Below are 50,742 nucleotides of genomic sequence, written 5' to 3'. Positions count from 1 at the left end.
CCCGCCACTCAATTGGTGACTTCGCTCGCTGCAGCGCCCGGTCACTCCATTTCGACCTTTGCCTCTGCGCAGGCTACTCCGGAAGAACGCGCGCGCCTGTTCCTGGGGAGTTATGGTGCTGCTTTTGGTATAACCGCCCCCGATCAGATCCAGGTTGAGCGGGTGCTTGGCAGCGATGATGCGGGACTCGAATATGTCCTTTTCCGCCAAATTCACCAAGGCGTTGCGGTGAGCGGCGGCGAGATTCTGATCTATTTGCGCAACGCTGATGTGACCGAGGTCACTGCCACCACCTTGCCTGACCTCGATGCACTGGAAACGACCCCGACGGTGACCTCGCAGGAGGCCTTAGCGGCAGCGCGCGAGGTGCTCGGCAAATATCCTGATGCACTATTGAGTCCTCCGCGATTGGAAATTTTCAATCGCGGCCTGTTTGTGGGCAAACCATCGCCGACCCGCCTCGCCTGGTTTATCGAAGCCACCACCGTTGACGCGCGGGAGTCGCTGTGGGTAGACGCACAACTCGGGGCGGTGCTGTTGCAACTCAAGCAGCCGACCGCCGCCCAAGAGAGGGTCGTTGAAAATACCTCCGACCGCAGTGCCCCATTGCCGAGTCGCGCGTCGGGTGAGACTACGGAAGACAACGACGTCAACGCTGCCGAGGACAGTGCCGGCACTATCTACCAATATTATTCCGAGCGGACCATCCCACTTTTCAATGGTACCAGTCTTATCGCATCAAAGATTAGTGGACCGCCGGTCCCGCCTCCCGGTCATGCGCTTCAGCGCTTAACCGTTGCGGCTCCCGAACCGAACCAGACGGCCGGCGTCAACACGCTGGCAGTTCCGGGTTTTGACTGGTCGTTCGGCTGTTCCGCCACCTCCGGTGCAATGATTGCGGCCTATTATGACCGCAACGGCTTCGCGAACATGTATACCGGTCCTACCAACGGCGGTGTGATGCCTCTGGACAGCAGTTCCTGGCCTGACTGGCAGGATGGGTATGGTGACTGGTACGGCCAATGTCCATTGACCGCATCGCATCAGGGACTGGACGGCAGGACGACCCGCGGCTCGATGAATGATTATTGGGTGGGCTACGGGAACGGAGCCAATGATCCCTATGTTACCGGCGGTTGGACTGCCCATACCTGGGGCGACGCGATCGGTGATTACATGAAGACCAGTCAGTCTGCCTATGGGAATACCGACGGGTCTACCAAATTCTATAGCTGGACCAACCCGGCCACCCCGTTGACCTGCGCCGAAATGGCTGCAAACTCAATCAGCCAGTATGACGGAACCTACGGACGGAAGCTGTTCTATGAAAAGAAGGGTTATCAGGTCACGGACTGCTATAATCAGAATACGGATAACAACGGCGGTGGTTTCACCTTTGCCAAGTACAAGGCGGAGATCGACGCCGGTCGTCCGGTATTTCTCAACCTGGCTGGACATTCGATTGTTGGTATTGGTTATGACTCGGCTGCCAACACTGTCTATCTCCATGATACTTGGGATTACGGTACCCATACGATGACTTGGGGCGGCGCCTACGTGGGTATGTCGCTCATGTCGGTCAGTATTGTCAAAATAACTGCACCCTTGGCTCCGGATTTCGTGGTGACCAACGTTGTCTTATCGCCCGCCAGTCCGAGCGCCGGTGGGACAGTCAGCGCTGCGGTCACAGTGAAGAACCAGGGCGGGGCGGCGGGGGTGCCACGGACGCTGCAGGTCTGGGCCAACCACCAATCCATCGAACCGGGCTGCGGGGCCTTGGGGGACAAGTCCACGACGTTGACGACCAGCCTGGCGGCTGGTGCCAGCCAGACCATCACGGTTAACGGTCTGTCGGCGGGAGCAGTGGGAACCAAGACCCTGCGCGTCTTCGTGGACAGTGGGTGTCTGACCGCGGAATCCAATGAGGCCAACAATCAATTCACCAAGTCTTACACCGTGGTGGCGGCACCAACCCCCGATTTTGTGGTGACCGGCGTCGTCTTGACACCGGGCAGTCCCAACGCCAACGCGACGGTCAGCGCTGCGATCACGGTGAAGAACCAAGGCGCGGCGGCCGGGATACCACGGACGCTGCAGGTCTGGGCGAATCAAACGGACAACCAGCTCTGCGCGGCCGTGGGCGATAAAGCCACGACCTTGACGACGAGCCTTGCGGCGGGCGCCAGCAAGACAGTCACGGTCAGCGGTCTGGCGACGGGTACGGCTGGGACCAAGACCCTGCGCGCCTTCGTGGACAGCGGGTGTCTGACCACGGAAAGCAACGATGACAACAACCAATTCACCAAGGCTTACACTGCTCTCCCGGTGCCGCTCCCCGACTTCGTGGTGACCAGCGTCGTCCTGACGCCGTCAAGCCCGAAGGTCAACGGGACTTTCACCGCCAAAGTGACAGTGAAGAACCAGGGTCCGGGGAGCGGCAATGCGGGCTATCTCGATGTCTGGACGAATCAACCCGCTAGCCAAACCTGTCCGGCGGACGGCAACGCCTATGCCGTGATTGGTACCCTGGCGGCTGGTGCCAGCAAGGCGGTGACTGTCGTCGGACTGCGCGCCGGTGCGGCGGGTACGAAAACCCTGCGGACCTTTGTGGATAGCTATTGTCAAACCGCGGAGGCCAATGACGGCAACAACCAGGCCGTGATGACCTATTCCGTCGTGCCGTAACTGCCCTTACCCATCCGCCACCCAGGGCTGGCGGCGCCGGCGCTTGCAGTTGCCGGCGCTGATGGTTTCCCCGGATGCGAGCGTGCGCCGACCGCGGTGCCGTCTCGCGACGGGGGACCATCCGATGAACTGGCCCGTCAGCCGGCTGTCTGCACGCGCAGTGTCTCTTCTTCCAAGTTCGCAAACGCCTGTGCAATCAGGACCGGGTCTTCGATCCGGGCGGCACGTTCCAAGGCTTCGGTGGCTTCGTCCAGGGCGGGCACGCCGCAATAGCGGGTGGCCCCGCGCATCTGATGGGCATGCTCGGCCAGTCCGACCCAATCGCCTTCGGCGAGATCGGCACGCAGTTCGTTCAGTTCCTCCGGCAGTCCCGCGGCCAGGGCGGCGAACAACTCGGCGGCGAGGTCCGCGTCGCCGCCGGCCGCGGTCAGGGCGGCGACAGGATCACGGGCGGGCAGTTGGGCGAGGCGGGCCCTGACAGGATCGTGGTACAAGATTGCGCTCCTTCCGGTTCGAATCGAACGGCACTGTATCGGTACGACCGGTTCCAGTCCACCGGCGTCGGCGCTGCCCGACTTGGTTGCTCGACAGGGCTGGTGCACAATCTCAGATTACCGATCACCGGCGACCTGCCTGTTCCGAGTCCATCATGACCCAACCCAGCACAACTTATCCAGCCGGCGCGCCCGTGCGTGATCGCACGATCGACCAGTTCATCGGCAACACGCCCCTGGTGCGTCTGCAACGCCTGCCGAGCAACAGCGATAACCGTCTCCTGGTCAAGCTCGAAGGCAGTAATCCGGCCGGCTCGGTGAAGGACCGGCCGGCCCTGAACATGATCCGGTGCGCTCAGGAACGCGGCACCATTCGTCCGGGGGACACACTGATCGAGGCGACCAGCGGCAACACCGGGATTGCGCTCGCCATGGCGGCGGCCATCATGGGGTATCGCCTGGTGCTGATCATGCCCGAGCATATGAGCATGGAGCGGCGGGCGGCGATGAAGAGTTTCGGGGCGGAAATCGTGCTCACGGCCAAGGCGGGCGGCATGGAGGCCGCCATCGATCTGGCCCAGGCGATGGAGACGCAGGGGCAGGGGTTGCGGCTTGATCAATTCTCCAACCCGGACAATCCCGCCGCCCATTACGCATCCACCGGCCCCGAGATCTGGCGCGATACCGCAGGGGACATCACGCATTTCGTCAGCTCCATGGGGACCACCGGGACCATCATGGGCACCGGGCGCTATCTCAAGGAGCAGAACCCGGCAGTGCAGATCGTCGGCGTTCAGCCGGAAGAGGGTTCGAACATTCCGGGTATCCGTCGGTGGCCGCAGGCTTACCTGCCGCGGATCTATGACCCGGCCGGGGTGGACCGGATCATCGATGTCTCGCAAGCCCTGGCCGAGCAGACCACCCGCGATCTGGCAGCGCGGGAGGGGATCTTCGCGGGGGTGTCCTCGGGTGGCGCGGTGGCCGCGGCACTGCGGCTGGCGGAGGAACTCAGCGGGGCGGTGATTGTCGCCATCGTGTGTGATCGGGGTGACCGCTATCTTTCCACCGGGGTCTTTCCGGCGTGATACGGTGTTCCCCGATTCGACGGGTTTCTCATCAGCAGTAAGAACCGCTGCGTCAATAGATCGCTAAAAATATTTTGTCAAAGAAACGCAAACCACTGCCTCAAGGCTTAGTCGAAGTCGAGATCGAGGGTCTGACCCACGAGGGTCGGGGCCTGGCACACTTCGACGGCAAGGCGCTGTTCATCGACAACGCCTTGGCCGGAGAGCGGGTACGCTTCCGCTACACCCGCCTCCAGCGTCGCTTCGATGAGGGCGTCGCCGTCGAGATTCTGCGGGCATCGCCCGAACGGGTCGCGCCGCGCTGCCCCCATTTCGGCATCTGCGGCGGTTGCAGCCTGCAACACCAGGATCCGGCCGCGCAGATTCGCACGAAACAGGAGACCCTCGCCGATGTCTTCACGCGGATCGGCAAGGTCAGCCCCGAGAACTGGCTCGCCCCCTTGGTCGCGGGACATTGGGGGTATCGGCGCAAGGCGCGGCTGGGGGTGAAGCATGTGATCAAGAAAGGCCGTACCCTGGTGGGCTTTCGCGAGCGCGGGACCCCTTATCTGGCCGACCTGAGTGGGTGTGCGGTGCTGCACCCGGCGGTGGGCGAGCGCCTTGCGGTCCTGGCCGAGGCGGTCGGACAACTGAGTATCCGCGATCAGGTCCCGCAGATCGAGATGGCGGTCGGTGAGGCACCCTGCGTCCTGGTGTTTCGCGTCATGGCGCCGCCGACCGACACCGACCTCGCGGTCTTGCAGCGCCTGGGCGAGGATCATGACTACCACATCTATCTCCAGGAGGGCGGAGTGGATACCATCAGGCCCATGCCCGGTCACCAACTGGACTTGCACTATGACCTCCCGCGTCATGGCGTCCGCCTGGAGTTCCTGCCCACGGATTTCACCCAGGTGAATCTGGAGCTGAACCGCCTGATGGTCGATCAGGCGCTCGACCTCCTGGACCCTCAACCGGATGAGCGGGTACTGGACCTGTTCTGCGGGCTCGGTAACTTCAGCCTGCCCTTGGCGCGGCGCTGCGCCGATGTCGTGGGGGTCGAGGCGGATGCCGGGCTGGTGTCACGGGCCGCGGCCAATGCCCGGCGTAACGGGATCGATAACGTGCGCTTCGAAACCGCCGATCTTTACGGTGACCTCGCCGCAGAGCCCTGGCTGCGGGGGTACTACCACAAGGCCCTGCTGGACCCGCCGCGTAGCGGCGCGCTCGAGATGCTCGACTGGTTGCCGCGCTTGGGTGTGCAGCGTATCTGCTATGTTTCTTGTTATCCCAGTACCCTGGCGCGTGACGCGGATCGGCTGGTCAACGGCTTGGGGTACCGGATGGTTCAGGCGGGGGTCATGGACATGTTCCCGCACACCGCCCATGTCGAATCCATGGCGATCTTTGCACGGTCGGAGGAATGAGTAATGGCACTCGAAATCGAGCGTAAGTTTCTGGTAAAAAATGACGCATGGCGTGAAGCGGTCGAGCAGGAGTGGCAGATTGTCCAGGGCTATCTGGCGACGACCGGCACCCTGACCTTGCGGGTGCGGATGAAGGAGGATGATGCCTACCTCACCATCAAGGGACCGCCGCACGGCATCACCCGGTCCGAATTCGAGTACCCCATTCCGCCCGCGGATGCGCAGGCCATGCTGCGCGAACTGGCGATCCTGCCGGTGATTTCGAAGGTGCGTTATCGGGTCCATTACGGCGACCGCATGTGGGATCTGGACGTCTTCAGCGGGTCCAATGAAGGTCTGGAACTGGCTGAGATCGAACTGAAGCGCGCTGACGAGCATGTGTCTCTGCCGCCTTGGGCGGGTGCCGAGGTCACGGCCGATCCGCGTTACTCCAATGCCAACCTGGCACGGCATCCATATAAGGATTGGTGAGGCGGCCGGTATAGCCATCGGACGTGATAGCCGGACGTCGGACGTGATAGCCGGACGTAGCCCCGACACGCGTGTCTGTCCGGATATCAGGTACGAAGGCTATAAATGGCGCCCATGGGGGGGCTATGACCGCGCGGCGTCTTGCCCTCCGTCGGTGGAGCCCTTGATCGTTTCAAACCCGGCCAGCGCTTCCAGCCGCGAGCGCGCCAGATCGACGCTGGGTGGCGGATAGTCGGCCCCCAGGGTCAGGCCGGCCGCGCGTAGCGTCGCGGCGGGGGCGGCCCATGGCTGATGGATGAACTTGTCGGGCAGACCGGCCAACTCCGGGCACCAGCGCCGCACATAGGTGCCTTGGGGGTCGAACCGCTCGCCCTGACGAACCGGATTGAAGACCCGGAAGTAGGGGGCGGCATCGGCCCCGCAGCCGGCAGTCCATTGCCAGCCCAGGGTGTTGGCCGCCAGGTCCGCGTCCACCAGCGTGTCCCAGAACCAGGCGGCGCCGGCCTGCCAGGGCAGGCGCAGATTCTTGGTCAGGAAGGAAGCAACCACCATCCGCACCCGATTGTGCATCCAGCCGGTGTGCCACAGTTCACGCATCCCGGCGTCGACCAGGGGGATGCCGGTGCGGCCTTGTTGCCAGGCGGCGAGCAGTTCGGCAGTGCCCTCGGTGCGCCACGGATAACGGGCGAAGCGCGGGTCGAGGGGATCGGTCGCGGTGTGCGGGAAGTGGTAGAGCAGGTGATGCGCGAACTCCCGCCAGCCGAGTTCGCGCACATAGGCCTCAGCGGCAGGTGCCTCCACCGTCCCGTAGCGCGCGGCGATCAGGGCCAGCACCTGACGCGGGCCGATCTCGCCGAAGTGCAGATAGGGTGAGAGACTGGAGGTGCCCGTGGTGCCGGGAAGGTCCCGACCCTGGGCGTAAGCGTCCAGCGCGCTGTCGAGAAATCGGATCGCACGGTTCATCGCGGCGTCGGCGCCGGGTTGCCAGCGCTTGCGCAGGCCCTGATCCCAGGCAATTCGCGGTAACAGCCCCAGGTTCTCGCTGCGCAGGCTGTCCGCCGCCGGTGCCGGCCGGAATCCGGGCGGTGTCGGCACCGGGGTGCAGCCAGCCAATCCGGGGGACGACTTGCGCCAGAAAGCGCTGTACACTTTGTACGGATCTCCGGTGGCATTCAGGATGGTCCAGGGCTCGCGCAACAGCAGCGCATTGTGGCTTTCGGCTACAAGCCCCTGAGCGCGCAGGGCGAGCTTGATCCGGGTGTCGCGCGCACGGGTGGCCGGATCGTAAAGGCGGTTCCAATAAACGCGGGTCGCGCCGGTCTGCGCTACCCTCCGTTGGATCACCGCGAGTGCCTCGCCGGCGTCGATGACCAGGCGGCTGCCGCGTTCGCGCAGTGAACGATCAAGGTCCTGTAAGCTCCAATGCAGCCACCAGCGACTCGCTGCTCCTGGAGCCCAGGGAATCTCGTCGGCCGGGGCGTGAATATAGAGCGGCAGCACCTGATCATTGTCCGCCATGGCCTGGAGCAGGGCCGGATTGTCAGTGAGGCGCAGATCGCGCCGGAACCAAAGGATTGCGATGTTAGGCATGCTTGAGTCTGACAGGTGGAGGCAGCGTGTGCGCGGCGGCGCGACGCACCGCGTTGCCGCGAACGGGCGGCGCTGTCACGTTGCCGGTCATTGGCGGGAAACTCCGCAAGGGATCATCCAGGTCTGTCATGGGGGGCAGCCGTGACTAAGGATAACAGTTCGGAAGCGTCACGATTGCGTGCGCAGCTGGTCGCGTTGGAAGAGCAGCGTCGTGCTCTGAATGCACGTTTGTCGATGCAGGTCGCCGGCCAAGCGGCGACCGTTCGACCGCCGGCCGCCGCAGATCCAGCGATCCTTAAAGGGATCTTCGTCGGCGAGCGTCCCAGTTCCCCCGATGGGCAACTCGACTGCCTGCGGCGGGTGCTGGCGTGGCGTACCCGTTCGCTGCCACTGCGCGGCATCACGAGCCGAACGGGTGATAGCCGCGGCATCGTCAACCTTTACGTGCCGCTGATGACTGATCTCGCGCTGCCCGAGGAGACGGCGAAACGGGTACTCGTGGAGGCCGGGCGCGGCCTCCCGGTGACCTATCCGGCGTTCGACCCGAATGCCGAGCGCATCCTGGATCGGGATCGGGCGCGCGGCCTCAGCGCGCTGGAAGCGATTTGTTTACGCCGTTCGCTGGTGATCCTGGGTGAGGCCGGCTCGGGCAAATCCACGCTGCTTGCCTTTCTCGCCCACGTCCTGGCGACCGGGGATCGGACCGCACTGCCCGGTTGGCCGGAAACCGAGTGGTCGTGTATCCCGGTGCTCTTGCGGTTGCGCGATTTCAGTACCTGGTTGGCCGCGCAGGACCGGTCGGAGCAGTCCGACAAGCGGTTGGTGTGGGGGTTTCTGCGTTACGAGTTGACCGATCGTAACCTGGGCTTTTGTCTGTCGGCACTGGAAGCGGCGATCCACGAGGGGCGTGCCCTGGTGCTGTGGGACGGGCTGGATGAGGTTCATCCCAGCGGGCTGTCCCAGGTGCGTGCGAGTCTGATCGAGTTTCGTCGGGAGGCACCCAAGTGCCGCTTCGTCCTCACCAGCCGGGTGTTTGCCTACCAGCATCCCGATTGGCGGTTGCCGGAAGCGGAGTTTCCGATCGCCGTCCTGCAGCCCTTCGGGCGCGATCAGGTGGACCGTTTCGCGACCGACTGGTTCCAGGAGTTGAGTGCCCACGGCGCGCTCTTGTTGACCGAGGCGGAGGCTCTGGCGGATACCTTTCGCCAGGAAGTCAGGCGTTCCCATTGCTCGCGCCTGGCATCCAATCCCCTGTTGCTCACGCTCATGGCGCTGGTCTTCACTGATCGTCGTGAACTGCGGGAGGAGCGGGCGCGGTTGTTCGAGGGTGCCGTCGATGTGCTCTTTTCGCGGATGGATCGCGGGTTGGATGCCGAGGATACGCGCATTACCGATCTGCTGCGGGAGGCCCGGCGGGATCGTTGCGATGCCATCAGCCTGTGCGAGCGTCTGTCGACGGTGATACAGCACCAAGGGGGCACCGACCGGTCATCGACCGATCCCGGCCAAGGCGTGGCCGCCGGCGTTGGTGAGACCGAGTTGGTCACCGCGCTGCGGTTGCTGCATCCGCGCCAGGATGTGGACTGGGCGCAATCGCTCACGGAGTTGATCAAGCAGCGCGCTGGTCTACTGTGCGAGGAGCGGCCGGCGGTCTACGACTTCCCGCACCGGGCGATACGCGAGTATCTGGCCGGTTGCGCGGTGGCTCATGCACCGGACTTTGCGCAGCAAGTGGCTGATCGTGTCCATGACCAAACCTACTGGCGCGAGACCATTCTGCATGCGGTCGGCTTCCTGGTCCATAGCCAGCGTGAGGTTGGGCGGCCCTTGGATCTGATCGAGTGCCTGTGTCCACCCGACGCCGACTTGGGCGATGCCTTGTGGCGCCGTGTCTGGCTGGCGGGCGAGGTGGCTATCGCCATCGGCTATGGGCGGGCCGCCGATACGCCACCCGGCGCCAGGAGTGTGCAGCGTGTTCGTCACCGCCTGGCGGCCCTGGTGGAGTCCGGCGCGCTGCATTTGGGGGAGCGGGCGGCCGCCGCGGCCGTGTTGGCCCGACTCGGCGACCCGCGTTTCGAACGTCGGGGTTTCGAACTCCCGGCGCGCTATCACGGCGAACACGAGCGAGCCCTGGGCATGGTGGCGATCAAACCGGGCCAGGTCGTGTTGGGCTGTTCTCCCGATGTGGCCGGGGTGCTGCCCAACGAGCTTGGAGGGGACTTACCGGTCGCACTGGACTATGCCTTCTGGATCGGACGCTACCCGGTCACCGTCGGCCAATTCCGTGTCTTCGTCGCGGCGCGCGGCTATGAACGGCGCGAGTGGTGGTCCGAGTTGGGATGGGTCTGGTGTCATGGTCAGCGGCGTAAGGAGCCGGCGGGTTGGCTGCGTCAGCGCGCCGAGACCAATCGTCCGGTGGTCGGTGTCACCTGGTTTGAGGCGGTCGCCTATGCCGCCTGGCTCGACACCATGTTACGCAAGCGCCGCACCAGTCTGCCGGCCGGCTATGGCCTGCGCCTGCCCACCGAGGCCGAGTGGGCGCTGGCGGCACGTGGCACTCAGGGACGCGTCTATCCCTGGGGCGACCGCTTCGGGGACGGTTGTGCCAACTGCCTCGGGACCCTCGGTGAGCCGTCCGCCGTTGGCCTGTTCCCCCTGGGCGCTACGCCCGAGGGCGTCGCGGACATGGGCGGTAACGTCTGGGAATGGACCCTGAGTCGGGATCGGCCCTATCCATACCAGGTCGGTGACGGCCGTAACGACGCGGATGCCGAGGGCGCGCGCATCGTGCGCGGGGGATCCTTCGACGCGGGTCCGTTGCGGACCAGGACCACGGCCCGCGCGCGCGCGGCGACACGTGAAACCGCGCGGGACATCGGCTTTCGTCTCGTGCTGTCGTTGTCGGATGAGGCGGTTTGACGCGCTTCCCACGCGATATGGCCTGACCGGAGGGCGGGTTGCAAACCCGCCCCCGCCACGCCCCATGCAAAGGCCACCGGCTTCAGCGGCCAAATATCGCATTCGGACGCGATAACCGGACGTAGGGGCGGGTTTCAAACCCGCCCCTACACCAAGGGTCTGTCTGAATATCAGGTACGAAGGCGATATCTCCTTCAGAAACCCTGCCTCAGTTCCCAGGAGCGGGCATCCGCCCGCGGGTCTGACTTGAACTCCGGTCTCTTGGACTCAGGCGATGCGTTGCATCCGTTGCCGAACCCGCCTATCCTTGGTTGCTGCGGTGCAGCAAACGCGCATCGGCGGTATTCGGTGTTCGGTGATCAGGCGTGCCCGATCAACTCGTCCACATGCGTGCTGACGCAGCGCCCCAGGGCCGAGAGGGTGTAGCCTCCCTCCAGACAGGAGACGATGCGCTCCTGGGCATGGCGCCCGGCAAGCTTGTGCAGTTCCCGCGTGATCCAGGCGTAATCCGGTTCACGCAGGTTGAAGTGTGCCATGTCGTCTTCGGCGTGGCCGTCGAACCCCGCCGAGACCAGGATCAGTTCCGGGGCGAAGGCGTCGAGGCGGGGCAGCCAGGCGCGCTCCACGGCGGCGCGGAAGTCGGCCCCGCTGGTGAGTCGCGGCAGGGGCAGGTTGATGATGTTCGGCGCGACCGTATCGGCGCCGGTGCCCGGATAGAAGGGATGCTGGAAACTGGAGCAGAACAGCACCCGCGGGTCGTCGATAAAGATGTCTTCGGTGCCGTTGCCGTGATGCACATCGAAGTCGACGATGGCGACGCGTTTGAGCTGATGCTGTTCCAATGCGTGGGCCGCGCCGACCGCCACGTTGTTGAAGAAGCAGAAGCCCGCCGCGGAACTGCGCCCGGCATGATGACCCGGTGGGCGGACGCAGCAGAACGCGGTCGGATGTTTGCCGCTCATCACCAGATCGACTCCAAGGATGGCGGCGCCGGCGGAGTGCAGCGCGGCCGGCAGGGTGCGGCTGTTCATGGCCGTGTCCCCGTCCACCCAGGCCAGACCCGGACCGGTCGTGGGTGCCGTATCGAAGATCTTGCGAATGTAATCGCGGTCGTGGACGCGTGCCAGTTGCTCGATGCTGGCCTGGGGTGCGTCATAGTGGGTGACCAGCATCTCCATGCCGGAGGCGATCATGCGGTCCTTGATCGCGTGCAGTCGCGCCGGGCACTCCGGGTGGTAGTCACCCATCTCATGCTCTTTGCAGGTATCGTGGGAAATGAAAGCTAAGCTCATGGGCTATCCCCGTCGCGCGACCGCAGCAGTCGATCCGGTCGCAGTGTGACCGGTCAGGCATTGCGGGCGATTCTCGTTACCGATACTTTGGTTGTCCGCCGGGCCTCGTCTGCGCGGCGTCGCTGAAGCTTAACCCTAATTCAGCCCGGGAGGGCAGTCCAGATGCACTTGTCCGATGTCGACCAGTTGTTCACCCCGGGTGCCGTGGCCGTGTTCGGCGCCAGTGACAGCGAGGGTTCTGTCGGTGGTCAGGTTTACCGTAACCTGCTCGGCGGGACCTTCAAGGGGCACAGCTACGCCATCAACCCCAAGTACGACGAGGTCGCCGGGCGGCCCTGCTACAAGGATCTGGTCAGCCTCGACAAGCATGTGGATCTGGCCCTGATCGCGACGCCGGCGGCCCAGGCAGCGGCCATTCTGGAGCAGTGCGGCGCCGCCGGCGTGCGGGTCGCGGTGGTCTACTGCACCGGCTTCGGTGAACACGGAGAGTCCGGCGCGGCCCTCCAGGACCGGTTGGTGGAAGCGGCGCGGCGTAACCGGATCCGGATGCTCGGGCCGAACTGTCTCGGGGTCATGCGCCCCCAGCATGGGCTCAATGCCAGTGTCGGGCCGGACATGCCGCGGCGCGGCAACGTCGCCCTGGTGTCCCAGTCGGGGGCCATCTGCACGGCCATGATCGACTGGTCCGAGCGGCGCGAACTCGGGCTCTCCGCGGTGGTCTCCCTGGGGGCCGCGGCCGATCTGGACTTCGGGGATATCCTCGACTACCTCGCCATGGACGGCCAGACCCAATGCATCCTGCTGTATGTGGAAGGCATCCGCAACGCCCGCCGCTTCATGAGCGGACTGCGGGCGGCGGCGCGCCTCAAGCCGGTGGTGGTGGTCAAGGCCGGCCGCCATCCGGCCGGCAGCCGCGCCGTCAAGTCACATACCGGGGCCTTCGTCGGCTCGGACGATGTCTTCCGGGCGGTCACCGAGCGGGCCGGTGTGGTCCAGGTGGATCATCTGGAGGAACTGTTCGCCGCCGCCCAGGTGTTCGGTACCGGCCGGCGGCTGACTGGTGAGCGCATCGCCATCATCACCAACGGGGGCGGACCCGGGGTGCTCGCCGCGGACCGTGCCCAGGATTTGGGGCTGTCGCTGGCGACCCTGTCGGAGACGACCAACCAGACCCTGGAACAGGCCCTGCCGGCGCACTGGTCGCACGGCAACCCGGTCGACATCATGGGCACCGCCACCCCGGAACGCTACCGCATCGCCATTGACGCCTGCCTGGCCGATCCGGGCGTCGACGGGGTCCTGGTCATCCTGGCCCCGCTGACGTCCGGCGACCCGCAGGGCACCGTGGAGCAGGTGATCGAGGCGGTGAAAAAGACCAAGAAGCCCGTCCTCACCTGCTGGATGGGCGGCAAGCGCGTGGCCGCCGCCAAGGCGCTGCTTGCCGAATATCATATCCCGCAGTTCGAGACCCCGGAGTTGGCCATCGAGGCCATGTCCTTCCTCGCCCGTCACCTGCGTAACCAGCGTCTCCTGATGCAGTCGCCGGAGCCCATCTCCCAGGAAGATAGCCCGGATGTGGAAGGGGCGCGCCTGATCATCGAGGGGGTGATGGCCGAGGGGCGCAAACAGCTCGGCATCATCGAGGCCAAAGCGATCCTCGCCGCCTTCCGCATTCCCACCATGCAGGCCGTCTTGGCACGCACCGCCAACGAGGCCCTGATGGCGGCGGAGGCGGTCGGCTTCCCGGTGGTGGTCAAGATTCACTCGCCGGATTTGAAGTACAAGTCCGACGTGGACGGCGTGGCCCTCAACATCACCGATGCCCAATCGGTCCGGCGGATCTTTACCGAGATCGTGGAGCGCGCCGCGCGCTTGCGTCCGGATGCCCACATCGAAGGCGTGACGGTGGAGCATATGGTTTCCAAACGCGCCGCCCGCGAACTGATGATCGGGGTCACCCGCGATCCGATTTTCGGGCCGGTGATCAGCTTCGGGGCCGGCGGCACCGAGGTGGATATGCTGGAGGATCAGGCGTTGGGGCTCCCCCCGCTCAACGCCTTCATCATCCAGACCATGATCGACCACACCCGTGTCTCGCGGCTCATGGCGGCCCGCAACCAGATTCCGCCCATGAACCGGGTGGCCTTGACGCGCACCCTGCAGCGTGTCTCGGAGATGGTCTGCGAACTGCCCGAGATCATCGGCATGGAGATCAATCCATTGATTGGAAATGATAAGGAAGTCATCGCGGTGGACGCCCGCATCGTCGTCAACTACCGCCCGCCGCAGCAGACCACCTACGGGCACATGGCGATCCATCCCTACCCGGTGACCCTCATCGAGCACGTCCAACTGCCGGACGGCAAAGAACTGGTGATCCGCCCGATCCGCCCGGAGGACGCCAACATGACGCAGGAGTTCGTCCGCGGGCTGTCCGAGCAGACCAAGTACTTCCGCTTCATGCAGGCCGTCAAGGAGCTGACACCCGAGATGCTGGTGCGCTTCACCCAGATCGACTATGACCGTGAACTGGCGCTGATCGGGGTGGTCGAACAGGACGGCGCCGAGGTCCAGGTGGGGGTGTCGCGCTACATCTCGCGCCCCGGCGGGGAGGTGTGCGAGTTCGCCATCGTGGTCGCCGACAACTGCCGCAACCTCGGTATCGGCGCGCGCCTGATGCGCTCCCTGATGGCGAACGCCCGGCTGCGCGGGTTCCGCATTATGGACGGCGAGGTCCTGACCGCCAACAGCCGCATGCTGGCCCTGATGAAGTCGCTCGGGTTCCGCATCGAGAACGATCCGCAGGATCCGGCGATCAAGTTGGTGGCCAAGGTGTTGTGACGCGGTCCGGCAGGCAAGGGAGAAACAAAACGCAAGCGTTTTAAAACGGTTTTGTTATATCGGCCGCGGGGTGAACGTGCTCGTGCTGGTCGCGGCGATCATAGTCAGTACGTTGCAACAGCGAGTCCGGGGCACGGTTCCGTCCGGGTGCAAACCGCGTTCGGCCTTGTTTGTCGTCCTCGCAGTCGCTACCATCATTGCAAGCGAACGGTGTCGGCCGTTTGCGTACTGTATCCGTCATCCGCGGTTCCACGCATGTTTTCGCTGGAAAACCGGTTTGAATCGGGGTTATTCATGTGGTCGATCGCTGGCTTCAGGTATCGATCGTGTACGTCAATATCATGAAACATGCCCCGTTGATCGAGGATCGGTTGCCGATTCCATTGGGGCGGGATGGCAAACATGTCGGATCTCTCAGAGTCGGGTGGTTACCCCGCGGCAGCGGCGACCCTGCCGCTCACGTTCGATGACCGGTTGTCCAAAGAGGTCGAAGAGTTAAGCGAAGAAACCGGCGTCAAAAAAGCCAATAATCCGCCGCTCACCACCTTCGTGCTCGGGATTCTGGCCGGCGCATTCATTGCGTTCGGTGCCTATTTTGCCGTCATCGTGTCGACCGGTGCAGCGGATGTTTGGTACGGCGGCATCCAGTTGCTCAAAGGGATCGCCTTCTCGATGGGGCTGGTGCTGGTCATTGCCGGCGGGGCCGAGCTCTTCACCGGGAACATTCTCATCGTCATGGCCTACGCGAGCCGTAAGGTCACGCTCCAGCGCATGCTGCGCAACTGGGGTCTCGTCTTTGTCGGCAATTTTGTGGGCGCGGTGGGGACGGCGGTGTTATTGATCCTGACCGGGGTCTACACCTCGGCCGGCGGCGATCTGGGGGTTGCCTCACTGAAGATCGCGGCAGCGAAGGCCGCGCTGGACCCTGGTGAAGCCTTCTTCCGCGGCATCATGTGCAACGTCCTGGTGTGTATCGCCATCTGGGTGGCGCTCACCGCCCGGACGATCGGCGGCAAGATCGCCGCGCTGACCATGCCGATTGCGATGTTTGTCGCGGCCGGATTCGAACACTGCGTCGCCAACATGTTCTTCCTGCCCTATGCGCTCTTGCTGTCCTGGTGGGACCCCGGATTCGTGGCGAGCGTCGCCGAGCATGTGCCCCACCTGGATGCGCTGACCTGGTGGAATTTCCTCTACAGCAATCTGACTTACGTGTCGCTGGGCAATATCGTCGGCGGGGGCGTTTTCGTGGGGATGGCGTACTGGGTGATCTACAAGTATTTGCCGCGATAAGTCACAAGTCGGAATTGTCGTTGTCGTTGTCGTTGTCGTTGTCGTTGTCGTTGTCGTAATCGTCATCGGATAAGCGACTCTAACCTTGGCACGAGTAGCCGAAACGAAGCGGTGCGAACGCATCCTCGCGAGGATTATCAATTCGATTACGACAACGACAACGACAACGCGCGACACGCCGAAGGCGTTTCCGAATGGACTTGTGAAGCGCAGGAGATTCCCAGGGACAAGCATCCCGACCGCGCATGCCGGTGGGCTGTAGGCGCCGCTGTACGGGCTGCTGTAGGGGCGACTTCAGTCGCCCCGACACGTCGGTAGGTCCGTCCGTTCCCGGAATTCACCTGAGTGCCATTCTTGCCCGACCAGAATTCCACGGGTAACATCCCGGCAACGCACCCTCAGTCACTCCCAACGACATGGACGACGACCCCCGCAAGCCACTTCCGAACCTCGACGACTCCCTGTCCGCACCGGACGACACCCCGCCGGCGGCGATCGAGGCCTTCATTAGCCGCTGGCAACACGCTAACGGCACCGAACGCGCCAACTACCAACTGTTTCTCACTGAACTGTGCACCCTCTTGGACCTGCCGCGGCCCGAGCCGGCGCGCGAGGACCATCAGGACAACGCCTACTGCTTCGAACGCCGGGTCATCTTTGAGCACGGTGACGGCAGCCGGAGCCAGGGGTTCATCGATCTCTACCGCCGCACCTGCTATGTCATGGAGTGCAAGCAGACCGGGCTCGGACTCGACACCACCGGTTGGGACAAGGCCATGCTGCGCGCCCATGGTCAGGCCGTGCAGTATGCCCGCGGCCTGCCCGCCGCCGAAGGCCGGCCGCCCTTCGTGGTGGTGGTCGATGTCGGGCGCAGCATCGAACTCTACAGCGAATTCAGCCGCAGCGGCGGCGCCTACATCCCCTATCCCGACCCGCGCTCGCACCGCATCCGGCTGGAAGACCTGCGCCGCCCCGACATCCGCGCCCGCCTGCGCGCCGTCTGGCTCGACCCCCTGTCACTCGACCCCAGCCGCCGCGCCGCCCGTGTCACCCGCGACATCGCCGCCCGTCTGGCGCGCCTGGCCTGCTCACTGAAAGCCGCCGGCCACCCGCCGCAACTGGCCGCCGCCTTCCTGATCCGCTGTCTCTTCACCCTGTTCGCCGAGGACATCGGCCTGCTGCCCAAGGCCGCCTTCACCGACCTGCTGCGTTCAGTGCGCGACACGCCCGCGCAATTCGTCCCGCTCACCGAACACCTGTGGCGCGACATGAACACCGGCACCCCCTTCTCGGTGATCCTGCGCGAACGCTGCCTGCGTTTCAATGGCGGCCTCTTTGCCGAGGCTCCGGCCCTGCCGCTGGCGCGCGACCAACTCGACCTGCTGATCGACGCCGGCCGCGCCGACTGGCGCCACGTCGAACCCGCCATCTTTGGCACCTTGCTGGAGCGCGCGCTCGACCCCCAGGAGCGCCACCAACTCGGCGCTCATTACACGCCGCGCTCCTATGTCGAGCGACTGGTGCTGCCCACCGTCATCGCACCGCTGCGCGACGAATGGACCGCCGTGCACAGCGCCGCCTTCAGCCTGCACGAGCAGGGCAAGCCCGACGAGGCGATCAAGCTCGTCGCCGCCTTCCAAGTCCGGCTGGCCAATGTGCGGGTCCTGGACCCCGCCTGCGGCTCGGGCAACTTCCTCTATGTCACGCTCGAACACCTCAAGCGCCTGGAAGGCGAGGTGCTCGACACCCTGGAGTCGCTCGGTCAGCGGCAACTGCTGATGGCGATGGAAGGGGTCAGTGTCGACCCGCACCAGTTGCTCGGTCTGGAGCTCAACCCGCGCGCCGCCGCCATTGCCGAGATGGTCCTGTGGATCGGCTATCTGCAATGGCACTTTCGGACCCACGGCGCGGTCAATCCGCCGGAACCGGTGATCCGCGACTTCCGCAACATCCAGTGCCGCGACGCCGTCCTCGACGCCGACTGTGTGGAGTTCGTCACCGATGCCGCCGGCCAAGCCATCACCCGCTGGGACGGGCGCACCACCAAGCCCCATCCGGTGACCAGCGAGCCGGTCCCGGATGAAACCGCCCGCGTCGCGCTGGAGCGCTATGTCAATCCGCGCCCGGCGCAGTGGCCCGAGGCGGATTTCGTGGTCGGCAATCCGCCGTTCATCGGCGCGTCCACCCTGCGCCGCGCACTCGGCAACGGCTATGTGGAGGCCCTGCGCGCCGCCTGGCCCGAGGTCCCCGAGTCCGCCGACTATGTGATGTACTGGTGGGAACGCGCCGCCGCCCTGACGCGCGCCGGCCACCTGCGCCGCTTCGGGTTCATCACCACCAACAGCCTGCGCCAGACCTTCAACCGGCGCGTGCTGGAGCGTCATCTCAGCGCCGCCGAGCCCTTGTCGCTGTGCTACGCGGTGCCGGATCACCCCTGGGTGGATGCGGCCGACGGGGCCGCAGTGCGTATCGGCATGACCGTCGGCCAGGCGGGGACCTTTCAGGGTGTGTTGGAGCGGGTGACGGCCGAGCGCCCCGGCCAGGGCGAGGGACTGGAGGTCGATCTGGAGCGCACCGAGGGACCCATCCATACCGACCTGCGGATCGGGGCGGATGTGGCGGCCTGTGCGGTGCTACAGGCTAACCGGGACATCAGTAACCCCGGTGTAAAATTACACGGGGCTGGATTTATCGTGACGCCAAATGAGGCTGTCACTTTAGGTCTGGGGCGAGTGAAAGACCTGGAGAATCACATCCGCGTCTATCTCAATGGCCGCGACCTGACCCAGACGCCGCGCGGGGTTATGGTCATCGACCTGTTCGGACTCACCGTCGATGAGGTCAGGAGTCGCTTTCCGGAGGTCTATCAACGCGTACTGGAACGCGTGAAACCAGAGCGAGACCAGAACAAGCGCCAAAGCCGGAAGGACAATTGGTGGCTTTTCGGCGAAACCAATCCGAAACTGCGATGGCAACTCGCCGGGCTAGGACGCTACATTGCCACCGTCGAGACCGCCAAGCACCGCACCTTCTGCTTCTTGGAGCAGTCCGTCCTGCCCGACAACATGCTGATCGCGATCGCCCTGGACGACGCCTGGACGTTGGGAGTCCTGTCCAGTCGCGTCCATGTGCTCTGGGCACTCGCAACCGGCGGTACCCTCGAAGACCGCCCCCGCTACACCAAGACCCGCTGCTTCGAAACCTTTCCGTTTCCGGCTCCGGACGCGCCGCACCAGGCCCGCATCCGTCAACTGGCCGAGGATCTGGACGCGCACCGCAAACAGCGCCAGGCGCTGCATCCGGGCCTGACCATGACCGGGATGTACAACGTCCTGGAGCACCTGCGCACTGGTGCGCCCCTGAGCCCCAAAGACCGGGTGATCCATGAGCAAGGTCTGGTCGCGGTCCTGCGTCAGCTCCATGACGAGCTCGACGCCGCCGTACTGGCCGCCTATGGCTGGGACGACCTGACCGCGGCCCTGTCGGCACCGCGCCCTGTAGGATGCGGTGACGCAGGAACCGCATCAGGGGAAACCGCGTCCCCCACCCCGCCCGCCGCCGTTGAGGAGATCATCCTGCACCGCCTGGTCGCACTCAACGCCGAGCGCGCCGCCGAGGAGCGCCGCGGCCTCATCCGCTGGCTACGCCCGGAGTTTCAGCACCCCGCGGGCACCGGCGCGGTCGCCGCGGAATTGGCACCGGACGCCGCCGCCGCGGTCGGCACCGGACCCAAGCCGGACTGGCCCAAGACCCTGCCCGAGCAATTCCAGGCGCTGCGCGCGGCACTCGCCGCCCGCGCCGCTCCGGTCACCGCCGCCGACCTGGCCCAGGGCTTCACCCGCGCCCCCCGCGCCAAAGTCGCCGAACTCCTTGACACCCTCGCCAGTCTCGGCCACGCCCGCCGGTTGGACGATGGGCGTTATCTGGCCGGCTAGGCCCGGTCGGAGGGGCGCGCCGGGTACTTTATCCTAAGGTAATTTCCGGAACACCGGATACCAACCACCATCGGCTCGGATGTAGGTGCGACTTCAGTCGCACCGATTCGGACGCAGTTGGTAGGATGGGCAGAGCGCAGCGATGCCCATCGCTCGGCTCCGCGGTGACCGGATGGGCATCGCTGCGCTCTGCCCATCCTACGGCAACTGGTCGATCACCACGCGGGTGACTTGTTTGACCGATCGATCTCATTTCGGATCGGTCTTGGTCTCGAAGCGGTCGGAGACGGCCATCTCCAGGGCCATGGCAATCCCGGCCATGGCGGGGCTGAGGTCGCCGAGCTTGGCCTGGATGCGCCGCAGTTCGGCGCGCACCTGGTCGTCTTGCACCGTGGTGGTGATCATGGGGAATCCGGCCGCTTGGGCGTCGCCAGCAATGACACCGGGTCGAACGTCCCGAGCGACTGATCCGCCCAGGTCAGATTCAGCAGCGCGGCCTGTTCCTGAATCAACCCGATCAGGTCGCTGTAGGCGAACGCCTGGCCCTGCGCGTGCGCACTGCCGCCCGCCGCCTCCTCCCGGGCCCGTTGGCCGGCGGTGATCGCGTGAGTCATGACCTCTTCGAGGATCGCCTGCGTTTTATCCACGTCCACTGTCGAACACCTGTAACAGCATCATCAGAATGTCGCGCTGCTCGGTTTGCGCGCGATGTCTTCCGGGCACTTCCGGCTGACGCACCGTGCCACGTCGGCCGCACTGGGGCTTTCCGGGTACGTCCTCTATTTCCCCCTTTTCCTAGTCCTGGGGGACAAGTGCTATTTGAACTTTTGTGTCCCTTGAAAGGCTACTCAGAAATACGGACTCACGTGGCATGTGTGGCATATTTGACCACGGGTCCATCCAGCCACGCTCAGTATTAAGGAGATAGTGTCCACTACCTTTGTACCGTCCCCACGTCTCAGACAGAAATACTATACTCCCAAGTGGAAAATTCGTTAGGTCCGTTGTTGCCAATACACAAATTCCTGCATCCTGAAGAACGCTCATGATTGGCTCAAGTTCTAACCCTCCTGGATCGATAGGGCTCCCTTTATATTCTTCCAGTCGCTTTTTTGCTTCATCGTACTTAATCCCAAGCTTCGACGCCACGCAAGCGACGCCGCATCCCCACTCGTCTTCCTGTGTTACGAGTCGATTTCTCTCCATAATTGATACCCCTGATTTATCCTGGCTAGTATTGGTCTTATCGTTAAGTCGGTCTCGCCAGACCGCGGGGCGGCGAAGTAGGTCTACCCGCTTCAGACGTACCTGTGAGGCTCCATCCGCCCGTGCAGCACGCGCACGATCTCTATCAACTGTAGCGCATCGCCATGAGCTCGAAAGTAGATCACATGGCTCTGCTGTGGGTAGCTATAGAGCCCGTCGGCGATGTCCGGCCGAGCCTTCCACAGCGAAGGGTTGTTGCAGAGCCAATCGAAACGGCTCACCAAGGAATCGACATACCGATCGGCCTGATCAAAATTCCATTGTTCGGCGGAGTACACCCAGATCTCAGCGAGATCCACTTCCGCCCTGGACGACAGCCGATAGATCACTTCTTGGCGAGTTGCTCGCGGCCAGCGGCCTTGATCCGCGCGGCGAGCGTCGGCAGATCGTCAGCTTCATAGTCGGTGCACGCACCGCGCTCAAGGTCCGCGAGCCCCAGATTGATCTCCGCGCGGAGCTGGCGAAGCTTGATGTCGTTCAACGCGTCGTACTCCTCCTTGGAGACCACGACAGCGACGGCCCGACCGTGGCGCTCGATGACCACGGGCTCACGCCTGGCGGTCTCCAGCAGTTGGCCGAAGCGGGCTTTGGCGTTGTCGGCGGAAACGTGTTGCATGAGGATTTAAGAGAACGTGGTCTAGTGCGGCGGTAAAAATAGGCCGATCCAGACTTGGCTGCAAGCAGAAACCGCGGGTGTGGTTCCTGAGGGCCGGGGTCAGGCCGTGCTCTCCGGCGCAAGGTATCTGGGGTCGAAGGAGGGCGGCGAGTCGCACAGCGCCTGGGATCACGCCCTGTGACCCTGCACTCCGTAGGCAGCCTCAGCCGCCGAACCCAGGCGCGTCCGTGCGGGCGCGTCAGCGGGTAGCGCCTCGAACCAGGCGCTGTTGTCCAGCGCATCCGTTCTGGCCTTCGCCCAACCCGCGTCCTGCGGCAGCGAATCGCCCTTGTCGCCCCCGCGCCGCGAACCGCATGACCGCAAATGCCGCGCGCGGCTGCCCAATCGCCCACCTGCCGGACATCGGCTATACTTTCCCAATGGAAACGATCTTCGACCACGCTCCGACCCCCGATGAACTGCGGTATCTGGCCGACCCAGACGCGACGGCGTATCGGGCGCGCGTCACCGCAGACGAAGCGCTGGAAGCGCTGAGCATGTTGTTCGCCATGCGTGGCGACGCGGAGCGGTCGGCCGCCTATGCTCGCCGGATGTCTGACCAGGATTACGTCAGGTTCAACCTGCTGAATCATGACCTGATCGCCCCCACCAGCGTTAAGAAACGCGTCTCATCGGGCATCGCCAAGGCGTCTAAAGCCGCCTGAATTGGACTCCTCGGATAGCCGCTACGCCGGGCCAGCATCGTCGCGACGTGTCGCGTGCCCTCCAATAGATCGGCCGCCCGGTTGATCGTCGCCAGGTCTCCCGCGAGGTCCAGCGGCTCCGACCCGCATTCCTGAATCACCCGCCAAAGTCGGCTGACGGTCGCGGCGTAACCATATCCGCTGTTCAGCACCCACGCTTGGTGCGTTGCCTGCCCGCCTAATCGGTCGACGAAGCGCGGGTACGTCAACCGGGCCACGGCCTGGTTCAGCGTTTCGGCAAAGCGGCGCACTGGGTGCGCCGACGGCAACGCGACCACCGCATCCATCCCCGTTTGCCGGTTGTGCCAAATCTCATGCCACAGGGATTCAAGCGCGTATTCCTCGTCCCGCGTCATCACCGGGCGCTGTTTGTCGGCGCATTTGGCCAAGGCGCCGAACAGGTCCCGCGCGAGTTGAAGGTGCCATGCTCGATCTCGCGGAACCAGAACCCGCCCTTGCCGTTGGTTGCCATGTAGAAATCGTCTGCCGGGCCGCCTTCCAGCACGAAGTCGACGCCGTGCGGCAGGTCGCCCGGCAGCCGATAGGCGTACTCCCGCAGCAAGGTCTGAAGGGTGCCCAGATCTTGGACCGGGAACCGTCGTGCGAGCCCCGGCACCGGCCAGGCGGCCCGCACGTCGTCAATCTCGATGTCGCGTTTGGTCATCAGGCGATGATCCAGGCGCGACACCTGTTGCGCAACCGCCCGAGCTAACCCCGCCAGCGGCGATTGATCAATCGTGATGCCCCACCCGGGCCGGCACTGGCGCGGCAACCTGGCACTCGTCCCACGGCGGGCGGCGGTGGGGCGGGGTTGGTCAGGTGCTGCTCCTTGTCGGGGTCCGCGGGCGGGGCTATGCTAAGCGGGTACCGACTGGTCAACGAAGCTCCTGTTATTGCGTGATCAGTAACCAGCCGGGGCCGTGCGGTAAACAGGCTCCCGCATCGTCACATCATGTCGGGCGCAGGTAGACGACGCGCTTCTCTTCTCTCTATTTGCACCGCGCTGTGGAGTCGCATCATGGATTACCGGGATCGCATCACGATCGAGCCGGACAAGCGCGCCGGCAAACCGTGCATCCGCGGCCTACGCATTACCGTCTACGATATCCTGGGCTACCTGGCATCAGGGATGAGCGAGGCCGAGGTCCTTGAGGATTTTCCGGTGTTGGAGCCGGAAGACATCCGCGCGGCGCTTGCGTTCGCCGCAGACTTCTGCCCATCCTACGGCAACGGCGGTTTCGTCGGGTGGATCAGCGCAACGCATCCAGCCCGTAGGGGCGAGGAACGAACCCCAACCAAGCGGACTCTTCTCCCCCAGTGCGCCGCTAAGTCGGTGCCCACAGGTCATCGAGACTGATCGTTGCCGCCTCGAAGGGTGGAACCGACACCCGTGCACCGCCGGCGAAACGCCCGATTTCGCGCCAGACTCCGCCATCCAGGGCGTAGGCTTCCAGGGTGTGCGCACGCGGATCGATCAGCCAGGCGTAGGCGACCCGGAACTGGGCGTAGATGGGCATCTTGACCTCGCGATCCTTGCTCTCGGTGGAGGGCGACAGGACCTCACAGACCCAATCCGGCACGACGGTAAAGCGATGATCCGTGGGAATCAGCGGCAATCGGCTACAGCGCCAACCCGCCAGGTCGGGGACGTCGACTTCCGCGTTGTGGATGAAATGAAGTTCAGGCGCGTCGATGATCCACCAGCCCCCAGGACCGCCCCGGCCCCGCTGGAAGGGGCCGATCAGGTCATATCCGAGTGACGAGGCAGTGAAACCATGCGGACCGCTCGGGCGCGGCTGGGCGTAGAGTTGGCCGTTGAGAATTTCCCCGGTCAGCCCTTCGGGCAGGGCCTCAAGTTGTTCGTACAAGGTCGGCCGCGGTTGTGGACGCGCGCTCATGATGGGCTCCTCGTGTGGTTGCCAAGGAACGCTAGCCCCCGGTGGGCGACACTGTCAACCCGTTGATCCTGGCATCATCACCAGCGTGCGCAAAGAACAGACCGCGGTTTCTTGTGTTGCTGCATCGAAAAGCAGGGGCCTATTGGGGTACGTCCCCTATTTCCCGCCCCGATCAGGCGGCGACCCGATTCCGTCCCGCGTGCTTGGCTTGAAAAACCAGATCGTCGACCCGCTTGAGCCACTGGTCCAGGGTCTCCGTGGGACTGTAGGCGGTGACACCGAAGCTGGCGGTCACCGCACCGTCACCCTGGACGGCGTGCAGCCCTCTGCGGAGGGTCTCCGCGAGGGCCATCGCCTGGGGAAACTGGGTTTCGGGAAGCAGGATCATGAACTCCTCTCCGCCCCAGCGGGCGAGGGTGTCGCTGCGGCGCAAGCGCTGCTGCACCTGCTCCACGACCGCGACCAGCACCGCATCGCCGCGGTCATGCCCATGGGTGTCGTTGATCGCTTTGAAGTGATCGACGTCGAACATGATCAATGCGAGTGGTCGACTGTAGCGTTGGGCACGCCGTGTCTCGCTCTCCAGCATCTGCATCAGGTAGCGGCGGTTCATGGCGCCGGTGAGCGGGTCGGTGACGGCGAGATTGCGCAATTCCTGTTCCATGCGCTTGCGCTCGGCGACGTCCAGGGCCAGGCAGAGGATGTGCCCCTGGTTGCCGGGCAGCAGGGCATCGACGATCAGGACCTGGGTGCGCGAACCGTCCCGGCGCAGGTACTCTTTTTCGTAGGGCGTGCAGGTGCCCCGCGCATGCAACTCGGCAAGGGCCTGCTCATCGGCCGGCAGCCATTCCGGCGGAGTCACGTCGCGCCAACTGACGGTCCCCTCCGCCAGATCCAGGTGCGTATAGCCCACCAAGTCGAGATAGTAATCGTTGGCTTCCAGGATCTCGCCGGATGCCGTGCCCAGCGCGACACCGATCACGTTCGCGTTCACCAGGCCCTGGTAGCGCGCCTGCGCGGCGCGCGCCGCCGCCGCCGCCAGCCGCCGTTCGGTGATGTCCGTGGCCGCTCCGACCAGGCGGTGCAAGCGGCCTGTCGCGTCGAAGAAACCGCGCCCCGATTCCTCCAGAATGACCAGGGCGCCGTCGCCGCGGGTATAGTGGTATTCGATCCGGTAGCGATCCATCCCCGGTGTCAGCGACGCCAGCGTCGCGGTGAAACGCTCCCGATCAGCCGGTACGATGCGGTCGAAATGGTCCTGGCCGGCCTCCTGGTCCGCCTGGGCGGGCGACAAACCGAGGATGTCGCCGGAATTGGCGCTGCGCCGCACCAGGTCACCGGCAGTCGCCCACTCGAAGGCGAACGACCGGCTGACCTCCATCGCCAACTGGAGCCGCTCCTCGTTGCCCCGCAGGGCCTGCTCCGCCAGGGTCCGCTCGGTCCGCTCGGCCTCGAGCCGATCGCGCGACACCATGGTGTCCTGGAGCTGATCCAGCATCCGGTCGAAGGCCTGCGCCAACTCGCCGAGTTCGTCCCGGCGCCGGCTCTTGATGCGTGTCTCGAGGTCGCCGTCAGCGATCCGAATCGCGGCAGTGCGGATCTGCTCTACGGGACCCAGGATCGCCCGCTGGAACGTCAGATAGAATCCCAGACCCAGCCCGACCATGGCGACCAACAGGACGCCAAGCGCGAGCTTTTCCCGCGCGGTGACCGCGATCAGCTGCTCCACTGCATGATGCAACACCTGGTTCATGCTCCGGGCCAGCGCATCGCTGTCCGCCAGGATCCGGTCCGCGATCACGACGCCCCCGTCCGCAACGCCTGACTCATGCGCGGGAAAGTGTCGGTGCAGATGGTTCACCGATTGACGTAAATCGTTCCAGTCCCGGGCCACCTGCGCGTTGTTCTCGGCCAGGACCGCGATGGTCCCAGCCTCCCGTTCGAGTAACAGGTCGATGGCCGTGAACGCTGTCGCCACCGGGGCGCGCCGATCGCCCGCCGGGTGCAGCAGGTGGTCGAAAACCGCGGTCCGGAGTTGGGTGATCTGAGCCCTCAGCGACCCCGTCAGGGCCAGGTCGCGTTCGACGCGTGTCCTTGCTTCGTAAGTCACCATAAAGAGCCCGAGAAGCATCAGGAGGACGAGCGCCGACACGAGTGCGACGATACGGGCGCGAGTATGCAGGGTCATGACGGCGCTCCGATCCTTGATGGGTCGTCGATTCCGGGCGTGGCCGCGTCACGCCAAAGCGTCAATGATCCACGACGCGTGACATGTCGGCAGTCGCGCCCGCCGCCGCGCTCGGGAGGATCTGCCGGTGCGCGCCCGACCCGCGTATGCTTCGATCGGCAGTCAACTGGCATCCACTGTTGGTTCCGTGGCGGGTGTTACCTCTATTGTAGGGTAAATTCTCTGGCTTTCGCAGCGCGGTGACGTCTGGCAGCAGTTCCAAATTTGGGCGGCATCGCGCGACCCCTGGTGGATGCGGCGCGCCCGACCGCCGTATCGGGTCCCTGACGCTGAGTGGCGCGCCTTATCCACCCACAGCAGATCCGGTGTTGTAGGGTGGATAAGCGCAGCGCATCCACCATCAGCCTCGCCGCCGGCACGTTGCCGGTGGTGGCCACCCAAATTTGGAACTGCTGAACGCCTGGGGTGCGGTCGCCTCGACTCAGCCCCCCGATCGCGCGTCGGCCGCGCTGTCTCGCCACATCAATCAGGGTGTCGGGAAGCGAGGGCGAGATTGAGCTTCAGGACATTCACCCGCGGCTCGCCGAACACGCCCCATTGCCGGCCTTCAGTGAATTCCGCGACCAGGGCGCTGAGGGCCGCGGGACTGAGCTGCCGGGCCCGCGCCACCCGTGCCACTTGATAGTGCGCGGCGGCGGGGCTGATGTGCGGGTCCAGACCACTGCCGGAGGCGGTGACCAGGTCGACCGGGATCGGCAGGCTGTTGCCCGGATCGGCTGCCTTCAGGGTCGCGATGTGTCCCCTGACGGCATCCATCAGGGCCGGATTGAGCGGCCCCTGATTGGAGCCGCCGGACGCCGCGGCGTTGTAGGGTCGCGGTGCGGTGGCGGACGGACGGCCCCAGAAATAGTCCGGGGCGGTGAAGCTCTGGCCGATGAGGGCGGAGCCCACCGGTGTGCCGTCGACGCGTATCAGACTACCCTCCGCGGCCTCCGGAAAGACCAGCTTGGCGATGCCGGTGACCGCCAGGGGATAGCCGATGCCGGTGACGAGCGTCAATAGCAGGAAGATTGAAAAGGCGGGACGCACCAGCGTTGTCATGTGGATGCTCCTGAGCTTAGGTGAGGCCGATGGCGCCAAGGGTGAGATCGATCAGCTTGATGCCGATGAACGGCACGACGACTCCGCCGAGCCCATAGATCGCCAGGTTCCGCCGCAGCAGGGCCGCGGCGCCGACGGCGCGGTAGGTGACGCCCTTGAGCGCCAGCGGGATGAGAAACATGATGATCAAGGCGTTAAAGATGACCGCCGAGAGGATGGCGGAGGCCGGGCTGGTCAGCCCCATGACGTTGAGCGTGGCAAGCTGCGGATAGGTGGTGACGAAGGCCGCCGGGACGATGGCGAAGTATTTGGCGATGTCGTTGGCAATCGAGAAGGTGGTCAGCGACCCGCGCGTCATCAGCATCTGCTTGCCGGTCTCGACCACCTCGATCAACTTGGTCGGATTGGAGTCGAGATCGACCATATTGCCGGCCTCCTTGGCGGCCTGGGTGCCGGTGTTCATGGCCACCGCCACGTCCGCCTGGGCCAGGGCCGGGGCATCGTTGGTACCGTCGCCCGTCATGGCCACGAGCCGGCCTTCAGCCTGGTGCTGACGGATCAGGGCGAGCTTGGCCTCCGGCGTGGCCTCGGCGAGGAAGTCGTCGACACCGGCCTCGGCGGCGATGGCGGCGGCGGTCAGGCGGTTGTCGCCGGTGATCATGATGGTGCGGATGCCCATGCGGCGCAGTTCGGCGAAGCGCTCCTTGATACCGCCCTTGACGATGTCCTTGAGCTCGACAACACCCAGCACCCGGTCGCCCTCGGCCACCACCAGCGGCGTACTGCCGCGGCGTGCGACCTCTTCGACCGTACTGAGCAACGCGGACGGAAACCGGCCGCCGAGTCCTTCGATATGGGTGCGGATGGCGTCCGCGGCGCCTTTGCGGATCTGCGTGCCGTGCACATCGACCCCGCTCATCCGGGTCTGGGCCGAGAAATGTACAAACTGTGCATCCAGTGCGTGGATATCGCGCTCACGCAGACCGAATCGTTGCTTGGCCAGCACCATGATGCTACGGCCCTCCGGGGTCTCGTCGGCGAGTGAGGCGAGCTGCGCGGCGCTTGCCAGGTCGGCCTCCTGGACGCCGGCGACCGGCAGAAAGGCCGAGGCCTGGCGGTTACCGAGCGTAATGGTCCCAGTTTTATCCAGCAGCAGCACGTCCACGTCGCCGGCGGCCTCGACCGCGCGGCCCGAGGTGGCAATGACATTGGCCTGCATCATGCGGCTCATGCCCGCGACGCCGATGGCGGAGAGCAGGCCGGCGATGGTGGTCGGGATCAGGCAGACCAGGAGCGCAATCAGCACCGTGAGGCTGACCGGCGTGCCGGCGCCGGCCACCGCGACGCTGAACAGCGAAAAGGGCAACAGGGTGACGGTGACCACGAGGAAGACGATGGTCAGCGCGACCAGCAGGATGGTCAGCGCGATCTCGTTCGGAGTCTTGCGGCGTTTCGCGCCCTCCACCATCGCGATCATCCGGTCGACGAAGGTCTCGCCCGGGTTGACCGTCACGCGCACCACCAGCCAGTCCGACAGCACCCGGGTTCCGCCGGTCACCGCCGAGAAATCGCCGCCGGCCTCGCGGATGACCGGCGCCGATTCACCGGTGATGGCGGACTCATCCACCGAGGCCACGCCTTCGATGACCTCGCCATCGGCCGGGATGGTGTCGCCGGCCTCCACCAGAAACAGGTCACCCTTGCGCAGGTCGGCGGCGGCGACCTGATCCCAGTTCGCATCGACCTTGGGCGCCTTGAGCCGCTTGGCGGCGGTCTCCCGCTTGAGCCCGCGCAGCGCGGCCGCCTGCGCCTTGCTGCGGCCCTCGGCAAGCGCCTCCGCGAAGTTGGCAAACAGCACCGTGAACCACAGCCAGAACGCGACGGCGAGGATGAACCCCGGCGCGGTCTCGCTCTGGCCGAGCAGGGCCTGGACCCACAGCGCCGTCGTCAGGATGCTGCCGACATAGACCACGAACATCACCGGGTTGCGCCACTGCACCGCCGGATTGAGTTTTCGGAACGCGTCGAGGATCGCCGGCGTCACGAGCGCCGGGTCGAACATGGCAAGTTGCTTGTGTGACATGGTGTTCTCCCGATTGCGCGATTGGCGGCTCAGTTGACGGACCCGAGCATCAACTGCTCGACCACCGGCCCGAGCGCGAGCGCGGGGACGTAGTTCAGTGCGCCGACCAGCACCACGGTGCCGATCAGCAGCACGACGAACAAGACATCGTGGGTCGGCATGGTGCCGGCGCTCGCCGCGATGCGCGGCTTGGCGGCCAGGCTGCCGGCCAGGGCCAGCACCGCGACGATGACACCGAAGCGACCGAACCACATGGCCGCCCCCAGCATGCCGTTGTAGAACGGCGTGTTCGCCGACAGGCCGGCAAACGCGCTGCCGTTGTTGTTGGCCGCCGAGGTGAAGGCGTAGAGGATCTCGGTAAAGCCGTGTGGCCCCGGGTTGGCGATCCCGGCGACGCCCGCGGCCGTCGTCACCGCGATGGCGGTGCCCGCCAGCACCAGGATGGGTGTGACCAGGATCGCGATGGCGACCATCTTCATGTCGAAGGCTTCGATTTTCTTACCCAGGTATTCCGGCGTGCGGCCAATCATCAGCCCGGCGATGAAGACCGCCATCACCGCGAACACCAGCATCCCGTAAAGCCCGGTGCCGACGCCGCCGAACACCACCTCACCGAGCATCATGTTCCATAGCGCCACCAAGCCGCCCAGCGGCATGAAAGAGTCGTGCATGGAATTCACGGCACCGCAGGAAGCCAGGGTGGTGATGGTGGCGAACAGACCCGACTCGGCGCTGCCGAAGCGTGTCTCCTTGCCCTCCAGGTTGCCGGGGGCCAGGTCGACACCGAGATTGGCCAGCAACGGGTTACCTTGCCCTTCGAAGTGCATCGCCGCGACGGCCATGCCGATGAACATCAGGGTCATCGCGGTCAGCAGGGCCCAGCCCTGGCGGGAATCGCCGACCATGCGGCCAAAGGTCGTGCACAGCGCCGCCGGGATCAGGAAGATCAACAGCATCTGCATGAAATTGGTGAGCGGGGTCGGGTTCTCGTAGGGGTGCGCCGAGTTGGCGTTGAAGAAGCCGCCACCGTTGGTACCGAGCATCTTGATCGCCTCCTGCGAGGCGACCGGGCCCATGGCCAGGGTCTGGGTCCGGCTGGTTGTGGGCGCGGTGAGCACGCCGCCTTGCGCGTCCTTCAGCGCCAGGCCGGCGGCGTCGAGCCGCGGTGTGTCGTAACGTGTGACATCCAGGGTTGTCACGTCCTGGTAGGGGCTGAAGTTCTGGATCACGCCCTGGCTGACCAAAACCACCGCGAAGACCAGCGCGATCGGCAGCAGCACATAGAGCGTCACCCGGGTGAGATCGACCCAGGCGTTGCCGATGGTCGTGGCCGAATGTCCGGCAAAACCGCGGATCAAGGCGATGACTACCACGATGCCGGTGGCGGCGGACAGGAAGTTCTGTACCGCGAGCCCCAGCATTTGCGTGAGGTAACTCATCGTCGTCTCGCCGGCATAGCCTTGCCAGTTGGTATTGGTGGCAAAGCTGATGGCGGTGTTGAAGGACGAATCCGGGCTGACGTTGGGCAACCCCTGGGGATTGAGCGGCAACCAGAGTTGCAGCCGTTGCAGGGCATAGACGGCCAGGGCGCCGATCAGGTTGAACAGCAGGATCGCCAGGGCGTAGTGCAGCCAGCTCATCTCCGTATCCCTGCGCACCCCGCACAGGCGGTAGAGCGGGGACTCGAAACCGCCCCGTAAACCCAGGCCCAGGAGCGGGCGGCCTTCCATCACGTTCGCGATGTAGCGGCCGAGCGGCCAGGCCGCGAGCAGCAGGACCAAGAGATAGAGCCCGAGGATGAGCCAGGCATGGTGGGTCATAGAAAGCCCTCCGGGTTGAGCAGGGCCGCGATCAGGTAGACCAGGAGCGCGACCGCGACCACGGCGCTGACGAACAGCAACCAGTTCATTTGGCACCTCCCAGCCTGGCGCAGCCGAAGGCGAGTCCGACCGCTAGCCCGAACAACAGCAAGATACCTGCGAGATAGAAGAGATCCATGATGTGCCTCGATGACGGACCTTGGTCTGCGTCATGCTAGAAAAAGCGATCTCAAGATGCTCGAAAGATCGTGGGCAGGCCGTATCAAAATCCTGTAAAGATCGTGTAGGCGTGGTTGACGAGGGTCAGCGACCGGCTACAGTCTGACCCCTGATGGCAATTCGCCGGCGGCTCCTGAACCCGTCACAGCAATTCCAAATTTGGGCGGCACCGCGCGNCCTCTGGTGGATGCGGCGCGCGCGACCGCCGTGCCGAGTCCCTGCCACCGAGCGGCGCGCCTTATCCACCCTACAACGGAGCCGGTTTCGTAGGGNGGATAAGCGCAGCGCATCCACCATCGGCCTCGCTGCCGACACGCTGTTGGCGGCGGCCACCTAAATTTGGAACTGCTGAACCTGCCAACGGCTGGAGGTCCAACGCGGATGATCAACGACGGCCGCCCCGATCCCGATGCCCTGCTCGAGCGGGTCCAGCAAGCGGAGGCCCAGCAGCAGCGCGGCCGGCTCAAGGTCTTTTTCGGCGGTTGCGCCGGAGTCGGCAAGACCTATGCCATGCTCAACGCCGCCCGCGAGCAGAAAGCCAAGGGGGTCGACCTGGTGGTCGGTCTGGTCGAGACCCACGGGCGCGCCGAGACCGAGCAATTGCTCCTGGGTCTGGAGATTCTGCCGCGGCAGCAGGTTTCCTATCGCGGCCGGGTGTTGCCGGAATTCGATCTGGACGGCGCGCTGGCGCGGCGGCCCGCGCTGCTCCTGGTGGACGAACTCGCCCACTCCAATCTGCCCGGCTCCCGCCACCCCAAACGCTGGCAGGATGTCGAGGAGCTGCTGGCGGCCGGGATCGACTGCTACACCACGCTCAACGTGCAGCACCTGGAGAGCCTGAACGACATCGTGGGGCAAATCACCGGGGTGCGGGTGCGCGAGACCGTGCCGGACCGGGTCTTCGATCTGGCCGACGAGGTCACGCTGGTGGATTTGCCCCCGGAGGAACTGCTCCAGCGTCTCAAGGAGGGGAAGGTCTATCTGCCAGGGCAGGCGCAGCAGGCGGCACAGAGCTTCTTTCGCAAGGGCAACCTGCTGGCGCTGCGTGAACTGGCTCTGCGCCGCACCGCGGATCGGGTGGATGTGCAGATGCGCGACTATCGCGCCGATCAGGCCATCAGCCAGGTGTGGCAGGCCAAGGAGCGGCTGATGGTGTGCATCGGCCCGGGTCCGGGCGCGGAGCGTCTGGTGCGCAGCGCGGCGCGGCTTGCCGCCAGCCTGCGCGCGGACTGGTTGGCGGTCTACGTGGAGACCCCGCGGCTACAGCGGCTGCCGGCGGCGCGGCGCGCCGGGATTCTGAAGCTGCTGAAGCTGGCGCAGGATTTGGGGGCGGAGGGCGTCTCGCTCTCCGGTACCGAGTTGGTCCCGACCCTGCTGGCCTATGCCCGCGGGCGCAATGTCTCCAAACTGGTGGTCGGGCGCTCGGGCAAGCCGTTGTTGCGACGGTTGCTCCAGCCCAGCCCGGCGGACCGGCTCGCGAGCCAGGTGGACATGGACGTGTATCTGGTCGGACACGAGCACCGGTCGGATGAGCCGGCGCTGCCGCCGGCGATGTTTGGCCTGGGGTCCGGTGAGCGGCGCAGCCCGCCGGTGCGTTACCTGTGGGCGACCCTGGCCTGTGTCCTGGTTACGGGGGCCGCGGCCCTGTTGGGTCAGGTGTTCGACCCGGCCAACCTGATCATGTGCTACCTGCTGATGGTCGTCCTGGTGGCGCTGCGTCTCGGGCGCGGCCCCGGGGTGCTGGCCTCGCTGCTCAGCGTGCTCGCCTTCGACTTCTTTTTCGTCTCGCCCACACTGACCCTGACGGTGGCGGACACCCAATATCTGTTCACCTTTGCCTTGATGCTGAGCGTCGCGCTGACGATCAGCGGTCTCACCGCCAGTCTGCGCGACCAGGCGCGCATCGCCGGTTACCGGGAGCGGCGCGCCCAGGCACTGTTCGAGGCCGGGCGGGTGCTGGCGTCGGCCCTGACCGCGGGGCAGATCGTTCAGGATGGCTGCGCGCGCCTGGCCGGGATGTTCAAGTCGCGGGTGACGATCCTGTTGCCGGACAGCACGGAGCGCGTCCACCCTCCGCGGATGGACGGAAGCGGCGCGGGCCTGCTCACCGAGGTGGACGTGGGGTTGGCGCAGTGGGTCTATGATCGCCAGGCGCCGGCCGGACTGGGCACCGATACCTTACCGGCGAATCCAATTCTGTACCTGCCCCTGCGGGCACCGATGCGCACCCGCGGAGTGCTGGCGCTGGTGCCGACCGATCCGCACACCGTCTTCCAACCCGAGCAGCGGCGGCTGCTGGAGACCTTTGCCGCGCAGATCGCCATGGCCCTGGAGCGCGTCCACTATGTCGAGGTTGCTCAGGACGCGGTGGTGAGTATGGAAGCGCAGCGGCTGCGTAACTCCCTGCTGGCCGCGATCTCTCACGATCTGCGCACGCCGCTGACCGGCCTGGTGGGGCTGGCGGGCAATCTGGCGGCCGCGGCGGAGCCCGGCGAAGCGCAGACCCGCGAGTTGGCCCAGGCCATCCATGGCGAGGCGCTGCGTCTCTCCGCCCTGGTGGTGAACCTGCTGGATATGGCCCGGCTGCAATCCGGGGCCGTGACGCTGAAGCGGGAATGGCTGCCGTTGGAAGAACTGGTGGGCAGCGCCTTGCGCGCTGCCGCCGGTGTCTTGTCCGGACACCGGGTGGAGACCCGTCTGCCGCCGGATTTGCCGCTGGTGTCCTGCGATGCGGTGTTGATCGAACGGGTGTTGTCGAATCTGCTGGACAATGCGGCCAAGTACAGCCCGCCGGGCGGCTTGGTGATGCTCTCCGCCGGGATCGCGGGTCCCTATCTGGAAGTGCGGGTCGCGGATGATGGTCCGGGCCTGCCGGCGGGGATGCAGGAGCGCATCTTCGACAGCTTCACGCGCGGCGAGGCGGAGAGCGGCCGGCCGGGGGTCGGGCTCGGGCTTGCCATCTGCCGCGCCATCATTCAGGTTCACGGCGGCACCATCCGTGCGGCCGATCGCCAGGAAGGGGGGGCGCTCTTCATCTTCACCCTGCCGCTGGGCCAACCGCCGGCGATCGACGGGGCGGATCGGGAAGTGGAGTCCACCCAGTGAAGCTGATCTGCAGAACGCCATGAACGCGGGACCGGCGCTCACTGTCGTCATCATCGAAGACGATCCGCAAATCCGGCGCTTTCTGCGGATCGGACTCGAACGTGAGGGCATGGCGGTGTTTGAGGCCGATTCCGGCCGTCAAGGTCTGGTGGAGGCGGGCACCCGTCAACCGGATTTGCTGCTCTTGGATCTGGGTCTGCCGGATTTGGACGGGACTGCGGTGATTCGAGACATTCGCGCCTGGAGCGGGGTGCCGATCCTGGTGCTGTCGGCGCGTACTCAGGAAGCGGAGAAAGTGGCGGCGCTGGACGCCGGGGCCGATGATTACCTGACCAAGCCGTTCGGCATGCCCGAGTTGCTGGCGCGCATTCGTGCCCATCTGCGCCGCCGCGACCTGTCCCAGGACGGGGCACAGCCGCGCTTGTGCTTCGGCGAGGTGATCATCGATTTCGCTCACCGCCGCGTCACCCGCGCCGGTGCGTCGGTCCATCTCACGCCCATCGAATACCGGCTGCTCACGGTGTTGGCGCGGCATCCGGACAAAGTGCTGACGCAGCGGACCTTGTTGCAGGAGGTCTGGGGTCCGAACCATGTCGAGCGCACCCATTACCTGCGGATCTACATGACCAATCTTCGCCGCAAGCTGGAGCGCGATCCGGCCCAGCCGCAACACCTGATTACTGAGACCGGGGTCGGCTACCGGTTGGTGGTCGACTGAGTGGGGTCGTTCCCGCCCGGGTGAACACGCGCTAAGGAGTGGCTCACTAATAAGTTAAACAACACCTTTGGCGTCGGTCGTATTCGTTGTTTAACTTATTTCTGACTCGTTACCAAGTCAACTCAACTCTTCGGTTCGTCCCGAGGCGATGTAGATCACCCGCTCGGCCACATTGGTGGCGCGGTCGGCGACGCGCTCGTAGTTGTGCACGATCCACAGCAGGTAAGTCCCCATGGGTGCGAACTCGGGGTCGGCACGCATCATGTCCACGACCTGGTCGTCCACCGCATCCTCCTGGTCGTCCATCAACTGCTCCTGGGCGACCGCCGCGCGGGCACGTTGCGCATTGCCGCCGGAGTCGAAGGCGGCCAGCGCCTCGCTCAGCATGGCGATGGCGTTGCCCGCAAGCCCGGCCACGGCCGCCACCGGCGCGGGCGGGAAGACCCCGTCACGGGCGCGCCGCACGATGCGCGCCACGTCGGCGGCATAGTCGCCGATGCGCTCCAGTTCCGAGACCAGCGACAGGCAGGCGCCGATGCAGCGGAGATCCTCGCCGGCCGGTTTGAACGCGGCCAGGGCGACCAGACACTCCTGCTCCATCAGCCGGCGGCGCTGATTGATCCGTTCGTCCTGCGCGATGATCTGTTCCGCGAGATCAAGATCCTGGCGGGACAGACAGTCGACCGAGCGGTGCAGAGCTTCGATCACCAGGGCTCCCATGTCGTGCACGCCCTGCTGGAGCTGAACCCGCTTCTTCTGAACGAGACTGACCTGTTCCGGCATCTGTACCGCCTCCTCGTGGTGTTTGTGTGGGCTGCCATCTGCCGGCCATTTTAGCTCAATACGTTACGACGAACCCATCTACAAAACTCCGGGGCGGGGCAGGCCGCGCCGACCAAAACGGGTCCACACGGGAAGCGCCGGCAATCGGCGTTTCTTTAGGAGATGAAATACGCGCGGTGCCGACTCAAGGCCGATCCCCCGAAGTGGCGCTGCCACCTGTGAGGCCCCGGTTCCGCGGTTGAAATAAATGTCGTGGTCGCCGCCCGCGGGGGACTCGGCGGTCACCTTGACCTTGACCTGCGCGACCGGGACCGGTGCCCCCGGCGTCCCCTTGAAGGCCACCACCCGATAGGTATAGGTGTGTCCGGGCTTGGCCGAATAGTCTCCCCAGCTAAAGTCCTGGATGGGGTGATCGCGGGTCGGCACTTGGGACCCGGGCGCCAGACCCGGGTTGGCGGAGGGGAAGACCTTGGTGCCGGAGAGCCAGTAGGCTTCCTCCTCCGTGTGGTCGGTGCGATGGATGCCGAAGCCGAGCAGGCCAGGGCATCGCGCCTCCGGATAGTCCATGGCCAACAGAACCGCGTGGGTCCCGGCAATGGCCCGCACTGCGAGCCCCTGCGAGGTGAGTTTCCGGCGCATCGGCAGTCCCCTCCGTCGGATGGATTAGAAAACCAGTGTCCAGCCCACCTGTTGGGCCTGCTCCTTGGTGTAGGAGACCCCGTCGACCTTGCGTCCGCGCTCGTCCAGCAGGGTAATGATTCCGCCCTTGTTGGACAGGACCATGGGGGCCTGGACATGGATGCGCCGGGTCTCCCCGGCCGGTAGCGGGCCGGCGAGCGGCATCCGCGCCTTCTGTTTGTCGGCCAGGTGCCAGCCCGAGAGGTCGATGGCCTGGGGGCTGCTGTTCAACAGGGTGACAAATTCGTCTTCGGGGGTCTTCACGGCATTCACCAGGGCCCCGACGATCCGCACCAGCCCGTCCGGCAGGTCGTCGGTGGGCGGCACCCCCGGGGTGGGCACGTTCGGGCCGGGGTCGGTGCCGGGCTGGGGGGGCGCCCCGGCGAGCGGATGCCCGGTGCGGTCGTCGGTGTGCCAGGCCTGGCTCTGGAAGGCGGTGAAGACCGCCACCCATTGGGACTGCTCGGGGAAGTGCACCAGCAGGCCCCCGTCCTGCCAGACCCCGTTGTCGCCCATGAACTGGCCGGAGTTGCCCTGATTCATGTGGATGTCGTGGATACCCCGCCCCGGCTTGAAGCCGAAATACCGGTCGGCGGCGGTCTCCGGCCCCCAGGGCTCGCCGAAGGCGTAGACGATCGCCGACTCGTCGGCGAGGGCGCGCTGCACCAGCGCGTCAAATTTCTCGTTCAAGTCGTTGTCTGGACCATCGACGTTGTGAGGCAGCGGCACCATCTGAGTGGGCCTGAAGAGGTTGCCGCGGATGTAGTCGAGCCCGCCGCCCAAGGGGTTGGACGGCAGCGGGTGGAAGCCCTCGTCGAGGTTGGCAAGGCCCTCGCAGATGGGGTGCTGGAAGCGGTCGTCGACGAGATACAGCAGCTCCGATGGGCTCTGCTTGCTCTTGACGTTGATCGCGATCCGAAATGCCTCCCCGTCGGCGACCATCCGGATTTGGTAATGGGGTGTGCTGCCGGCCCCGAGCCGGCGGTCGATCGGGCGTCCCTTGAGCACGCCATAGTTCTTCAGTGCCATGTTTCTCTCCCGGTGAAGAATGGGCGCAGGATCGAGACGCCCGAGCGGATCTTGCATAAGCGACCGGCGGGCGGCAAGCTTCAATTTTTTCGTCAATGATTCGGGCGACCCCGATTGCAGCAAATGGGCGAATGGGGTCCGGTCAGGGCGGCGATCAACGTGCTGATCGGCAATGGCGGGCGAATACCCTGAGTCATTGGGTGTTAATTGACTGATCATTATTCGGTAACTTGCCCCGGACAACCGCATGCGGTGAGCGCAAGCCGATCGAGTGCCACGACGGCACTTGATCGGCAGCAGGGTCAAGGGGTCAAGGTGTGACGATCTGCACCTGATCCTGGAAGCTGTACTGCTGAGCGTTGCCCTTCAGCTCGACTTGGTAGGTCTTTTTGCCATTGAAGCCCGGAGTCCGCGCCTCGGTGATCTCGACGAAGGTGAATGGAGAATCCTTCGTCGGGTGCAGCCCGTCGGTCGGGCTAACGGTGTTCCAGTCCAGGCTCACGCCCACATTGCCTTCGAGAACCAAGTAATGGATGCCGTTGCGGACGGCGATCTCGCCGCGGTGATCGTGGCCCGAGAACACGGCGACGACCTGGCCATCCTGCTCAAAGATGCCGCGAACGACGTCGGCGTTCTTGATGGTGTGGTCTTCGGTGTTGTCCCGGTGCAGGAGCTGATGCGTGAAGACGACCGTGGGCAGGTCACTGGCGGCGAGATCCTCGGCGAGCCAGTCCAACTGTTCTTGCGGCACCCAAGCGTCCTGCCACTGCCAGAAAGGATTCGCCGGGTCTTGCCGGTCGAAGGGCCGATGCGGCTCCGCCACCGTGTAGTCGGCGTCCAGCACCACGCAATGGATCCCGCGTGCGTCGAACGAATAGTAGGTCTGCCCGTTCGGGATGCCCGTGTTCCTGATGTAACCCAGGAAATCGGCGCGCGCGACATTGTCGAAGTCGTGATTGCCGAGCACGTGGTAGCGGGGACCCCGGAAACGCGCGTAGGCGCTCTCGATCTCATCGAGATTCACGATCGGGTCCTTGTCGTCCACCAGCGTATCGACAAAGTCGCCCAGCTCGATGACGAAATCGGCCCTCTCCCGGTTCATGACCTTAACGAAGTGCTTCGTCTTCTCCAGCGCTGCCGAATACTTGCGCGACTCGCTGTCCGGCTTGTTGGTGTAGTGGATGTCGGTGATGACACCGAAGCGGGCGATAGGCCCACCACAGCGTCCGGACTTGCCGCAGCCTTCAGACATGCCGGCTTCCGCCCTGACTACGGCTATCCCACAGAGCAGCGACAAGGCCACCGTCAGCATCTTCTTCATCACTGATACCTCATTGTTGGATTAGCGGTCCTTCGAGTCGAAGCATGTGGACGAATGCCGGCGCGCAACGGCAACCGCACAATCAAGCGTCCCCAGCACCGCGCGTCCGTCGCGACGGCAACCGTGAGGATAGGTTCAGGCGGTTATGACCATATGACTGGTACGTGAACTTGCATTGACGGTCCGCAGCGTCCGCCGCGCGTGCAGAGCGGTCAGTCGACAGGCAGCGGTTGAACGGCTGCGCCGCGGGAGCGTTTCAGCCGCTGGAGCGCATCGGTCCGATGACCGAGAAAGGTCGGTAAGAGACGGTCACGGGGCCGCCGGGCCACCGCCCTGCCGGCCCACAGCCACTGCCGATAGTGTTTATGTGAAGTCTTTTTGCATGCCCACCGATTATGCCAAAGACCATGTGGGCAAACGATAAAGCCGTTTGCCCACCCTACCCGACATTAAAATGGCCTATTGCGTTTCTACCGCGACCCTTTGAATGATAAATTGGCCGTTCCGGCGGGTCACCTCCCAGTTTTGACGGAATCGCTCCGAGAGTGGTGTACCCTCACGGGTCACCGCCCGCCACCAGACGAAAAGATCAACATGGAAGGCGTCCTTGCCGACCGGTGTGACGCGCAGGCCGCTGACGTCGTGGGTGTTGGCACGGATAGTCTTACCGATGCCTCGATACCAATCCTGGAAATCCGCGTGCGAGCGCAGCGTCCGTTCGGGAAAGCACATTTCCAGTCCTTTATCCTCCAAATGCCTCAAGAAGAGCCCCTCTTCCGCATGGCGGTCGTACCAGGCGAACCACTGGTAGACGAAACCGCGCAGTTCATTGGCGGGGTCATGGGCACCGTCCGCTGCATGGGCATTCAGTAGGGCAGCACAGTCGGAATAGTCGTCTTGCAGGGCCATGTCGAGAGGCGTACGGCCATCGTGACCTCGCAAGTCGGTGCGAGCCCCGGCTTCCAGGAAGACTCTGACGGTCTCTGCGTTTCCATGCCAGACGGCGTCGTGCAATGCGGTATAACCGTTGTAGGGCCCTTGGGCATCGATCTCTAAACCGTGTTCGGCGAGCAGGCGCGCAACCTCGGGATGTCCCATATATCCGGCCTTGTGACCGGGCGTCGCCTTGATCAGACCATCGACCCGACGGGGATCCGCACCCGCCTTGAGCAACTCCTGCACGATCGAGGTGTAGCCTCCCCGCGCGGCGACCAGCAAGGGAGTGTGGCCGTCATTGGGGCCACCGAGCATCGGTGAGACCTCGTTCACATCGGCTCCGGTGGCCAAGGCATGCTTCACACCGTCCAGGTCATTGGCCACCACAGCGGCCATGAGGGTTTGAGCCTTGACCAGGGTAGCGCGGTGTTCATCCTCAGTGAGGATCGCCACCTCGATCTCGCTCAGCTTGTCTCTGCGAGCAAAATAGAGTGGGTCACGACCACCATGCGTTTTTAGGGTCGTCTTGGCACCTTGCGAAAGCAGAAACTTCACCATTTCCAACTTCTTGTGCCAAACAGCATCGTGGAGTGGAGTGTGCCCCAGCGTTGGCGATTGCATGTCGATAAAGGCTCCGTGCTCAAGTAATAGTCGGGCAACTTCGGGAACACCCCCCTGCGCGGCCTTGTGCAAGGCCGAAGCTCCCATGATGGGGTCCAGCACATTTGGGTCCGCTCCCGCGGCAAGCAGCATTTCGACCATCTGGACCTGACCCAGCCCGGCCGCGATCATCAGCAGCGAACAGCCTCGGGCATCCTTGCTTTCGACCGGGGTGCCGGCCTCGAGCCACCGCTTTGCGTTCGCCAGGTCGCCAGCCACCACGGCCTCCAACAATGCCGTCTCTTTCATGCTCATTTTCGGACCTCTCAATTCAAGAGTTTCAGTGGTTCGCCAGGGGTACATGAAGCACATCGCCGGCACCCCGGCCAGGGTCGACGCTCTTCCACAGAGGATGGGAACCTCCGATGTGACGGTGCCCCATTGCGCCTGCCGCTTGGCCCCCGCGCCCAGCGCCTTGCCGAAGCGTCTCGCGCAGCGGGTCCGCCGCAACGCTTGGTAAGGCACAGTCTGCCCTACGCCTTCGCCGGCTGAGACAACAGGCGACCCATCGCCTCACACAAAGGTCCGAGATCGTTCGGGCCGCGTGCGGTGAGAAGTCGGCTTGCCGCGTCGTAGACCGTTGGCTGGTCCTTGTGGACGACAAAGCCCGCAGTCTCGAGGTCTACGTGAATGCTCTCGACACCGGTGATTTCGGTTCCGCGCGGAAACACGACGGGTTCATCGGGCTCCCTCTTGGCGGCGCTGATGAGGACCTGAGGCCCGTGGCACAGGGAGACAATCAGTACGCCGTGCGCGCGGGCCTCACGCACGATCCTCAAGGCATCCCCGTCGGTCCGCAACATATCCGGATTCCACGCACCGCCTGGGATGAAGAGCGCATCGTAGTCGGCGACGTTTACGACGTCCTTCAAGGCCAGGTCAGCCTTGACGCAGACGTTATCGGCCAGCCACTGGGCAATGACGATATACCCCGGAGGATCTCGGTACTCGAAGATCCAGTTCTGGCCGGCGAGTTGCACCTCGGCCCCGCGTGCCCGGAGGTACTCCAGCGGCACATCGATCTCCGGAAGTTCGGGACCGTCGGCACTGACGATCAGGACGCGCTTCCCAGCCAGCGACGGCGATGGGGGATCGGCAAAGACGGGAAGCGGGTAGTCCGTACCCCGTGTGTCGAGCGATCCGGGAACCGGCAGGTACTTTGCGGCGAGCGAGTGGGAACCGTTCATGAGCGATCTCCTCGAGTCTGTTGATAAAGGCAGGCGTCCTTGCCGTGATGGCCGCGCCGGCGATTCATAGCCGACAATCCAGCCAGTTGACCGGATGAGCCGCGACCCGATGGACCAGCCATCCGATCGGCCATGGTCTGCGGCAGCCGCGGCGATCCGCGACCCGGCAATTGTCCAGGTAGAGCGCACGGCTAACCCCATGCAGGTCGCTGCCCGCTAAAGGTCATCACCACCAGGATATCGTCGACCGTGCCGGCGCGAAGCTGCTGAAGGAACGTCGTTTCGTCACCGACCGGTGTCGTCGGCTGATTACCGACAGCGAATGCCCATTGGGTCGGGCGATCGCCTAACGGCGGTAAGTTGTCGATCACGTCGAGTGTCTGTGTCTGACCTTCGATTTGCCTGGAATGCCAACCTGCGCCGCCGGTTTGGCGGCTGCTCGCAATCCCTCCGATGGACTGGACAGTCGCCCCGACGCGCGGAGAACCGCCAGGAGTCGTAACGGTGAGCGTTGCCACAAAGGCGCACGGAACCCCGCTCGTCGTTCTGGCGGATAGGGCCAGCTCGCTCACCCGGACATCCGTAAGACCCGGCGGGAAATTCAACCGAGATACGGGGAGAGTGAGGTTCACGGCGTCGTCGCTACCGTTTGCGATCTCATACCAGGTATCGGGTAGATCGCGCTTGATGCTGAAGCTGCGATCACCCATCGACTGCCGTGGCAAGGTCTTCACCACCCGGTCACGCAGCTCCGGGCTGAACTGTGCCGTGTAATCAATGCTCAGAACCACATCGATCAACGAATCGAAGTCGAACGGGTTACCGGCGGGCGGCAGCTCCAGGTACCAGGTGGTGTCGACGCCCGTCCCCTCGAAGGGGTAGAGCAGGTCGCCCTGGGTGTCGAGCTCGAAGACCCCGGTGGAGGCCGTGGGCGAGGTCAGCGCCACCAGTTGCGGGTCTTGCCGGATGACGACCGTGGGCATGCCGGGGTCTGCGGTCACCACCCGCGACAACCCGCCGTTGGCGAGCGTCGCCCGGATGCCGATGCTCGGCGGGATCAGCGCCGCCACCGAAACCCGGACCCGCTTGATCAGGCGCATGTAATGACCGGGAAAGCCCTCGTCGAACCACCGCATGGGCGTCGCAAAGGCCAAGAGCCCGGTGCGGCGAAACTCCTCGAACTCGATGGGCATCAATCGGGCCAATGAGAAGCCCTGCGACAGATTCAGCAGACGCCGCTCGGAGCTGAAGGCATGCTCATCCAGGGTGTAGAGGTCTTGCAGCAGGCGCGCCGAGCCGGTGATCCCCTTCGGGTCCAAGGGCGTACTTCCCTGGCCCGATCCGGTCGAGCCGCTGGATGCCGCCGCCGACTGGGATGCCAGTTGCCAGTAATCCGCCTTGATGAGCCGCGCCGGCTGCTCCTGCCGCTCAAAAGCCAATTGCAGCTCGGCGTGTTGAGCCGTCACCGTGGCCAGGCGCAGAAAGGTGGCGTAGATTTGCCCAAGCTCTCCGGCGAACCATTCGTAGAATTTTGCACTGCTGAACTTATCGCTCAGAAACGCCAGCATCTGCTTGGCCTGAGAGAGCCCTGTATTGGCCATCAGGGATTCATGCGCGGCGATGTTGATGCGATCCTGTGCGAGCGTCATCTGTGCCGCGCCGATCGCGACGTCGTGATGCGCCAGGTCCCGCTGAAGCTCCCATTCTTGGGTGCGGCGTTCCTGGGCAGCATAAATTCCACTGACTTGCGACTGGGTTTCCTGATAGGACAAGTTCCCTTGAAAAATTGCTCTTTCGACGCCCAAGGCACTTATTGCGCCGGCAGTAATCCACAGCCACCAAAAGGGGGACCCTTGCGCTGATAATGCTGCCTGACCGCCGGTGAGTAATGCATCGACACCAGCGATAAAGTGCTTCGAGATATTCGCCTGCCAAAGCATAGCGATCTGCAATTTTTCGTTCGCGGATGGACCCGCCGCGATCCAACTCCGATAGCGATCTTCTTGAGTCTGACTTCTGGCTTGCTGTCGCTTTGCCAGCTCCAAACCGTCGGTCGCCTCGGTCTCTTGCAGCAACCTCAAGCTGACGGTCTGTTGCGCGTTATCCACTGCAAAGCCGCTTGTCAGCAGCTTCTCTGTTTCGCTATCGCCCCGCTCCAACGCCGAGAGATATTGCCCCTCCAATTGTTGGGATTGTGCGATGAGTTGCTTCGCGCGCTCCATCAGCACACGGTAGCGATAGGGTGTCGGCCGGACCAGGCTGGAGACGGCCCCGCCGCCTGGGCTGCGCGTGAGATCCGGAGGCATCGGCGTGCCGAGGTAGCTGAGCCCCCGGCGAAGTTTGCTCAATGCCGAGGCGGTATGGGCGCGAAGCGAGGCCAGAACCGGGCTCGGGAGATACGCCTGCAACGGGTCGGCTGGTTGAAGATCCTGAAGCTCAGGAAACCTCAGGATCTCGTTGGCCTCCAGATAGAGACCCAGGGCGCGGGTTCGGCCGTCACGGGTCCCGGAGGCAAACGCGTCGTCGGCCTGTGCCAGGATGCAGCGCAACATCTGGAACAGCGTGAAACGGGTGTAAGGATTCTGACAGCCGCTCTTTCCCGCAATATCGTGAGGGCTGCTGAGCAAGGTGGTCCAATTCGCATCACCGAAGTTAGCCACTGGTGGGCGATCGTCGGGCTCGTCCAGCAGCCGCTTGGCAATCTTGCGGCCACTCTTGTGCGAAGGGTCATAGACCTTCCGGTACTCGTCCAGCGCCGCCGTGTACAGCCCAGCCCGCTGCAAGGCCAAGCCGATGGCGACGTGGCCGAAGTAGAAATCGTCAGCATTCGGATCGATCGGAACGTTGTCACGAATTGCTATGAATGCGTTGGACGTTGTGGACAACGGCTTGAGCTTTCCCAGATTCGCTAGCAAATTCTCGAGGGTGCTGCCCTGAACGAAGTTCTTGAGCTCCGGAAACAAGACATTTTCCGGGTACAGATAATTCAAAACGGCCGCCTGCCAGCGCCCGTAACTGTCCAGCCAGGTCCATTGTTGATCGAAGCGATCCGGTTGGACTCTCCAGCCGTTCGCGGGGTGCCCGGCGTCGAACCAGCCGCCGCGCACCCCATTGACCAGGGTTTGCAGGCTGGCGGTGGCCTGATCGATCGGTGTCAATTGCGTGGCGCCAGACGTTGAAAAATCCATCAGCCATCGCTCCGCAAGGTTGTCCATGCGCTGGGATGCATCCGGCAGATTGCCTAAGCCGAGCAACCCGTCGCGCAATAGCGGCAAGGCGTCGCGCTGGGCGTCGGCAATGGCTTGATTCTGGCTGTCGATCAGGGCCTGCCAGGCACTGAGCCGGCGATTGAGCCGCGTCTCCAGATCGGATCGCGCCTGTTGGCTGCCGCGCCACGGCAAGAACCCGGCCCTGAAATGACCGAACACCCAAGCCGCGGCCGAAGCCACACCGCTGGAATTGCGGCTCGGCCAAAGCCTCTGCGGGGCCATCCCTGCCTCCTCAGCACGCCAAGCCGGATACTTGTCGCGTACCTTCCAGACCTGGAGGAGCAGGTGAGCCAGGTCCTCCCGTTCGTGCGAGGACAGCGTGGCTGAGGCGGCCAGCAGTTTGAGATAGGCGATCAGACGGACGAACTGCGGCCGATCCAGCCGCCGCTCGCTCAAGGCACTACCGATGTCCTCGCCACGCGCGTCCCGCGTCGCCAACTCCAAGAGTTGGGCCTGCGCATTGGCGGGAGAGACCGGAAAGACCGAGGCAACGGCTTCAGTCGCAGAGAGGGTTGTTGAAAGGGTGCGAAACTGGACCGCGAGGTCAGCTTCACGCTGGCGCAGCAGCCCCGTCCAGGCCTCGGACTTGGACGACAGATCGGCGATGTCCACCAGATCCGGATCGAGGTCTGGTGCAAGGCGCCCGGCGTCCTCGCGCTCCCACTGACTCGTCAATGCCTGCTGCTGCTTCGCGAGGACGTCTGGCGGACTGACACCACCCGGCGGGGTATTGAGGGTCATCGGCAGCCCAAACTGCTGCGCAAGCCAAGACTCGTAGCCAGGCTCACCTGGCGGCGGGGTCGAGTCGGGAGGGATGAGCACGGATAAGAGATCGCCGCCCCCAGGTGGCCCCGTCCAAAGGCCCAGCCTCTCAGGGCAATCGCATCAAGCACTGCTAATATTAGCGGATGCGGATGCACCGGTATCGTCCTTGCGCTTGGGCGACTCGAAGAGCAATTTTGTCAGGTAGTCCTCGTTGCAAGCGGCTTTCAAGCGTTTGTTCTGGAGACCGAGCTTGGTGTCGTCATTCTTGAGTCGTGAGAGGGCGAGGTGCCGCAGGACGGCGAGATTCTCGCGCGCCACCGGATCACGGACGCGGCACTCATCCTCCCGGAAGGAGATATCGAGATTCCAATGCAACCCGTTTTCGACGCCCCAGTGACCACGCACCGCGTGGGCAAAGCGGGTGGCGCTGGTGCCGATACTGCCAATGAAATAGCGGGTCTCGATCGAGACCTTGCCGGCCACCTCACGGCGCGACTCGACCATGCCCATCATGTTCATGGCCTTCCACAGGGCGCTGCGCGGCACCCCCGAACAATCACCCAAGGTGCGGTAGCGACGGGTTTCCAGACGGCCGTGGCCCCGCTCGACGGTCTCGATAAACTCCGAATCGACCCCAGCATAGCCTCTGGCGTCGGCCTCAATGAAGGCCTCCTCGACCTCGGCGGCCAGCGTTTCCTGGTTGCCTTTGAGAGCCAGGACGTAGTCACCTCCTTGGTTGATGATTTGCTCGGCAATCTTGGTTTGACAGCCCATGGCATCGATGGTGACGATGCAACCTTGCAACTTCAGCCACTCCAGCAGACGCGGAATCGCCGTGATCTCATTGGATTTGGCGTCTGTGGCCACTTGCCCGAGCACCACCCGGTTGGCCGTCGCCCAGGCACTGACCAAGTGCAACGCGGCTAACCCCTTGCTGCGGTTGTGCGAGCGGCGCAAGGTTTTACCATCCACCGCAATGATCTCATCGGGAAGCAGCGTGGCCACCGCCGCGCTCCACTGGCGAAAGCAGACTGCGAACTGCTCGGGATTGATCAACCCAAACACGCGTCCGAAGGTGTTGTGCGACGGGATGCCAGCGGGCAGTTCCAGAAAGGTCAGCAGCCACGCCTTCTTGGCCTTTGCGAACGTCTCAACGCCGGTCCAGCCGTCGGCGCCACTGAGGGTCGCGGCGATGGCGATGACGATCACCTCGATCAGCTTGTGCCGACTTTGGGTCGAACTGCGCGGGTCTTCCAGCGCAGCAAAGTGACTCCCAATTGATCGCTCGATACTCAAGTCGCACACCGGTGAGATCTCCCCAAGACCCAAAGGCGGCAAAACTTGGGGGTGGCCAAGTCGGTTATCCAACAGTATCCGCTAATACGTTGATGCGATAGCCCTGCCCAGCCTCTGTGCCAGCGCTTCCCTTTGACTGGGTGTCAGCAGGTTGAGCCCGCGAATCTCCTCGAAAGAAGTTCCTAGCCCGTTGAGCAGGCGCTCATAGGCGTGCCGGTGGTAGGCGCTGACGGGTGCCTCCGGCAGCGCGCTACGGCGGTCGAGCGCCAATTGCGCAACATCCCCGTGGGCGAGGCCGAAGGCATAGATACGCAAATCGTCGAAGGCGCCGGTGAAGCCGCTGTTGTTCGGCGCCCGGCCGATTAGGAGCGGATGGGCATTGGCGACACATGGTCTGTCCAGCAGAACCTCGGCATCGATTCGACCATCGATATAGAGCCTCAGGCGCTGGCCGGCCTTGACATAGGCAACATGGGTCCAGCGATTGAGCGTCAGCTCGGTGTTCGAGTCACCGCCGGCATTGGGGACCCGATCGGTCGTAATGCGAAAATGAATCCTATTGCTGTCCGGATTAAGGAAGAGTGCGAACGTACGGTTGCGGAACCGCCCATCGGACTCGGCTGGATCGCCTTTGAACAGCAAGGCCGGCCATTCGCCCTGGGTCGGTCGCCCTTGCAGGTAAATCCAGAAGGAAACGGAGAAGTCGCTATTGTCCTTGCCGACCTCGAGCAGTTGCGTATTCCCGTCGACCGTGGCATAGCGAGCCGGATCGATCACGATAGCGCCGGCTAGATCTGGGTTCGCCACCACTGGACGGTCGCCGACATAGCGGCCATCCAGGCCGAATCTGCCGCCACGGTCCTTGAGGACCGTGCCATCCGCTGGCGACTCATCGAAGGAATACCGGGCGATTAGGCCGGCCGACTCCAGCGACGGGACTTGGCGGAGAATCTGTACGGGCGTCAGCTGATCGTTGACCGATCGATCGGCAAGGGCTGCGTCAATTTGTGCCAGTCCCCCGAAATCCTGGAAGAATTTCTCTTGCAGCAGCGACGGACCGACAGAAGTGGAGCCATCGCCAGTGACGAGATGGCTGGAGATGAACCGCGTGAGCTCGCCGAGATAGGCGCGCGGGCTCAGCAACTCCTCGATGTTCTGCGGCTTGACGGATGACAGGACTTCGAACTGCCGGATGACTTGCGGAGTGGTCAGATTGCCGCCGTCGACGTTCGGGACCTTGTCCCTGGCATCCATCCGTAAAGTGTATTGGCCATAGGCTGCTGCCACGAAATCGAACGCCCAGGCGCCATCGTTAGCGACGGGGACTGGTCCCGTAGCGCCGCTGCAATAATACCGAAGGGAACCATCTCGGTAGCCACTTTGAATATCTCTGACCGTTCCACTCACGCGTACCGAATGCGGCAATGATGCGGTGACGAATCGTTGATCCTCCGTCGGCTGGGAGATTGTGAGGGCGGGGCCCGTGACGTCGGCGGTCACAAACGGATACTCGAGGCTTGCATCCACACCGAAATGGTCCCTATAGGTCACGCGGAGGCTGGGCTGGGAGAACCCAGCAAACGGCCGGGGCGCCATGGTGCCGGCGAGGACGATGGCGGAGCCGGCGTACCATCTGACCGAGTCTGCACTGGTCTCAACGCGCGGAATCGATACCGGAGTGAGGCCCTGACCGTCGACAATGCACTGGACGGTGATGCCTGCAACCTGTTTGTCTGTGACTATTGCGACGGGAAACCCGTTACCTCCGGTTGCTTTGTTCTTGCCGTTTTCCAGTACCTCGAGAATCACGCCTTCGTTGATCGTGACGGCAACCTGCAATTGCTCTGTTGGGGCAACCGTTACCGATACGGACTCTGATCGGGCCTCGCCGCCGCCCGGCTCCTCGGTAGAGGTGGATGTCCACTGAGCATACGCACGAAGAGTCGCCGGTCCCGATCTGCGAAATGAAATATCTGTTTGGTAGCGATTGCCTAACAAACTCATGCCTACATCGAAATCGCTGATCCCCGGCTGAGAAACGCGAACCCAAATGTAATCGATATCTGCCCATTCGCGTTGTTGTACGCGAACGCTGACAGGCTCCGATGAGCCCACCCTGGGATGAGTCAAGGTGGAACTTGGGATTGGACTTGCAATCGCAATAGTCAGCTTCGGCTCTGGCGGCGGACGCGGCATGTTTTCCTCCGGGTTAATTGATAAGGGTGCGTCGTTCGACTACGCGCGGGGTTGCTCGGTTGTACAGGAGCGTTACATCATAGAAAAATGGCCTAAGCCAGGATCTGGATCGGTGTTGGGGAGGCGTGAATGACCAATACCTGAGCCTGCATCGGGGCCTGACTCGTCTTGAGCCGCTATGTCCCTGGCTACTGTCTGTTGCTCCGTGGGTTGGTTGGTGGCCATAAAACGCCCCGAGTTGATTGATGCAAAGCTGCCAAGAATAATGAGAATGAATGGCTTGTTCCATGCGGATCGATGTCTGGTTTCCTGGTCCTCTAGCCACCCACAGCGGTAGCCGCGGGGGAGCACGGCTGCTTCTGTCGCATCGGTGCCATGGTGAGTCTGATCACCTGCTGCCGCCCCTCCCATCGGACATCGATGAACGGGTAGGGGTCGTCCAGGACGATGCGTCCGCTGCCGGTCAGATCGAAGACCGCGGTCTTTGGGGTGATGGTGCGAAGCTCCAGGCTCAACCCGGTGCTAGGCAACAGCGAGACGGTCTGAGGGTTAGCGCTTGTCGTGTCGATAGCGAGGCCAAACGGCATCAACAGGATGGACTCGCTGGGGTAGGCGCGAGCATCGATGAGAATGGAGAATCCGAGGATGCCGAGCGTATGGGTACCACGGCCGGTGAGGAAGGCATCGCTGGCGGCGGCGTAGTCGAGCGTGCCGTCCAGGCGCACCTGAAAATCGGCCTCCGGCACCCGGCCGCTGCCATGCACGAAGAGATAGATGGCCGGCAGCAGGCGCAGTGCGCGGGGCTGCGCGCTCGTCAGCCAGTCGGTGATGCCGGAGAGATGGAACTGCGGCGC

General features: G+C 64.2%; 37 protein-coding genes. 12 read left to right on the top strand and 25 right to left on the bottom strand.

Annotation, left to right across the window (positions count from 1 at the left end; translation table 11 throughout):
• The coding region (locus tag A39O_RS0123235) for a CARDB domain-containing protein (protein ID WP_211211695.1) at positions 1-2,685 on the top strand (2,685 nt) is incomplete at its 5' end.
• Positions 2,686-2,822: 137 nt separating this feature from the next.
• Here A39O_RS0123235 and A39O_RS0123230 read toward each other — a convergent pair.
• On the bottom strand, positions 2,823-3,179 hold the full coding sequence (locus A39O_RS0123230) for an Hpt domain-containing protein (RefSeq protein WP_020507066.1): 357 nt from the start codon (positions 3,177-3,179) through the stop codon (positions 2,823-2,825).
• A gap of 155 nt (positions 3,180-3,334) precedes the next feature.
• On the opposite strand from A39O_RS0123230, the gene cysM reads away from it, so the two are divergent.
• The 3 genes from cysM (at position 3,335) to A39O_RS0123215 (ending at position 6,141) form a co-directional block, all read left to right on the top strand.
• The gene (gene cysM, locus A39O_RS0123225; protein WP_020507065.1) at positions 3,335-4,264 is read left to right on the top strand and encodes a cysteine synthase CysM; all 930 of its coding nucleotides are present in this window, start codon (positions 3,335-3,337) and stop codon (positions 4,262-4,264) included.
• 74 nt (positions 4,265-4,338) lie between these two features.
• Complete coding sequence (gene rlmD, locus A39O_RS0123220) at positions 4,339-5,670, top strand: 23S rRNA (uracil(1939)-C(5))-methyltransferase RlmD (RefSeq protein WP_020507064.1); 1,332 nt, start codon at positions 4,339-4,341, stop codon at positions 5,668-5,670.
• Between the two features lie 3 nt (positions 5,671-5,673).
• The gene (locus A39O_RS0123215; protein WP_020507063.1) at positions 5,674-6,141 is read left to right on the top strand and encodes a CYTH domain-containing protein; all 468 of its coding nucleotides are present in this window, start codon (positions 5,674-5,676) and stop codon (positions 6,139-6,141) included.
• Between the two features lie 123 nt (positions 6,142-6,264).
• Here the strand turns inward: A39O_RS0123215 and A39O_RS0123210 are convergent, their stop codons facing one another.
• Positions 6,265-7,731, bottom strand: a complete 1,467-nt coding sequence (locus A39O_RS0123210) for a cryptochrome/photolyase family protein (protein WP_020507062.1) — start codon at positions 7,729-7,731, stop codon at positions 6,265-6,267.
• 174 nt (positions 7,732-7,905) lie between these two features.
• Between A39O_RS0123210 and A39O_RS37025 the strand changes: the two genes are divergently transcribed.
• Entirely contained in the window at positions 7,906-10,650 is a 2,745-nt protein-coding gene (locus tag A39O_RS37025) for an SUMF1/EgtB/PvdO family nonheme iron enzyme (RefSeq protein WP_051088875.1), read from the top strand.
• Positions 10,651-11,009: 359 nt separating this feature from the next.
• Here the strand turns inward: A39O_RS37025 and A39O_RS0123200 are convergent, their stop codons facing one another.
• The gene (locus A39O_RS0123200) at positions 11,010-11,942 is read right to left on the bottom strand and encodes a histone deacetylase family protein (protein WP_026199679.1); all 933 of its coding nucleotides are present in this window, start codon (positions 11,940-11,942) and stop codon (positions 11,010-11,012) included.
• A 162-nt stretch (positions 11,943-12,104) separates the two neighbouring features.
• Between A39O_RS0123200 and A39O_RS0123195 the strand changes: the two genes are divergently transcribed.
• Entirely contained in the window at positions 12,105-14,783 is a 2,679-nt protein-coding gene (locus A39O_RS0123195; RefSeq protein WP_020507059.1) for a bifunctional acetate--CoA ligase family protein/GNAT family N-acetyltransferase, read from the top strand.
• A 194-nt stretch (positions 14,784-14,977) separates the two neighbouring features.
• Here A39O_RS0123195 and A39O_RS0123190 read toward each other — a convergent pair whose 3' ends face one another.
• A complete protein-coding gene (locus tag A39O_RS0123190) occupies positions 14,978-15,187 on the bottom strand; it encodes a hypothetical protein (protein ID WP_020507058.1) in 210 nt (69 codons plus the stop codon).
• On the opposite strand from A39O_RS0123190, the gene A39O_RS34785 reads away from it, so the two are divergent.
• On the top strand, positions 15,186-16,076 hold the full coding sequence (locus tag A39O_RS34785) for a formate/nitrite transporter family protein (RefSeq protein WP_020507057.1): 891 nt from the start codon (positions 15,186-15,188) through the stop codon (positions 16,074-16,076). The genes A39O_RS0123190 and A39O_RS34785 overlap by 2 nt on opposite strands.
• 416 nt (positions 16,077-16,492) lie before the next feature.
• Positions 16,493-20,011: a class I SAM-dependent DNA methyltransferase gene (locus tag A39O_RS0123180; RefSeq protein WP_020507056.1), complete on the top strand. Its 3,519-nt coding sequence runs from the start codon at positions 16,493-16,495 to the stop codon at positions 20,009-20,011.
• A gap of 249 nt (positions 20,012-20,260) precedes the next feature.
• On the opposite strand, the gene A39O_RS41180 is transcribed toward A39O_RS0123180, so the two are convergent.
• The 4 genes from A39O_RS41180 to A39O_RS0123160 all read right to left on the bottom strand — a co-directional run bounded on the left by A39O_RS41180 (position 20,261) and on the right by A39O_RS0123160 (position 21,893).
• Complete coding sequence (locus A39O_RS41180; protein ID WP_020507055.1) at positions 20,261-20,416, bottom strand: phage virion morphogenesis protein; 156 nt, start codon at positions 20,414-20,416, stop codon at positions 20,261-20,263.
• Positions 20,413-20,664, bottom strand: coding sequence for a hypothetical protein (locus A39O_RS0123170; RefSeq protein ID WP_020507054.1), 252 nt, complete (start codon positions 20,662-20,664; stop codon positions 20,413-20,415). Before A39O_RS0123170 ends, A39O_RS41180 begins: the two co-directional genes overlap by 4 nt.
• Before the next feature lie 645 nt (positions 20,665-21,309).
• Positions 21,310-21,606, bottom strand: coding sequence for a type II toxin-antitoxin system RelE/ParE family toxin (locus tag A39O_RS0123165; RefSeq protein WP_020507053.1), 297 nt, complete (start codon positions 21,604-21,606; stop codon positions 21,310-21,312).
• Complete coding sequence (locus A39O_RS0123160) at positions 21,603-21,893, bottom strand: type II toxin-antitoxin system Phd/YefM family antitoxin (protein ID WP_020507052.1); 291 nt, start codon at positions 21,891-21,893, stop codon at positions 21,603-21,605. Before A39O_RS0123160 ends, A39O_RS0123165 begins: the two co-directional genes overlap by 4 nt.
• 353 nt (positions 21,894-22,246) lie before the next feature.
• Here A39O_RS0123160 and A39O_RS0123155 point away from each other — a divergent pair, with 353 nt between their 5' ends.
• The gene (locus tag A39O_RS0123155) at positions 22,247-22,597 is read left to right on the top strand and encodes a hypothetical protein (protein WP_020507051.1); all 351 of its coding nucleotides are present in this window, start codon (positions 22,247-22,249) and stop codon (positions 22,595-22,597) included.
• Positions 22,598-22,991: 394 nt separating this feature from the next.
• On the opposite strand, the gene A39O_RS0123150 is transcribed toward A39O_RS0123155, so the two are convergent.
• Positions 22,992-23,300: a hypothetical protein gene (locus tag A39O_RS0123150; RefSeq protein WP_020507050.1), complete on the bottom strand. Its 309-nt coding sequence runs from the start codon at positions 23,298-23,300 to the stop codon at positions 22,992-22,994.
• 354 nt (positions 23,301-23,654) lie between these two features.
• Here A39O_RS0123150 and A39O_RS43850 point away from each other — a divergent pair, with 354 nt between their 5' ends.
• Positions 23,655-23,993, top strand: a complete 339-nt coding sequence (locus A39O_RS43850) for a DUF433 domain-containing protein (RefSeq protein ID WP_020507049.1) — start codon at positions 23,655-23,657, stop codon at positions 23,991-23,993.
• On the opposite strand, the gene A39O_RS0123140 is transcribed toward A39O_RS43850, so the two are convergent.
• The 6 genes from A39O_RS0123140 to kdpF all read right to left on the bottom strand — a co-directional run bounded on the left by A39O_RS0123140 (position 23,962) and on the right by kdpF (position 31,815).
• Positions 23,962-24,534, bottom strand: coding sequence for a Uma2 family endonuclease (locus A39O_RS0123140; RefSeq protein ID WP_020507048.1), 573 nt, complete (start codon positions 24,532-24,534; stop codon positions 23,962-23,964). The two genes, A39O_RS43850 and A39O_RS0123140, sit on opposite strands and share 32 nt — an antisense overlap.
• Before the next feature lie 172 nt (positions 24,535-24,706).
• Positions 24,707-26,722: a diguanylate cyclase gene (locus A39O_RS37020; protein ID WP_020507047.1), complete on the bottom strand. Its 2,016-nt coding sequence runs from the start codon at positions 26,720-26,722 to the stop codon at positions 24,707-24,709.
• A 522-nt stretch (positions 26,723-27,244) separates the two neighbouring features.
• The gene (gene kdpC / locus A39O_RS0123130; RefSeq protein WP_020507046.1) at positions 27,245-27,823 is read right to left on the bottom strand and encodes a potassium-transporting ATPase subunit KdpC; all 579 of its coding nucleotides are present in this window, start codon (positions 27,821-27,823) and stop codon (positions 27,245-27,247) included.
• 16 nt (positions 27,824-27,839) lie between these two features.
• Positions 27,840-29,906: a potassium-transporting ATPase subunit KdpB gene (kdpB, locus tag A39O_RS0123125; protein WP_026199678.1), complete on the bottom strand. Its 2,067-nt coding sequence runs from the start codon at positions 29,904-29,906 to the stop codon at positions 27,840-27,842.
• Positions 29,907-29,935: 29 nt separating this feature from the next.
• Positions 29,936-31,726, bottom strand: a complete 1,791-nt coding sequence (kdpA, locus tag A39O_RS0123120) for a potassium-transporting ATPase subunit KdpA (protein ID WP_020507044.1) — start codon at positions 31,724-31,726, stop codon at positions 29,936-29,938.
• On the bottom strand, positions 31,723-31,815 hold the full coding sequence (kdpF, locus tag A39O_RS0123115; RefSeq protein WP_020507043.1) for a K(+)-transporting ATPase subunit F: 93 nt from the start codon (positions 31,813-31,815) through the stop codon (positions 31,723-31,725). Before kdpF ends, kdpA begins: the two co-directional genes overlap by 4 nt.
• Positions 31,816-32,326: 511 nt before the next feature.
• On the opposite strand from kdpF, the gene A39O_RS0123105 reads away from it, so the two are divergent.
• A complete protein-coding gene (locus A39O_RS0123105; protein WP_020507041.1) occupies positions 32,327-35,050 on the top strand; it encodes a DUF4118 domain-containing protein in 2,724 nt (907 codons plus the stop codon).
• 19 nt (positions 35,051-35,069) lie between these two features.
• Entirely contained in the window at positions 35,070-35,768 is a 699-nt protein-coding gene (locus A39O_RS0123100; RefSeq protein WP_020507040.1) for a response regulator, read from the top strand.
• A 117-nt stretch (positions 35,769-35,885) separates the two neighbouring features.
• Here the strand turns inward: A39O_RS0123100 and phoU are convergent, their stop codons facing one another.
• The 10 genes from phoU to A39O_RS34765 all read right to left on the bottom strand — a co-directional run.
• On the bottom strand, positions 35,886-36,551 hold the full coding sequence (gene phoU / locus A39O_RS0123095) for a phosphate signaling complex protein PhoU (RefSeq protein WP_020507039.1): 666 nt from the start codon (positions 36,549-36,551) through the stop codon (positions 35,886-35,888).
• Positions 36,552-36,629: 78 nt separating this feature from the next.
• Positions 36,630-37,190: a hypothetical protein gene (locus A39O_RS0123090; RefSeq protein WP_020507038.1), complete on the bottom strand. Its 561-nt coding sequence runs from the start codon at positions 37,188-37,190 to the stop codon at positions 36,630-36,632.
• Positions 37,191-37,214: 24 nt separating this feature from the next.
• Positions 37,215-38,258 carry a DUF2278 family protein gene (locus A39O_RS0123085; RefSeq protein WP_020507037.1) on the bottom strand — a complete coding sequence of 348 codons (1,044 nt, stop codon included), beginning with the start codon at positions 38,256-38,258 and terminating at the stop codon, positions 37,215-37,217.
• Positions 38,259-38,568: 310 nt separating this feature from the next.
• Positions 38,569-39,579: a metallophosphoesterase gene (locus tag A39O_RS0123080; RefSeq protein ID WP_020507036.1), complete on the bottom strand. Its 1,011-nt coding sequence runs from the start codon at positions 39,577-39,579 to the stop codon at positions 38,569-38,571.
• A 459-nt stretch (positions 39,580-40,038) separates the two neighbouring features.
• Positions 40,039-41,430: an ankyrin repeat domain-containing protein gene (locus A39O_RS34770; RefSeq protein WP_051088874.1), complete on the bottom strand. Its 1,392-nt coding sequence runs from the start codon at positions 41,428-41,430 to the stop codon at positions 40,039-40,041.
• Positions 41,431-41,648: 218 nt separating this feature from the next.
• A complete protein-coding gene (locus tag A39O_RS0123070; RefSeq protein ID WP_020507034.1) occupies positions 41,649-42,362 on the bottom strand; it encodes a DJ-1/PfpI family protein in 714 nt (237 codons plus the stop codon).
• Between the two features lie 191 nt (positions 42,363-42,553).
• The gene (locus A39O_RS0123065; RefSeq protein WP_211211693.1) at positions 42,554-45,763 is read right to left on the bottom strand and encodes a Tc toxin subunit A-related protein; all 3,210 of its coding nucleotides are present in this window, start codon (positions 45,761-45,763) and stop codon (positions 42,554-42,556) included.
• A gap of 753 nt (positions 45,764-46,516) precedes the next feature.
• Positions 46,517-47,701 carry an ISAs1 family transposase gene (locus A39O_RS0123060; RefSeq protein ID WP_026199676.1) on the bottom strand — a complete coding sequence of 395 codons (1,185 nt, stop codon included), beginning with the start codon at positions 47,699-47,701 and terminating at the stop codon, positions 46,517-46,519.
• A 72-nt stretch (positions 47,702-47,773) separates the two neighbouring features.
• Positions 47,774-49,822 carry a LamG domain-containing protein gene (locus A39O_RS39085; protein WP_169338481.1) on the bottom strand — a complete coding sequence of 683 codons (2,049 nt, stop codon included), beginning with the start codon at positions 49,820-49,822 and terminating at the stop codon, positions 47,774-47,776.
• A gap of 383 nt (positions 49,823-50,205) precedes the next feature.
• On the bottom strand, positions 50,206-50,742 hold a 537-nt coding region (locus tag A39O_RS34765), incomplete at its 5' end, for a hypothetical protein (protein WP_040528560.1).

This window comes from Lamprocystis purpurea DSM 4197 (genome assembly GCF_000379525.1).
Lineage (GTDB): Bacteria > Pseudomonadota > Gammaproteobacteria > Chromatiales > Chromatiaceae > Thiodictyon > Thiodictyon purpureum.
Note: the sequence above shows the minus strand (reverse complement) of the source record. Positions and strands in the feature narration are given on the sequence as shown.

Coding starts and splice junctions, on each gene's coding strand:
- cysM (WP_020507065.1), top strand. CDS start 3,335: ATGACCCAACCCAGCACAACTTATCCAGCCGGCGCGCCCGTGCGTGAT.
- A39O_RS0123215 (WP_020507063.1), top strand. CDS start 5,674: ATGGCACTCGAAATCGAGCGTAAGTTTCTGGTAAAAAATGACGCATGG.
- A39O_RS0123210 (WP_020507062.1), bottom strand. CDS start 7,731: ATGCCTAACATCGCAATCCTTTGGTTCCGGCGCGATCTGCGCCTCACT.
- A39O_RS0123200 (WP_026199679.1), bottom strand. CDS start 11,942: ATGAGCTTAGCTTTCATTTCCCACGATACCTGCAAAGAGCATGAGATG.
- A39O_RS0123195 (WP_020507059.1), top strand. CDS start 12,105: ATGCACTTGTCCGATGTCGACCAGTTGTTCACCCCGGGTGCCGTGGCC.
- A39O_RS34785 (WP_020507057.1), top strand. CDS start 15,186: ATGTCGGATCTCTCAGAGTCGGGTGGTTACCCCGCGGCAGCGGCGACC.
- A39O_RS0123190 (WP_020507058.1), bottom strand. CDS start 15,187: ATGTTTGCCATCCCGCCCCAATGGAATCGGCAACCGATCCTCGATCAA.
- A39O_RS0123180 (WP_020507056.1), top strand. CDS start 16,493: ATGGACGACGACCCCCGCAAGCCACTTCCGAACCTCGACGACTCCCTG.
- A39O_RS41180 (WP_020507055.1), bottom strand. CDS start 20,416: ATGATCACCACCACGGTGCAAGACGACCAGGTGCGCGCCGAACTGCGG.
- A39O_RS0123160 (WP_020507052.1), bottom strand. CDS start 21,893: ATGCAACACGTTTCCGCCGACAACGCCAAAGCCCGCTTCGGCCAACTG.
- A39O_RS0123155 (WP_020507051.1), top strand. CDS start 22,247: ATGACCGCAAATGCCGCGCGCGGCTGCCCAATCGCCCACCTGCCGGAC.
- A39O_RS0123150 (WP_020507050.1), bottom strand. CDS start 23,300: ATGACCAAACGCGACATCGAGATTGACGACGTGCGGGCCGCCTGGCCG.
- A39O_RS43850 (WP_020507049.1), top strand. CDS start 23,655: ATGGATTACCGGGATCGCATCACGATCGAGCCGGACAAGCGCGCCGGC.
- A39O_RS0123140 (WP_020507048.1), bottom strand. CDS start 24,534: ATGAGCGCGCGTCCACAACCGCGGCCGACCTTGTACGAACAACTTGAG.
- A39O_RS37020 (WP_020507047.1), bottom strand. CDS start 26,722: ATGACCCTGCATACTCGCGCCCGTATCGTCGCACTCGTGTCGGCGCTC.
- kdpC (WP_020507046.1), bottom strand. CDS start 27,823: ATGACAACGCTGGTGCGTCCCGCCTTTTCAATCTTCCTGCTATTGACG.
- kdpB (WP_026199678.1), bottom strand. CDS start 29,906: ATGTCACACAAGCAACTTGCCATGTTCGACCCGGCGCTCGTGACGCCG.
- kdpA (WP_020507044.1), bottom strand. CDS start 31,726: ATGACCCACCATGCCTGGCTCATCCTCGGGCTCTATCTCTTGGTCCTG.
- kdpF (WP_020507043.1), bottom strand. CDS start 31,815: ATGAACTGGTTGCTGTTCGTCAGCGCCGTGGTCGCGGTCGCGCTCCTG.
- A39O_RS0123105 (WP_020507041.1), top strand. CDS start 32,327: ATGATCAACGACGGCCGCCCCGATCCCGATGCCCTGCTCGAGCGGGTC.
- A39O_RS0123100 (WP_020507040.1), top strand. CDS start 35,070: ATGAACGCGGGACCGGCGCTCACTGTCGTCATCATCGAAGACGATCCG.
- phoU (WP_020507039.1), bottom strand. CDS start 36,551: ATGCCGGAACAGGTCAGTCTCGTTCAGAAGAAGCGGGTTCAGCTCCAG.
- A39O_RS0123090 (WP_020507038.1), bottom strand. CDS start 37,190: ATGCGCCGGAAACTCACCTCGCAGGGGCTCGCAGTGCGGGCCATTGCC.
- A39O_RS0123085 (WP_020507037.1), bottom strand. CDS start 38,258: ATGGCACTGAAGAACTATGGCGTGCTCAAGGGACGCCCGATCGACCGC.
- A39O_RS0123080 (WP_020507036.1), bottom strand. CDS start 39,579: ATGAAGAAGATGCTGACGGTGGCCTTGTCGCTGCTCTGTGGGATAGCC.
- A39O_RS34770 (WP_051088874.1), bottom strand. CDS start 41,430: ATGAGCATGAAAGAGACGGCATTGTTGGAGGCCGTGGTGGCTGGCGAC.
- A39O_RS0123070 (WP_020507034.1), bottom strand. CDS start 42,362: ATGAACGGTTCCCACTCGCTCGCCGCAAAGTACCTGCCGGTTCCCGGA.